The following is a 57,671-nucleotide window of genomic DNA, read 5'->3' as shown; positions in this document are numbered from 1 at the left end:
TTCAGCTTCGATTAAACGCGTTGCTTCAGCCTCATAAAAGTCGAACAATTCAAACATTTTTTCAACATTGGCATATTCGAAGTTATAGGTCGATTGTTCCACTTCATTTTGGTGGAATACATCGCCATAAGTCACTGTACCAAACTGACCTTTGGTCCAAACCAGATCGTAAACAGAATCGACACCTTGCAGGTACATCGCCAGACGTTCAAGACCGTAGGTAATTTCGCCTGTTACCGGGTAACATTCAACACCACCGACTTGCTGGAAGTACGTGAACTGAGTCACTTCCATACCGTTCAGCCAAACTTCCCAACCTAAGCCCCAAGCACCGAGTGTTGGAGATTCCCAGTTGTCTTCGACAAAACGAATATCGTGTACCAACGGGTCAATTCCGATTGCTTTTAATGAATCAAGATAAAGCTGCTGGATGTTATCCGGGTTTGGCTTCAATACCACCTGGAACTGGTAGTAGTGTTGCAAACGGTTTGGGTTTTCGCCATAACGACCATCTTTCGGACGGCGTGACGGTTGAACGTATGCAGCGTTCCAGGTTTCAGGGCCAAGCGCACGAAGGAAAGTCGCAGTATGGAATGTCCCTGCACCCATTTCCATATCGTAAGGTTGCAAAATGACGCAGCCTTGTTCAGCCCAGTAAGTTTGTAAGGCAAGAATTAAGCCTTGGAAGGTATCAATATGCGATATGGCGCGACTCATGGTCATCCACTTAGAATTAGAGAAAAATTGTGCTCAATTATAAGGACTTTGTAGAGGAGTGGCAAAGGGTTATACAGGAATCATCGAGGCTTTTGACGGATAGGGATGGTGAATCGAAAAAGCAGAAAAATATAAAGAATGAGCATAGGGGTCGAAATATACAACACGACAGTTAAATTTTGCAGCGCAAGATTTGGCGGAAAAATAAATCCTAACAAATCACCGAAGCCCAAATAACTCAAAATGATGGTCACAAAATTTAAGATTTTTAAGTATTTTAAAATGATTTAACTCAGAAGCAGCAAATGAAAAATGCTCATGAAGAAAATAAGATCAATACAGACAAATACAGAAAATGGCGCACTAAAAGTGAGCATGATGCTCTCTAATACTGTACTGCGCTCATAAAGCTTGAACAGAAAATAAGGGGCTAAAAACAAATGTACTAAATGGACTGACTAAAAGCGCTAAACATAAATATCCAAGCTTGGATTGTAAAGGCTGAAAGAGCCAATGGAAAGTGCCTGCATAGTGCTATATGTAGTGATTTTGCTTTGATCACAATGCTAAATTTAGATTAGTCGTTTATTTTTATTACTATTTTTTACGATGATATAAAAATTAAGAATAAAGTAGATATAGAGCTTTATTTAAAGAGCATTATGAGAAAGATAAACTGATCTTATACGATTATTTGTGTGAAATTGGTTTAATCTGCATACAGTAAAAATAATGTTTAAAAAATAAGGAAGACTATGACAACTTGTAAAATTCAATGCCATTTAAAATACAAGATTGTCCAAGCCACAGAATTTGTTTTCCAGCTTCAAGTTGCACATCATCCTGACCAAACCATTATTGAAGAACAGCTGACATTTAATCCGCCAATCGAATGGCGCGAATTTCAAGATTCAAGCCAGCAAAATCGTCATATTCGTTTGCATGTAGAACCCTGTGATGGTTTTGAAGTGAACTACAGTGCAATAGTTGAACGTTATCCTGTGGTTAATGCAGCTATTCAGCAAAACCTTAATGAAGTGGCAGTTCCTAATCTCCCTGATGAGGTTTTGCGGTATTTGTTGGCCAGTCGTTACTGTAATTCGGATTTATTGGTCGAAATGGCGAACCGATCATTTGGATGGATGAAGCCGGGCTATAGTCGGGTAAAAGCCATCGAGCAGTGGATTTATAACAATATTTTTTATGTGTCGGGCAGCTCGGACCAATTTACCACAGCAACAGACGTGCTCATCCAGCGGGCGGGGGTATGTCGTGACTTTGCCCATTTGGGAATTGCCCTGTGTCGTGCTTTAGGGATTCCGGCACGTATGGTGGTCGGTTATATCGAAATTGAAAAATTTCTACCGGATTTTCATGCCATTTTTGAAGCTTATTTAGAAGGGGGGTGGGTGTTGTTTGATCCGACTCGTTTGGCGCCTGTAGAAAATTTAATTCGAATTGGCACCGGAATGGATGCTGGAGAAGTCGCATTTTCGACATTTTATGGTGAGATTGAGCTGATAAAGATTGAACCCCTTATTACTGATCAGTTGGATGGCTAAGGAGGATATTCAAGGTGATTAAAAGTGTTGCCAAGTACAATGCTGTTAAGGCAATGTGAAATGTTCACTGTGTATTATTATCTGGTTTAAATCACTGTGGAGAATAAATGACAAACATTGCTCAATCTTTATGAATGCTATAATAAATGTATAGGTTTTTTATTTTAAAAGTCTATCAATAAACTGATAATGAAAAGATATAAAATGAATACACCTTTATGTAGCATCATTCTATAATTTGCGACTTCAACTCAAAAACCACAAAAGGCGTGCCGTGTTTCATCCACAACTTGAATGGCTCAATACCCTAAAACCTAATTTTAAAATTCTTCCGCTAAAAGACCGCCTGCTTTGTGGCATAGGTGCATTGATGGGGCTTGCACTTTCATCGCTGATCAGCTGGTGGGTGTTAGGCGATATTAACGCCTGGTATATCGCGCCAATGGGTGCATCATCGGTATTGCTGTTTGCCGTACCTGCCAGTCCATTGGCTCAACCGTGGAATATGGTGGTCGGGAATAGTATTGCAGGCATTATAGGCGTGAGCTGTGCGATGTATATTCCTAACTTAACGGAAGCCTTTAGTGTTGCAGTCGGTCTCTCGATTGTCTTAATGATGACCACAGATTCCTTGCATCCACCGAGTGGGGCGGTGGCCATTACTGCCGTTTTGGGGGGAGAGGCGGTACACCAACTTGGATACAACTTTGTTTTCTATCCGGTTCTATTGAATTCACTTTTATTGCTGACGATTGCAATAGTATTTAACCGCTTGCTAGGCAAACAATATCCGCAAGTGGCGCAAATCAACCAGCGTTCTAAAGATCCAACGCCAACTCAAAAAGTTACCATTCAACCGCAAGATATTCAAGACACTTTGGATCAGCAAACGGAGCTGCTGGATATTAGTGAATATGACTTACAAAAAATTATTTTAGCGGCTCAAGAAAAAGCCAATGCACGAGGCGTGAGTCATTTTAAGTGTCAGGACATCATGACCAAGGATGTGATTAGCTTGAATGAAAATGATGATATCCATTTGGCTTTAGATAAATTCAAGCATATGAATTTAATGAGCTTACCGGTGACAGACACTCAGCATCACTTGGTGGGAACACTGGCTCTATATGAAGTGGTGGAATGGTTTAAACGTGCGGCAGATTTAAGAACCACATGGGAGCGTCAGGTGAAACATATTATGGTGCGTCAAGTCGTCACCGTGAAACCCGAACAACCGATTCAGGATTTGGTGCCGTATTTTGTGGAACGTTCTTTTAATTATATTGCCGTGGTAGAAAACCAGAAAATGGTCGGAATTATTAGCCGCGCCGATATGATTGCAGCATTGAATCAAGAGCTAAATTTGGTGGCTAAAATCTAAAATGGGCAAAAAAAAGCTACGACTTATTGGGGTAAAAGTCGTAGCATAAAAGGGTAAAATATCAAAATTTAAAATATTAACGGTATGGATTAGAGTCTTGATTTACGGTACGAACCGGATTCTGATAGCCTTGGGCAGGATCTATTTGAAACTGTTTTTTAGGCATAATTAACCACAAAACCAAATAGACTAAAATTCCTGGAAATGCCGCGCTCATGATGGAAACAATTACAAATATAATGCGGAGCAAATTTGCATTCCAACCAAATCGTTCAGCAATACCACCCATTATACCTGCAATCATGTTTTGTCGGTTAGAGCGATATAAACCAACATTGGCCATCTAGGTCTCCTTAAAATTAGAAAAGGTGTGAAGTTAAATCAACTCACCTATAGTTTAGAAATGGTGATGTAAATTTTTTTTTAAAGTGATGCCGATTAGAAAATAGTTAAGTTGTGTAACTGGACATTTGTTATTGCCAGAGTGGGCCATAAAATGAAATTAGCGTGAAAGTTTGATTTTTTTCAATTAAAAAATCAACTAAATACATGATTGAAAAATTAATATTTAAGTTTCATCTGGGTTTTAAATCATATTTTTTTATTTATGAAATGAGTTCACACATTGTTCAAAAGGAGCGGTCGGTGTTTTTAGTTGCACATTTGGGATTTTATTTGCGCTGGAGTTTGATTCTCATCGGGCTAGGAGGAGTAAGTGCATGTGATTTTAGACAAGAATCCAAAGGCATTCATCCACCCTCTAATGAAGCACAGAAGTTGAAAGAAATCGAGCAAGCAAACACACTCACTCAAGTTGCAGGCCGCGCAACTATTCCAGAAGACACTGAAACTAAGACCTCATCCATTCAAGCTTATGAAAAGCCTTTTATTGGGCGTTATCATGCCAAAATTCTGTGCAATGATGGTTTTATGCCCTGCACTGAGGGGACTGCTGAATATATTCTTAATTTAAGTGAAGATGGGTCAGTACATCGCAGTATTGTGCAATATGGAAAAATTTTTACTGAAAAAACGACTGAATTTAGCAATGCAAATTATCGCCGTGATAGCTGGTCAGTTAACCAGGCAGAAGCAGAATTGATTGTACATCGCAAGGAGGGGGTGGATATTTATTATCAGATCAAAGATCAAAACCATTTAGTTATGGATCTAGAAAAAATTAATAATGGTAAAAACAAAAAAATATTTGAACAGGGTTATCCTAAACCTTCTAGAGCATATGAGCTGGTGAGAGATTCATCTAATTCGAAATAGAAAAGTGACAATATTTTGATTTAATGTACCGATGTTTTATGTTTAACATGATAGGTGAAGCATAAATTTGGTGGGTTGTGAGGGGCTCGAACCCTCGACCAATAGATTAAGAGTCTACTGCTCTACCAACTGAGCTAACAACCCTGAACGAGGATTAGTGAACTTAAAGCATCGCTTTAAGGGTTCACCCGAGTGCAAGAAAAAATCGAAGATTTTTTAAAGATGCATTAAAGCACTGTGTTTTGCAACATCGGTGTAGCAAAATTTCGAGAATGGCGAATCTACCGAAATGGTATGGTTTGTCTTGGTCGGAATATTTGCAGGTTTCGTTTCTATTGTAGTACAGATATTTTAGTACAGAAAGAAGCCTTAAGGAAGATATGGTGGGCCGTCCGCGACTCGAACGCGGGACCAATGGATTAAAAGTCCACTGCTCTACCAACTGAGCTAACGGCCCATATTTTCAGAGAAAATATCTGAGAAGTAAAAAAAGCTTCCCGGTAGAGAAGCTCTTTAGAATCTTGGTGGGCCGTCCGCGACTCGAACGCGGGACCAATGGATTAAAAGTCCACTGCTCTACCAACTGAGCTAACGGCCCAAGATAATCAAAATAAGTGGTGGGCCGTCCGCGACTCGAACGCGGGACCAATGGATTAAAAGTCCACTGCTCTACCAACTGAGCTAACGGCCCGAAACCAACATTCAAGCATTGCCTGCATGCACAGTGTAAGAAAATAAGGAATTCTCTCAACACCACTTCGTTTTGATGGGCGTATTGTAGCAAGTTATTAAACGAGCGCAAGTAAAAATTAGCAAACTTGTTGATGTTTGATTATAAATGCAACAAATTTGCTGTATCTAGTCAAAAAACATACGTTTTGAGTTAGAAACGGTATTGATAAGCTTGGATATTGTTGAATATTTCTGCCGTTAAATCACAATATTCCGTGGCATTCGGCAGTAAAATCAGCAAGCGCTCGTCTGTTTTATTGGGATCAAAAGCCTGTTCTTTTAGCTTGTTCTTTTGGTATTTAAAAGTCCCTGTGGTCTCCACCTGCGCTTGAACACGTAAGAACACAGGAACAGCATAAGCAGGCAAGCATTTTTTAAACTCAGTTGCCATTTGCTTTAAATCTTGCGCTGTTAATTCTGCACCATCTGCCAGTGTAATTGCCGCCATACCTGCACGACCATTGGTGTTTGGGATTTCTACTCCGTAAACCACAGCTTCAGCAATTTTTTCATATTCACTAACAGTATTTTCTACTTCTGTGGTCGATACATTTTCACCTTTCCAGCGAAAAGTGTCGCCTAAACGGTCTACAAATTGAGCATGACGGAAGCCAATATCGCGTACCAGATCGCCCGTATTGAAGTATGAATCGCCATGTTTAAATACATTTTTCATGATGACTGATTTATTCTTTTCCGGGTCGGTGTAGCCATCAAAAGGTGAACGGCGGGTAATCTTGCCAATCAATAATCCGACTTCGCCTTTTTTGACCTTCTTGCACCAGCCTTTGGCATCTTTTACCGGTGCATTGGTTTCTTTATCAAACTCAACAATGGCATAAGGGGTAGGGGAGAAACCAACAGTGTTGTCAAAGTTAAACACGTTACTGAAACCGACATTACCTTCGCTTGAAGCATAGAGTTCAAGAATTTCTTCGACCCCAAAACGTTGCTTGAATTTGTCCCAGATATTCGGACGCATGCCATTGCCGATCATTTTTTTGACACGATGACCGTGTTCAAGTTCAGAAACCGGAGCATCCATGAGATAGCGGCATAATTCACCCACATAACCAATTGCCGAGACATCAAATTTTTGGACATCTTTCCAGAAAGAAGAAGTGGAGTATCTGCGTCGTAAGGCCAGTGTTGCACTGCCGGCAATGACACCACACCAGCAGACCACGATGCCTGTGGCATGATACAGCGGTAAGGTGACGTACATGACATCATCTTTATTCAGGTTTAACACATGTCCATAGGTGCCATAGGCCAAAGTCCAGCGGCTATGCGTGAAAATGACTGCTTTAGGTAGACCTGTCGTACCCGAGGTATAGATGTAAAATAAGCCATCTTTACCTTGAATAGTGTGCGTGGTTGGCGTATTGAATTTGGGAAAGCTATCAATTTTATCTGCGAGATTCGCCCAGCCTTTCGGGGCGTGACCTGCATCACTTTGAGTGGCTTGATCAGCAAACCAGTGAAAACGATCTGCTGCAAGCGCTAAGTCTTGACGTACTTCTTCTACAGCATGACGGCATTCTTCACCGACAATGACTGCAATGGGTTTTACCAGGTTAATGCTATGTGTTAGTGCCTTACCGGTTTGCGATGTATTGACTAGGGCTGAAGTCACGCCAATTTTCGCCAAAGCAACTACAGTCGCTACCAGTTCCGGACGGTTTTCCACCATCACCGCAATGACATCGCCTTTACAAGCGCCCAGAGACAGATAAAAGTGCCCGATCTGGTTGGCCCATTCATTCAGCTCTTGATAACTGAATTTTTGATCTTCAAATAATAAGGCTGTCCCGTGGGGATTGCGCTTGACGGCTTTTTCAAAGGCAATACCTAATCCTGTAGGGGTGTCGGATGTGCGTAAATAGGCTTGCTTTAGACCACTCAATAGGTGAGGGACTTTGCTCATAAATTTAGGTAATTTCGCTGCGACATCAGCAATACCAATAAGATCGCTCTGTGGGGTGTGGTTCATAAGAATCCTATTTATTTTTCATAATCCAATATGTCTATTTGTTTGCGACTATCTGTACAGGTGTCTTTTTAATCGTTTAATCCTAGTGCAATCAACCTAATTTGACAAAAATAACAAAAAAAACCTAGTCACCGAAATGACTAGGTTTTTTTTATTCGTTGCATTAGAGCTAATTATGACTCATTTGCAGGAGTTGCTTTCTTCGGTGGACGACCACGAGGACGACGGGGACGGACAGGTTTGTCAGCGTCATCATCCGCATCCGGGTTGTCTACATCAGCTTTTGGCTCAGCTTGTTCTGGTGCATTTTGAGCACTTTCTACCGATAATTCAGATTGAACCGGTTTTGGCTTTACTGGCTTTTCAGCACGGGGAGCTTGAACAGCTTCAGCTTCCTTGATCGGTTCAGCAACCACTTCTGGAGCTATGACGACTTCAGGCGTTTCAGTCACTGGCGCTTCTTCGATCACAGTTTCTGGTTCTGTAGCCGGAACAACTTCAGCAGGGGTTGTTTCAACCACTTCCTTGGTGGCTTCAGGTTCGCTATGTGCTTGCTTAGCTTGCTCTAAAGCTTGTTCCGCGGCAAGTTTTGCCAAACGACGACGTTCACGTGGATCATTAGCAACACGGTTATCCGAAACAGCAGGAGGTGGTGTTAAGTCCAGCACGGGTGCAGGTTCAGCCTCAGGAGCAGCTTTGGTTACAGCAACATCACGGGTAACCGGCTGTGCTGGTGCTTCCGCTTCAGTTGCCTGAGATGCCATAGTCGCCGCATATTGCTCGGTGAATTTCACCAATGCACGGTTGAAGGTTGGGATTAAACCAAATTGCTCAATCAGCACTGAACAGTCTTCACCATAAACATGGCGAATGAGGCTGCCCACTGTATATTGACCCAAAGTTGGAACCTGAGATGGATTCAATTTTGGAGCTTGAGTCTGTTTTGCCTGTGCTTCACGCTTTTGGCGACGATGCATACGCGGATCGTTGCTCGCACGTTTGTCAGCAGAACGCGGTTGGTGTGGCTCGCGAGTTTCAGTGGTTGTTGCAGGTTTTTCTTCCTTCGCAACGACTGGTTTCTCGATTACAGGCGCTTTGGTTTCTGCAACAGCGACAGGTGCAGCTTGAACGATTGGTGCTTCAACAACAGCTGCTGTTGTATTTAACGCAACAATTTCACTTTTCGCCTGATCTACATTAACCACCAATGCAGTTGGAATAACATCCTGACGAGGTGTATCAATCACTTCGACTTTAGGCTGTTGTTCGTTAATTGCAGGCGCAGCAATTGCTTGCTGAGGAGCAGCTTGTTCGTTCAATACGTTTTGATCGCGATGACGATTTGGGCGGTTTGGACGTTGCGGGCTATTGCGGTCACGACGTGGAACAGCATTTTGCTCTGTTTGAGTTTCAGAAGCCTGTTGTTCAACGTGTTGACGTCGAGTCGGGCGCTTGTTGTCACGTTGGTCTTGGCGCTGATCTTGACGTGGTTCTGGACGCTGTTCTTGACGTGTTTCTTGGCGCTGCTCATGACGTGCTTCTTGGCGCTGCTCATGACGAGGAACTTGAGCAATTTCCTCATGCACTTGATTTTGTTGATTGTCGTGCTGAACTTGTTCACGTTGCTCTTTAGGCTTATTACGCTTTTTATTGTGACGTTGCGCTTTTTCTTCTCTATCAGAATATTTGTCCGCAACTTCATCCTGTTCCTGTTTTGGTGTTACAGGCGCAGTTGGCGATAAGTAAGCATTGTTGTTTGTAGTTGCAACAGGTGGTGCACTCTGAGCAGATGCAGATGTTACAACCTGACCGAATTGACCACGGCTTACTGCACCGCCATTCACCATTTGTTCAATCGCCGCCGCCGCATTGTTTGCAGTACGGGCTTGATCAACAGTTTTGGCCTGCTTTTGTACAAACAGGTTTTCTAACCATGCACATGGACTTGCTGAAGCTTGAGCAACAGGCGCAACTTGAATTGGCTGTGGTTGCTGTACTTCTTGAGCCGCTGGTTGTAAACGACGTGGTTGCTTGTTGTTTTGGTTTTTGCTTTGTTGTTGAACAGATGCTTGCGCAGCAGCTTGAGCTTGTTGTTCGCCTTCCAAATGCCATTCAGAAGATTCGTAACCCAGCTCCTTTTCACTTGAACGTGTTGCTTCAGTACGTTCATAGCTGGTTGGGGCAAAACCTTCAGCATTATAAGTGATTTCGTAATGCGGCGTTTCCAAGTGCGGATGAGGCAACACGGTTACACGTACATTTGAAGTTTGTTCTAAATACACCAAAGTATGACGCTTTTCATTCAATAAGAATGCTGCAATTTCAACAGGTACTTCAACCTGAACTTCACCATGACGTTCACGCAGTGCAATTTCTTCCACTTTACGCATAATCGAAAGCGATAAAGAACGTAAGTCACGCACCATACCGGTACCATGACAGCGTGGGCAAACATAACCGGTTGCTTCTTCAAGCGATGGACGTAAGCGTTGACGGCTCATTTCCATTAAGCCAAAACGTGACAATTGACCGAATTGGATCCGGGCACGGTCGCTTTGGGTTGCTTCACGAAGTTTTGCTTCAACCATACGTTGATTGCGGTCTTTGGTCATGTCGATGAAATCGATCACTACTAAACCACCGATATCACGTAAACGCAGTTGACGTGCAATTTCTTCCGCCGCTTCCAAGTTGGTATTTAGCGCTGTATCTTCAACATCGTGACCACGTGTTGATTTAGCCGAGTTAATGTCAATCGACACTAAAGCTTCAGTTTGGTCGATCACGATTGAACCGCCAGAAGGAAGTTTTACTTCACGTTCATAAGCAGTTTGAATTTGGCTTTCAATTGCAAAATGAGCAAATAAAGGCTCATTTAAAGTATAAGTTTTAAGTTTTTCTAACTGACGTGGCATCACGGCTTTCACGAAGTTGTAGGCTTCGGTGTAGGCTTGTTCAGAGTCAATTAAGATTTCTGCAACATCGTCACGTAAATAGTCACGAATGGCACGAGTGACCACGCCAGCTTCCTGATGCACCAGCATTGGTGATGGACCAGAACTTGCTGTGGTTTGGATTTGTGCCCAAAGATCCATCAAGTGTTGCAAGTCAAGTTGCAATTCTTCTTGCGAACGACCAATACCTGCAGTACGAACAATCACGCTCATACCACGCGGAATATTCAGCGACGACAACATTTCTTTCAATTCTTCACGAACTGAGCCTGAAATTTGACGACTGATACCGCCACCTTTAGGGTTATTTGGCATAAGCACCAAATAACGACCGGCAAGCGAGATAAAGGTAGAAAGGGCAGCACCTTTATTGCCACGTTCTTCTTTTTCCACCTGAACCAGAAGTTCGGTGCCTTCAGTGATCAATTCGCGGATATTTGAAGTTTGGCGAGGGTCTGCCTTGTAGTATGAGTTTGCGATTTCACGCATAGACAGGAAGCCTTGACGACCTGCACCATACTCAACAAAAACAGCTTCTAGAGAAGGTTCAACGCGAGTCACGTGACCTTTATAGATATTAGATTTTTTCTGTTCACGGGTACGATTTTCTAAATCAAAATCGTAAAGACGCTGACCAGTGACAAGTGCAACGCGAATCTCTTCGGCATGTGTTGCATTAATCAACATACGTTTCATGGGTGTAACACCTAATAGTGATACACAGCAAAACATCGCTATTCACGTAGCGAACATCACACATTACGGATCAATACCCAGATCTCAAATAAACGCTTGTGGTCTGAGCTTTTTTACCGGCCTTTTTTTGGGCTTCGGTTTTTGATTCATGTATTGATGATGACCAATACGGCTTCAATCTTTAAACGATTAAAGTCACCTGAACGATTCACTGGCGGACAAACGGTGCATTAGATGTGAGTAACTTTCACTGTCACGTAGCTTGAAGATCATCCCTTCATTAAGATAGAGCGTCTTGATACGGAATTATCATCGTATCTTTGCTTTATGTGCAGATCCAATGCATCAACGTTATAGCCTGAATGCGACTTCAGGGTGCGACTAATCTGATGTGTATCAGTTTACGTTTAAAACCAACTTTAAGTTGGCGACATATTTTTTAGGGCAAACTGATTTATGTACCGAAGTACAATTAAACGCAACAGTTTGCTTTTTTGCCGATATAATAAGCCTTCGGCGTCGGCATATTCTTTAGGGACCTTTCCGTATTTAATGTGAATTGTGAAATTTAATTTTGAGCTTCAAAAATATTGAAGGAATTAAATTTTTTCACACTAACGGTGGTATCCGTGCGCTGACTATATCAAACCTTGCATCATCTGCCTATGGGTTAAGCTTATGTTTCTTGTGTAAAGCATAGCCTAAGTGATCAGTTTTTAATCAATTTTAGTATTTTTTTGGGTCATAGTAACTGTATGAATTCTACGCAAGAATGGCAAAGTGTCACTTGGTTTGAAGTGGACGAGCATCAATCAGGCCAACGCATCGATAATTTTTTATTTTCAAGACTTAAAGGTGTACCTAAAAGTCGTATTTATCGTTTGATGCGTGAAGGGCAAGTTCGGGTTAATAAAAAGCGTATCAAAGCGGAAACCAAACTAGCGATTGGTGACCAAATTCGCGTTGCGCCAATTCGTTATGAGCCTAAAGATGAAACACCTGCACCGGTATCGGACAAAGTGGCTCAAAGCCTGCTCAGCCGTGTGATTTATGAAGATGAAGGTTTAATGGTGGTAAATAAGCCTTCTGGGATTGCCGTGCACGGTGGTAGTGGCGTGGCCTATGGTCTGATTGAAGGCTTGCGCGCAGCAACCGGTAAGAAATATCTTGAACTGATCCATCGTATTGACCGTGATACTTCCGGCCTGGTGATGATCAGTAAAAAACGCAGTACCTTAAAAACCCTGCAAGATTTACTGCGTGAACACAAAATTAAAAAAACCTATGCTGCAATTGTGAAAGGCAATGTCGTGATCGATCGTCAACTGATTGATGCACCTTTACACCGTTATGAGCTTGCCAATGGCGAGCGTCGTGTATGCGTATCCAAAGAAGGTAAAGAATCGAAAACGCAGTGGAATGTAGCTGAGCGCTTTATGCATGCAACGCTTGTATATGCATCGCCGCTTTCAGGTCGTACCCATCAGATTCGTGTGCATGGTTTAAGTATTGGTCATCCTTTAATTGGTGATGAAAAATATGGTCATGAAACTGCCTACAAAGGTCCGAAAGCACGTCGTTTATGCTTGCATGCACTGCGCCTGGAAATTCCGGGTTATGAAACCATTGAAGCGCCATTGCCTGAAGATATGCAGAGTCTGGTGGCACAATTACGTGCACAGAAGAAAGACAAAGAACCGGTTTTAACGGATCGTGACCAAGACTGAATTTCTTTTCTCAGCAGCGGGGAGTATTCGATGAATAGCTCCGTTACTCAAGAGAGATTAAAGAATTTGGGATGTGAAAAGGATATGCATAAGGCGACATTGGTGTCGCCATCGCCTAGCAAATATTTGTTTTGAATTTTCTCTAAAGAAATTTTTCCTTTTCTTTCGTTTGTAGAGAGGAGGGCCGGGAGAATGAAAGGCAAATGCTATGTTTTGCGTTGAATCAAATATTGGATTAATTCATGAAAAAAACTTTAGAACTTATTATCTTTGATTGGGATGGTACTTTATTTGATTCAGTCGGTCAGATTGTAGAAAGCCTGCAATTCGCTGCTCAAGAATATGAACAGCCTTTAACAGATGAAGCTGCGAAAAGCATTATTGGTTTAGGTCTGCCTGAAGTCGCGCAAGTCTTGTTTCCAGATGTGCCTGAATTACACCCTGATATTTTGCAATGCTATTCAGATCACTATGTCGAAAATTCGAAAGGTGATGCCTGGTTTGATGGCGTGGCGGAATTGTTGAATGATCTAAAACAGCAGGGTGTAAAACTTGCGGTTGCGACCGGCAAAAGTCGTAAAGGTTTGGACCGGGTGTTAAATCAAACTCAAAGTCAGGAGCTTTTTGTGGTGACCCGTGCGGCTAGCGAAACCAAATCTAAACCTGATCCACTGATGCTTGCAGAGATTTTGCACATTACTGGCGTGAATGCTGAAAATGCGATTATGGTCGGTGATACCTCCTATGACTTGGAAATGGCACAAAATATTGCCATGCCGCGTATTGGGGTCAGTTATGGGGTGCATACACCTGAGACGCTGGCGCAGTTTAATCCGCTGGCCATTGCCGAGGATGTCGCAAGTCTGCATCAGCTGTTATTAAATCAGGTGAATTTAAAACAGGCCGTTTAAGATACATGTGATGTTAAAAAGGGTGATTTCAAGTCACTCTTTTTTATACTTATTCAATTCTAAATTTTTGTACATCAGGGTTGTGGTTAACCCAACCGGTCCAGTAATTGACGACATTCACTATTTTATTTTGAATACTCATAATTTTATAAAGATCATTACGTGGCGGTGAAATTTCATTGGGACGAATGACCTCAGTCAGCATAAAAATGTCTGGTGTAATCCAAGTAATACGCCAGAAATCTGTGTTGTAGTCGTCACGACTATATTCTATTTCGTTTTGCCAGGCAGCAGCGGTCGCTTGGGCATTGAATTTTAGTCCCGTGCAACTTGCACCATTTAAAATTAGATATTTGTTTTTAAGTTGATTTTGATAATTTTGTGCAAATATTGTACTGCATAAGGTGGTGAGTAAAACCGTTAATAAAAGTATCTTGGTTTTCAGTACCAATATTTTAATTCCTTTTTTTAATTGCTTATAAATATCATCACTATTCAACAATAAATTTGTCTTTCTTATCTAAAAGGTCGAATTGCTCTCATCTTTTAGTCGTAGAAGTGATTGATTGTTAAAATGAATAGTATCTATTGCAGAGCTGATTATTCGGATATCATGAAATATCTAAGCTAACTGCTTTTTTTCACTCAAAAAAATAGAATGCCATTTATAGGTTATAGCTATTGTAAAAAATAAAATAAGTATTGGCATAAAAAGCGCATTTTTCAGATTCTAAATCAGTTTATACATATACACGTTTGCCAAGATGGGCAGCACCCATTTGCTGATGGGTTTGATCATTTGCATAGAGTTTTTCTGATTGTTCATTCCATTTCCATCGATAACGGTATAGGTCCAATTTTTTGCAGTTTAAGGAAACATTGATGTCGAATTCTGCTGTTGTTGAATCAGTTGCCCAAGCATTACGTAGCGCTGAATTATCTAAAACTGCGATTGCACCGGTTCGCCCACAATTGGGTGGTGAAAGTGCGGATGTAGATATTGCTTACGCAGTTCAAGAGTTAAATACCCAACGTGCCCTAAGCGAAGGACGTCGTTTAGTCGGCCGAAAAATCGGTTTGACTTCAAAAGTTGTACAAGCCCAACTCGGTGTAGATCAGCCTGACTTCGGTATGCTGTTTGCAGACATGTCTTATGGTGATGGCGAAGCAATCCCGGCAGGTCTATTGATTCAGCCTAAAGTTGAAGCAGAAATTGCATTAATCATCAATAAAGATCTTACAAAAGAACATCATACCTACGCTGACATTATCAGTGCGACTGAATATGCCTTGCCAGCGGTAGAAGTGGTGGATAGCCGTATCGAAAACTGGAAAATTTCCTTGATTGATACCGTTGCCGATAATGCCTCTTCAGCTGCCTTTGTTTTAGGTTCACGTCCTGTGAAACTTGAAAACCTGGATTTGGTGAACTGCAAAATGACCATGACCCGTGGTGATGAAGTGGTCTCTCAAGGTGTAGGTAAGGCCTGCCTTGCAAATCCACTGAATGCTGCGGTTTGGCTGGCGGATGAAATGGTTCGTCGTGGTCGTCCACTATTGGCAGGTGACATCGTATTGACCGGTGCATTGGGTCCTATGGTGGTTGCAAACCCAGGTGATGAATTTAAAGTTGAAATTGAAGGCTTTGGTTCAGTGACAGCAGCGTTTGCAGCTGAATAAGCATTGAGCTAAACACGGAATTTTTGAGAGTACACATTCATGAAAAAGATTAAATGTGCATTGATCGGTCCTGGAAACATTGGGACTGACTTGCTTTACAAGCTTCAACGTAGCGAATGGTTAGAGCCAGTTTGGATGGTCGGGATTGACCCGACATCGGAAGGTTTGGCACGTGCTGCGAAAATGGGCATTAAAACCACTGCTGAGGGCGTGGACGGTTTACTTCCGCACGTTTTAGCAGACAATATTCAAATTGCGTTTGATGCAACGTCTGCTTATGTCCATGCTGAAAACAGCCGCAAGTTGAATGAGCTTGGCGTACAAATGATTGACTTGACGCCTGCGGCGATTGGTCCATTCTGCGTACCACCGGTCAATCTGGAAGCTCTGCTTGAACAAGGCGAATTACCTAATGTAAACATGGTGACATGTGGCGGTCAGGCAACCATTCCTATGGTGGCAGCGATTTCACGTGTTCAAGCTGTGAACTATGGTGAAATTATTGCCACTGTATCAACGAAATCAGTGGGTCCAGGTACACGTAAAAACATTGATGAATTTACACGTACCACTGCGGGTGCAATTGAGCAAGTAGGGGGCGCGAAACAAGGTAAAGCCATCATCATTATCAACCCTGCTGAGCCACCACTCATGATGCGTGACACGGTTCACTGTCTTGTTGAAGGCGAACCTGATCAAGCTGCAATCACAGAATCTGTGCATGCCATGATCAAGGAAGTTCAAAAATATGTACCAGGTTACAAACTTGTAAATGGTCCAGTCTTTGATGGCAACCGTGTTTCGATATTCTTGGAAGTGGAAGGTTTGGGTGATTACTTGCCTAAATATGCTGGTAACCTGGATATTATGACTGCAGCTGCTGCACGTACTGCAGAAATGTTTGCAGAACGTCTCATCGCTAACCAAGCAGCGCAAGCTGAAGCAGAAGCTTAAGGAGCAGACCATGTCAAAAATTATTATTAATGATATGACGTTACGTGATGGTATGCACCCAATGCGCCATCAAACTACACCAGAGCAAATGGTTGCGATTGCAACTGCACTTGATGATGCGGGTGTACCTTTAATCGAAGTAACACATGGTGACGGCTTAGGCGGAAACTCTGTGAACTACGGTTTTGCAGCTGCAACGGATGAAGAATATTTAACTGCGGTGATTCCAAAGCTTAAACAAGCAAAAGTATCTGCACTTTTAATTCCGGGTATTGGTACGGTTGACCACTTAAAAATGGCACATGATGTAGGTGTAGCAACGATTCGTGTTGCAACACACTCTACAGAAGCTGACGTTTCTGAACAGCACATTACTGCTGCGCGCAAACTTGGCATGGACACTGTGGGCTTCCTGATGATGGCACACATGGCATCACCTGAGCATCTTCTTGAAGAAGCGAAAAAGATGGTGTCTTACGGTGCAAACTGTATTTATGTGACGGATTCTGCCGGCTATATGTTACCGAATGATGTGACTGACCGCGTGGGTATTTTACGTGCCAACTTGGCTTCAGAGATCGAAATCGGTTTCCACGGTCACCATAACTTGGGTATGGGCGTTGCCAACTCTGTTTCAGCAGTTCAAGCCGGTGCAACGCGTGTCGATTTGGCTTCTGCTGGTTTAGGCGCAGGCGCAGGTAATACACCACTTGAATTGTTTGTTGCGGTTGCTAACCGTATGCAAATGGAAACAGGTGTAGACTTGTTTAAAGTTCAGGATATTGCTGAAGAATTGATTGTTCCAATGATGCAGCAACCGATTCGTGCCGACCGTGATGCAGCAACTTTAGGTTATGCAGGTGTCTATTCTTCATTCCTGTTGTTTGCTAAACGTGCTGAAGCGAAATATGGTGTTTCCGCGCGTGAAATTCTGATGGAATTGGGTCGCCGTGGTACGGTAGGCGGTCAGGAAGACATGATTGAAGACTTGGCTTTAACCATGTCCAAAGCAAAAGAGCTTCAAGCTTAATTAAAGTATTAAGTTAAAAAGAAAAAGCACCCGAATATGGGTGCTTTTTTAATTTTAAATAATTTAAGAAGAAATTATTTAATATAATCAAATGATTGTTTAGTATTTGAATGTAATTTCATCAATAGTACTGAATTGTTTTGCTAATTGCTTTATAGAGAGGAGCGCTAGATTTATCTTTACTGTATTTTATTCTGAGTATCTAGCGTGTAAAACAGCTGAATAATTCAGCTGTTTTTTTATCATGGATTTTAAAATTTAAAGGTATACATGGTATAGACACGATTCTCGTTATAATCTCGACCATACTTGGATTTATAATCAATATTGAGCCATGAAAAACTTAAACCTTGGAACAGGCCGTCGTTAATGGTATAGCCAAAACGATAGTTAAATTCTGTTTCATTGTCGTCTTTGCCTTGGGTTTTAAAGTTTTCACCGTGAATATATTTGGTGTCTAATTTTAAACCGGGTATGAATGCCTCAAAATCATAACTCAAAGTTAGATGATATGATTCTTCATCTTTTTTAATGAACGAACCTTGAGTCCAGTTAATAAAATCAAGTACAGGAATAGGACCATCAATTAAAGGATAATCATTGTCGCCAAATATTTTTTGGTAGCCGATACCTACTTTCAATTTTGGCAGTACTTCTGCATAGTTGATAATGCCAAAGTTGTTGCTGTCTAATGAACCTAGTTTTGCCTCTCCAATATCTGTGTTATTAAAGTAACGCAGGTTGGTTTGCATTTTTGTATCAAAAAATTGCCATTTATAATCTAATCCCAGCATACTTTGATTATAAAGGTTTTCCAGATAACCATTGAACACATGTAATTTTAAATTAGGCGATATTGCATGCTGAATGTCTAAATAAGTTAAACCATCAGATTCAATATTTTTTACACTAATTTTTTTGAAATGTTCAGCACTACGACGTGAATATTTATCAATTAAACCTGCTGAAACGGTTGTATCCTTAAATTTCCCTGTATACACCGCACCATGAAATGATGGGAGTAATTGTCGAGATGGATCTACCACCAGCATTGGGTTGTTAATCCATTGTTCACCATAACTTAGAGTATGATTTTGAAATGAAGCCTCAAAATTAATACCTTGTTTGTGCTGATGTTGTTTTTGCTCTTGGGCGATTGGATCAAAAGGCAAAATAGTATCTGCAAGGCCTTTATCATTACTCAGTCGGTAGGCATATTGAAAAGAAGGATTTAACGCGACATTCCAATCCTCATTCAGTTTATAGCTAAATTTTCCTCGATAAATCAGCCCTTGTGTCCAACTGCCTAGGTCTGCATCACTCTGACTATAATCCCGCTCTGCATACAGATTTTTTAAAGTCACTGTATTACTTATCTTCAGGTCTTCTACTGCATGTGCATTTCCTAGGCACAAAAGTAACCCTGAAAAAATAAATTTTTTCATTAAAAATCAATCCTTGTAAATTTAAAGTTTATTTCCGGAGTATGGTTCTGAATCCAACATGAGAAGTGGCAAGATCAAATTCTTGCGGGTGTCGGGCAGCTGCCCTATAACGTGCACAATAATTATCTGCACATAAATAAGAACCGCCTTTTATGGTCATCGTCATGATCTGTTCTGTGCGGTTACGTGTCATTTGTGGATTGCCCATATGCATATCAGAGTGGGGGCCTTTGTAAGCAGAATTTGTCCATTCCCAAACATTTCCAATCATGTCATGTAGACCAAAAGGATTGGCTTCAAAACAGCCGACAGGTGCTATATCTTTAAATCCATCTTGATTAGAGTTGGAATAAGGAAATTCACCCTGCCAGTAATTGGCGGTAATTTTTCCATGCGATTTTGGGCCGATATCTTCCTGATCACTGAACCCTTTGGATAGGTATTCATTTTCTAATTCGGTAGGCAGATCGCGACCAAGCCATGTTGCATATGCCAACGCATCATTATAAGTCACATAACGAACTGGCTCATTCAGAGCAGGGGATTTCTCATTAATGTTTTTCCATGAAACATTTTTCAAGAATTCCCACCAGGACATCATGGCAACATTATCTGTTTGGGGCTTGATGAAAACAGCTGCGCCACCTTGTTTTTCAGCATCGGTAATATAGCCAGTTGCATCTACAAAACTTTTAAACTGGGCAACAGTAACTTCTGTTTGATCTGCCCAGAAAGCATTTACTTTGAGTTTGTTTTGATAGAAAGGGCGTTCATCTTCATAACCTGTGTGTGAACCAAAAACAATTTCACCTGCCGGAATTTCAACCATACCGGATGTTTTGGATTTTCCCCAAAGCGCAGGCAAGCCTGAATATTGCTTACATTGATTGACACTTCCCAAAGTGACAATTTCTGTAGATTGCTCAGATTTCGAAGAGTTGCATCCTGCGAGGCTGAACACAAGCAATACCAGACAACCCCCTTTCATCAAATTTGACATGGGTATATTACTCCGCGAAATCCTGTACACCTACACGTTGAGTATATTTCACATATTCTTGCTGGAGCTGTTTTACAATTTCCGGGTGTTTTTTACTTAGGTCAGTCGTTTCTGTACGATCATTTTCTAGATCATATAACTTCCAGTCCGGACCACTCAGGTTTTTGGTAATGGTACGCGTGAGTTTCCATCTTTTGTTACGCACATAGGCATCGCCATGCAATTCATCTGCATAGATAAAGTTTTCGCCATATACAGAATTGGTTTTACCCTTGAGGTAACTGATCCACGATTTACCCGAAAGCTGGTTGAACTTGCTAGGATCCAGGTAAGCGGGCTTTAATGAGGATTGGGTAACTTCAAGAACAGTGGGGAAAACATCTTTTACATTGACAAAGCTATTACTAATTTTAGCTGTGGTGCTATTTGGAAGTTTAACAATCGCAGGTGCACTGACGCCGCCTTCAGCTGCAGTTCCTTTCCAAAGTGAAAATGGTGCACTGCTAACTTCAGTCCAACGCGGGCCAATAAGTTCATAAGATTTAGTTTTACCTAAATTATTATAACTATTGTCATAACCAGGAAGTGGGCGGTAGAACCCTTCTGCGCCATTATCTGACATAAAAATAAACAGAGTATTGTCGTATTGCTTAATCTTTTTCAGATGTTTAATCAGTTTCCCGACATTGTCATCCATATTTTTAATCTGTGCCGCATAAATTTCCATTTTACGCGCTTCGATTTTTTTCTGTTCAGCTGTTAGATTGTTCCACGTATCTAAATTCATTGGAGCAAGTTCTTTACTAACGACATTGGCTGTTTTTGTAGAATTAATCAGCTTTAGCTTCAGCATTTTCTCTAGACGCTTTTGTTTAATTGCATCGTAACCCTGATCATAGTGGCCCTTATAAATATTCAAATAATTTGTCGGTACTTGAAGTGGCCAATGTGGGGCGGTGAGAGCAACATAGGCAAAGAAAGGTTGGCTTGGCTTCTTATTATTACCAATATATTCAATAACTTTTTGAGTAAAGAAATCTGTTGAATAAAAATCATCTGGTAATTCGACTTTCTGACCATTTTCAGTGTAAATGGTTTTACGTTCTATACCATCAGGAAGTGTTTTGAAATGTGAGTCTGCACCATTTAATAATGCATAAGAAAAATCAAAACCTCTACTTGCCGGATTGGTCTCGGGGGTATAACCAAGATGCCATTTACCTGCCATAAGTGTTTTATAACCATTGTCTTTTAATACTTGAGGCAAGGTCATTGAGCGAGTATTTAAATAACCTTCATAACCAGGTTTACCTAAAAACTGTGGACGAGGGGTTAAATCAAATCGTCCTGCGTCTGCCCGCATAGTCTCCGCCATTGCACCCAATCCAGCTTGATGATGATCTGTACCCGACATCAACTCGGAACGCGTGGGAGAACACGTGCTAGGGGTGTGGTAATTGGTAAAGCGAGTTCCTTGATGAGCAAGACTATCAATATTGGGAGTCTTGATTTCACTACCAAATGAACCTAGATCAGAATATCCCAAATCATCTGCCAGAATGATGACCACATTCGGCTTTTGAGCGAAGAGCTGAGTAGAAACTAATAATGATGTAATTAAGGCCAATTTGTTGAATTTCATTTCACTCATCCTTGATTATGATTTACAACTATTAGAGTAGTGTAAATGGTTTAAGGTTAATCTATATTAGACGAAGAGTTATTTTTATATAAATCAAATATATATGTTGTTTTTGAGTAGGTGATTTGTGATAATTAATATATTTTAAATATTAAGTCATACTATTTATGTATTAATTTTTTAACCGAGTTAAGTTATTAGGTATTTTATTATAAATATAACTTATAGATTTAAGATCTTATTGAGTTACTTAAATAAAAAAACACTTAATAAATCAATATTTATCTATTTGTTTTATAAAAAAACTTAATAAACAATATATTAAATAAGGTTTAGTGTGGGGAATAAAAAATACTTATTGTTAAAACATATTAAAATTTAGAATTAAATATCAAAGAAAAGAAAAATAAAGTTATATAAGTTACTCCTTAATACTCTGGTCTGATTTTTTTTGACTGCATTGTTTAGCATGATGGCGTTATAGCTTAATTTGATCACTGGGAATAAGCCATGCGTCGTCAAACTTTATGGAAAGCCATCTGTGCTGCGACTCTAGCATTAAGTACAACTGCAACGAATGCAGAATTTATCGACGATAGCCAAGTCCAATTAAAATTCAAAAATTTCTATCTTGATCGCCAGATTGCAGAAACACCAGACAGAAACTGGGGTTCATGGTCACAAGGCATTACCCTGGATGCAAAATCCGGTTATCAGGATATTGGCGCTGGCATTCAAGTGGGTGCAGACCTTTTGGTACAGCACGCATTTAAATTGAATGGCCGTGATAAAAATCCGGACTTCGTGTTGCCGCATGACGGTAAAGAGTCCAAAGACAACTTCGGTAAAGTGGGTGCAACTTTAAAAGCCAAAGTTTCACAAACTGAACTAAAAGTGGGTGAATTATTACCGGTATCTCCAGTATTGGTCTTCGATCCATCGCGTCAGTTGCTGACTACTTTTAGCGGTGCATGGTTGGAATCTAAAGACATTAAAGATACCAAGTTAACGCTTGCGTATATTGATGGCATTAACAACCGTTATGACAATCAGTTCCGTGATTTAACCAAATTTGCTCCGCCTGCATATGATAATGGTGCGGCAGCGGATGGTATGTATATTGCAGGTGTAGATCATCAATTCAATAAAGAGATAGGTACAAGCTATTGGTATGCAGATGTAAAAGATATCTACCAGCAGCATTATGTCGGTGCAAATTACAAAACCACATTAGGTGAAAAGGCAAAATTAGATAGCCATATCCGTTACTTTGATAACTCGGATTCAGGCAACAAACTGTATGGCCGAATTGATAACCAGGCATTATCTGCAGGTGCAAAAGTTAATTACGGCGCCCACACCGTAGGTTTGGGTTATCAGCAAATGTTTGGTGACAGTGCTTTCCCAACATTGGGCGGCTGGGTGCCACAGCCTTATTTAGTTAACTGGGGTGTAGCAACTTTCACTGCGATTGATGAAAAATCAGTGGGCTTAAGCTATGGTTATGACTTCTCTGAATTGGGTGCAAAAGGCTTGAATGCTACTGCGGTCTACATGATGGGCTTTGATGCTGAAGCAAATGGCAAAAAAAATCAGGATTCGGACGAGCTTAATTTAATCGTGAACTACACAGTGCCTGAAGGTCAGTTGAAAGGTTTAGGCTTCCAGGCGATGTATATCGATGCTGACTTCGATTATAAATCTGACCTTAAAGAGTATCGTGTAGCCACAACCTATACTTATAAGTTCTAAATCATTGAATCAAAAAAAAGAGCGCCTGTTGATCAGGCGCTCTTTTTTTACGCTCAGAATATTTTGGCTTGAAATACCTTAAGCAAATTAGGAGTATGGTTTTATTTTAATTAAATAAAAACAAAGACATAAATAATCGTTTTTTTATAGGGTTTGATCGTAAATTTGTATCAGTTTGCTGAGGCTGAACGGTTAATATAAAGATGTAAAAAGTCATTTTAATGAGTCAACTTGACGTCGAATTCTTGTAATAGAGGGACACGCAAGCTAAAGACTGTAAGAGGAATCAATATGAGCACTGTTCAAATCCCTGACTATCAAACAGATCCATTCTTTGGCTTAGAAGACAAATGGATTGAAACCGCTGAAGGCGAGTTGACGCATTACCACGAAATTGGTGAAGGTACACCTATTCTATTTTTACACGGTTCAGGTACAGGCGTATCTGCTGCTGCAAACTGGTGGTTAAACTTGCCACAAATTGGTGAGCAAGCACGTTGTATCGCCATCGACACGATTGGTTATGGTCAAAGTGTGGTTGCGCCAAACACTGCTTACGGTATCCGCGCTTGGGTGGATCACGCAGTCCGTACTTTAGATGCTTTAGGTATCGAAAAGACCTGGGTTGTGGGTAACTCCTTGGGTGGCTGGTTAGCTTTCCAGATGGCACTGGATTACCCTGAACGTGTTTTGGGTATCGTGTCTATGGGTACGGGCGGTGCAAAACAGACTGCTGCACTGAAAGCGCATGCAAACCCGGTGCTTACCGAAGAAGGGATCAAGAAAACCCTTTCTATGTTCGTAGTAAACAAAGACTTGATCACTGATGAATTGGTGAAAGTACGTTTTGATTCTGCGAAAAACGATTATGCTTCTGACCGTCTGATGGACGTTGTTGGCGCACGTGACCGTGACCGTTTCGAATTCCCGCTTGATTTCGAAAAAATGAAAGAAATCAAAGTTCCTGTACTTTTAATTCATGGCGTACAAGACGTGGTAATTCCTGTTTCTCGTTCATGGGATATCTTGAACATAGTTCCGCATGCTGATGCGCACATTTTCAGCCAATGTGGTCACTGGTCTCAAGTTGAAAAATCTGAAGAATTTAATACTGTGATCAAAAACTATTTAACAGCTCGTGGTGTTTAATCGCGCTGTATGAATACAATGAAAAAGGATGACTGAGGTCATCCTTTTTTATGCCTTTAATTAAGGACTTATAATTAAGTGCCAATAATTAAGTGCTAATAAAGTTAGCCGCAACATTGATACTGATCGCCAGAATAGTGGTATTGAATCCATAGGCCAACAGAAGGTGCAAGGTATTTAATACCCGCATAGAGCGTGAAGTGATGGATACATCTGCGGTTTGCGCTGAGGTTCCGACCACATAGCTGAAATAAATAAAATCTGGGTAAGTGGGGCATGGTGTCTTGGGAAAATCCAGTCCGCCATCTGTATGTTTTTCTAATGCCAGATAAAAGTCATGGGTATAATGAATGGCAAAAATGGTATGCATAAAAAACCATGCAGAAACAAGGGTAAGAACGGATAAGGTTAAGTGTCCCGTCCGAATGGTGGCATCTGGGGGTAAATGATTAATTTCAATAACGATGGCAATGAAACACATGATCAAAGTCAGGACTACCAGCAGTAAAATCAGCCATTTACTGGCATCTTGTTGTTGTGCACGCTGTAAAATATTTTCATGTTCTGTACGCCATAAGTTCTTCAGAGTTAAGAGTAAATAGCTATAAATCGCGATATTCCAACTGATTAAAAGACAGGTAGACCAACCCCAGTGTGTCAACCAATCTAAGAAATAATAGAAAATAGCGATTGCAGGAAAGGTAAAAAAGAAATAGGGGTGGGATCGGACACCTGTTTTTATTCGATGCAGCGGGTGTATTTGCATAATCTTCCCCTATAGTGTTCTTTATTTTTTATAAATATTTTAAAAAGATTGTGATCAGCTTATTAGACTTAAGTTGTAATTTTTTGATTATAAGATATTTTTATAAATAGGATAAATAAAAGTCATACGTTATTTCCTATCAAGATTACTTTTAAAATAGTGATTTTTTATTAGACTTCAGTCTAGTATAGTAGAAAAAATAACCAAAAATGGGCAAAAAAAGCCCCCACTATTTATCAGGAAAATAATGGTGGGCTGAATTGAGAAAGCAAGTTTGTAAAAATTAATCAATCACGATTGATATTCAGATAAAACACCCGAGTAAGTAATTCAATAAATTTCTTCACAACCATAGAACTACTGTTTTTGTGGTAACTGACATACAAGTCGAGGTAAGGGAGCTCAACGTCTAAAGGACGAATGACAGTATTGTTCATGGTCAAGGGTGCCACATAGCCCGGTAAAATCGTACAACCTAAGCCCATACCAATTGAGTTGATATTAAACAAGATATTGTCGGCCTTTTGCACAATGTTAAATTCAATAGCATTGGCTTTAGCAAAATCCAGAATCGCGTTGTGTAGTGTCAGAGACTGTTCAGCAGCGGGAATAATAAAATCTATTCCATTCAATGCCTTAACGGGAATACGTTCATACTTCGCCAAAGGATGATTTTCGGGCAAAATAAAAATCAGCGGTTCGCGTAAAACAAATAAACTTTCGATGTCTTCACTATTCGAGTTATGCCGGGTAAACGTGACATCCAGTTCACCTTTTTTCAGTAGTTTGATTTGCTCATTGTTATTGAGGCTGAGCAATTCGATTTTTACATCAGGGTTTTGCACACGTAAGTTTGGCAAGACATAAGGGAAAATCTTCATTTCCGCGACTGGAACGAAGCCAATACGCAGCATTTGCTGTTTGGCTTGCGAGACTTGACGTGCCATGGCAATAGCTTTGTCTGCTTGAGCCAGTGTTAAGCGTGCCTGTTCAAGAAATACAGCCCCTTCTTCCGTGAGTTCAACTTTACGTTTGGTACGATAGAGCAGTTGTACCCCTACATCTTCTTCTAGGTCCTTAATTTGCTGACTTAAAGAAGGTTGGGCGGTATAAAGCTTTAACGCAGCTTTACTAAAGTTCAGTTCTTCTGCAACGGTGATAAAATATCGAAGGTGTCGTAATTCCATATAATCAGTCCCATGAGTAATCCAAAAAATGTCTTACTATAATTTGGGAAGAGTATAATCTATAAACAACTATTCCGTGAAGATGATTCTGCCATTTAGAAAATAAATGGTCTTAGATTGTTCATGAGGATTTTAATATAGAAAATAACATTCTTAATAATCCATAAAATATCTTAATTGAAACAAAAAAAATATTTCACTAAAAGTCGCTATAAAACCATTATCCACTAAAAGTTGAGTCTATTTACTTTGTGACTAAGTCCGTCACAGGAGAGCTTCTCATGAGTGGAAAAATTGATGTGCGCGAAATCGATGCTTTGGTCGATGCACAAAATGGTCGTATCTCGCCATCGATCTATACAGATCCAGATTTATATGAATTAGAGCTTGAACGCGTTTTTGGCCGTACTTGGTTGTTCCTTTGTCATGAAAGCCAAATTCCTAAATCGGGTGACTTCTTCAATACCTATATGGGTGAAGATCCGATTATTGTGACACGTCAAAAAGACGGCTCAATCAAAGCATTCTTAAATCAATGCCGTCACCGTTCTATGCGTGTGAGCTTCGCAGACTGTGGTAATACGCGTGCATTTACTTGCCCATACCACGGCTGGTCTTACGGTATTGATGGTGCATTGAAAGACATCCCGCTTGAAGAACGTGCTTTCCCGCAAGGCGCATGCAAAGAGAAATGGGGTCTAGTTGAAGTAAATCGTGTTAAATCTTACAAAGGCTTAATCTTCGGTTGCTGGGATGAAACCACACCTGACTTGATCGAATACATGGGTGACATTGCCTGGTATCTAGATGGCGTATTAGACCGTCGTCCGGGTGGTACTGAAATCATTGGCGGCGTGCACAAATGGGAAATTGAATGTAACTGGAAATTTGCAGCTGAACAGTTTGCATCTGACCAATACCATGCCTTGTTCTCTCACGCCTCTGCCATTCAGGTATTGGGTGCAAAACCAGATGACGAATCCTCTAAGAAATTAGGAGCAGCGCAAACGGCTCGTCCAGTTTGGGAAACCGCGAAAGACGCGATCCAGTATGGCGCGCGTGGTCATGGTTCAGGCTTCTTCTTCACTGAAAAACCAGACGCAAACGTGTGGGTCGATGGTGAAGTTGCCAATTACTTCCGTGAAACTTTCGAGGAAGTAAAAGAACGTTTGGGTGAAACGCGTGCATTGCGTCTTGCGGGTCACAACAACATGTTCCCAACCATGTCTTGGTTGAACGGTACTGCAACACTTCGCGTATGGCACCCACGTGGTCCAAACAAAACTGAAGTGTGGGCATTCTGTATTGCCGATGCTGAAGCGTCTCAAGAAGTGAAAGAAGCATTTGAACGTTCTGCGACACGTGCTTTCGGTCCTGCCGGTTTCCTGGAGCAAGATGACTCCGAGAACTGGATTGAGATTCAAAAAGTATTGCGTGGTTATAAAGCGCGTAATAACCCACTCATTATGGAAATGGGCTTGGGTCACGAGAAAAAACGTGAAGATGGGATCCCGGGGATCACCAACTACATTTTCTCTGAAACTGCAGCACGTGGCTTATACCGCCGTTGGGCAGACCTGTTGATCCATGAAACATGGGAAGACGTAGAGAAAGCCGCTGACGCATACGAGAAGGAGCTAATGAAATGAGTCAGATCAGTTTAGAACTTCATCATCAAATCAGTCAGTTTCTGTATCGTGAAGGCAAAGCGCTGGACGACTGGAAATTCCGCGATTGGCTGGATATGTTGGCAGAAGATATTTCTTACACGCTACGTACCACGCCAAACGCTCAAACCCGTGACCGTCGCCGTTCAGTTGAACCACCGACGACTTGGGTATTTAACGACACCAAAGATTTGCTTGAACGCCGTGTTGCGCGTCTTGAAACCGGTATGGCTTGGGCTGAAGAGCCTCCATCACGTACCACTCACATGGTGAGCAACGTGATTGTAGAGCCGACTGAAGTGGAAGGCGAATACGACGTGTACGTAACTTATTTGTTATACCGTACCCAAAAAGAGAAAGACGTAACGATTTACTGTGGTAAGCGTCACGACAAGATCCGTAAAGTTGAAAGTGATTTGGGCTTCCAGATCTTCAACCGTAAAATTACGTTAGATCAAGTGACCTATAACTCACATAACCTGAGTGTATTCTTCTAATGAATAAGATTTTTGTTTGCCAAGTTGACGAATTAGACGAAGGCGAAGCGCTAAAAGTAGATTGCGGTGTGAATGGTATTGAAGCGCTTGCAGTGTTCAACAATGGCGGAGAATTCTTCGCCATGAATGACCGTTGTTCACATGGTAATGCTTCTATGTCTGAAGGTTATCTTGAAGATGATGGTACGGTTGAATGCCCACTGCATTCAGCACGTTTCTGCTTGAAAACAGGTGAAGCTTTATGTCTACCTGCAACTGATCCAATCAAAACTTTCCCTGTGATTGTTGAAGATGGTCAATTGTTTGTAGAGATGGCAGGAGAATAATCATGGGTTGGCTACAAGGCGAAGTTGCACTGATTACTGGTGGTGGTTCAGGTTTAGGCTGGGCTTTGGTTGAGCGGTTCTTGGAAGAGGGTGCACAAGTTGCGGTTCTTCAACGCTCAAAAACTAAAGTGGATGCATTGAATGAATACTTCGGTGGTAAAGTTCTTGCGATCGAAGGTGATGTAGCCAACTATGCAGATAATGTCCGTGCGGTAAATGCAACCGTTGAGCGTTTTGGCAAGCTTGATTGCTTTGTGGGTAATGCCGGCATCTGGGATCATTATGCCGATATCGTGAATACCTCTGGCGAGCAGCTGGAAAAAGCCTTTGATGAAATCATGGGCATTAACACCAAGTCACTCATTCTTGGTGCCAAAGCGGCGCTAGATGAGTTAGTCAAATCTGAAGGTTCAATCATCTTCACCTTGTCTAATTCTGCGTTGTATTCAGCGGGTGGTGGTCCAGTTTATACCGCATCTAAACATGCGGGCGTGGGCATCATGAAAGAATTGGCGTATGAACTTGCACCGAAAGTGCGAGTTAATGCAGTTGCGCCATCAGGCATGAACGTCAATATCAAAGGTGCGGCATCACTGGGTCAAGAAAACCTTGGTCTGCTGGATGCACGTGATCCCGAGAAAATTGCCCGTGGCATGCCGTTGAATTTCTTACCAGAACCTGAAGATATGACCGGTTCGTATGTATTGCTGGCGTCTCGTGCCAATAACCGTACGCTGACTGGTGTTTTAATTAATGCTGACTGTGGTCTGGGAATTCGTGGTTTACGTCAGCCACGTGCAGGTTTTTTTGAAGACTAAGTCTTAAGTCTTCATCAAACCTTATTCTGAAAAACTCAGAATCACACTCTGGCAGCCATTTGGCTGCCTTCGTTTAGGAGCGACTCATGCCCGTTAAACTGATTTGTGCGTCACATAGTCCACTTATGGAATTTGCTGCACCTCAAAATGCAGAACAAGAAAAAAATGTTCGTGCTGCGTTTGAAAAAATGGCGGCTGAAGTCAAAGCCTTTGATCCAACTTTAATTATTACTTTTGGACCCGACCATTTTAACGGTTTCTTTTACGACTTAATGCCAAGTTTCTGCGTGGGTATTCGTGCCACAGCCGCAGGCGACTGGAATTATGGTGCAGAGAACAACAAGATTAATGTGCCTGAAGATACTGCGCTTGACCTGGTGCGCCGCGTATTGGATGAAGGTGTGGATGTTGCCTATTCATATCGCATGCAGGCCGATCATGGTGTGACTCAGCCTTTGCATTTCCTGTGCGATGGTCAGCTCGATCGTTATCCAACCATTCCGGTGTTTATTAATGGTGCAGCAGCACCGATGCCAACCACCAAGCGTACCGTAGCTTTGGGTCGTGCAATTGGTCAGTTTATCAAATCTTTAAACCTTGAAAATGAACGGGTTCTTCTTTTAGGAACGGGTGGTCTTTCGCATGATCCACCGACACCGCAAATGGGTTCTGTTCCACCTGAAGTGGAAGAATTCCTGATTTGTGGCCGTAATCCGAGTCCGGAAGCACGTGAAATACGTCAGTCAAAAATTATTGCAGTCGGTCAAAAACTGGCAGCAGGAGATACTTCTGTTGCCGTACCTTTAAATGCTGAATGGGATATCGCATTGCTTGAAACCTTCAAGAATGCCGATTTCGCAGTAATTGAAGCCATGACTGAAGCAGATATTCGCCGTGAAGGTGGCCGTGGTGGTCAGGAAGTTCGTTCATGGATTGCAGCATTTGCAGCACTCTCTGAATTAGGCGAATACGAAATGACCACTCAAGTTTATGAAGCAATCAGTGAATGGATTGCAGGCTTCGGCATTGTATCTGCAGAATTAAAAGGGTAAAGCACATGAGTAACATCGAAACCATCGTTATTGTTGGAGCTGGCCAAGCCGGTGCGAGCGCCATTTTAGAACTTCGCGGTAACAAATACGAAGGCAAAATCATTCTTGTAGGTGATGAAACCCATCTTCCTTATGAACGTCCGCCTTTGTCTAAAGATGTGATTCTTAAACCTGAAGACACCAAAATTGAAATCCTGTCAGAACAAAAACTGGCAGATTTGAATGTTGAAGTGATTCGTGGCAATGGCGTGGTGAAAATCAACGCGGAAGAGCACAGCATTGAACTTAAAAATGGCGATGTGATTGCTTACGACAAGTTGCTTCTTGCAACGGGTGGTGCAGCGCGTCGTTTACCAAACTTCGATGCTTTGGGTAAACACGTTTATACCTTGCGTAACCTTGAAGATTCTCAAGCCTTAGTTCCTGTACTTCAAGCTGGCCGTCGTCTCATCCTGATCGGTGGCGGTGTGATCGGTTTAGAGCTTGCATCATCTGCACGTTTCAAAGATTGCGATGTGACCGTGATTGAAATGGGTCCAATGGTGATGGGTCGTTGTTCACCACGCATCTTGAGCGGATTCCTGCTTGAACAACACCGTGCCAAAGGTGTCGATGTTCGTCTTTCAACTCAGATTGCTGCATGCCGACTTGATGGCGAAGAAGTGGTTGTTACCCTTGAAGGTGGTGAAGAGCTTCGTGCTGATGCTGTGGTTTACGGTATTGGTATCGTACCCAATGCTCAGCTTGCAGTGGCTGCAGGTCTTGACGTGGACGTGGCAATTAAAGTGAATGAGAACTGCCAGACTTCAAATGCTGACATCTATGCAGCAGGCGATGTAGCCACCCAACTTCGTGCAGATGGTCAACACTGTCGTGTCGAAACTTGGGAAAATGCCAATCTTCAAGCCGGTATTTTTGCGCGTCACGTGATGGGCATTGAACTTCCAACGCCTAATCCAGCTTGGTTCTGGACTGACCAACTGGACATCAATTTCCAGTTTGTCGGTGATATGGCAGCGGCTCAATGGCTTGTTCGTGGTGAAATGGATGCAGCCAAAGGCGCAGACAATTCATTCGTGATGTACGGTGTGACGGATGGTCAAATCGTTGCCGGTATTACGGTCAATGCGGCGAAAGAAATGCGTCATTTGAAAAAAATGATCAGCAAAAATACTGCTTTCGAAGCTGAAAAACATTTAGATTTGGCACAAGATTTACGCAAAATTGCTTAAGTTGTATTGAGATATCTTAGGACAGACCTATGTTTTTGCATAGGTCTGTTTTTTTATGTCGTTGGCTTTGTTGTCATGACTGCAATTGGCGTTTTGATTTAATAATATTTTCTTAGAGTTGTTTTACTTTTAAAAGATTAAAAGTAACAAAAATCTTTTGATCGTTTGAGGATACGTCCATGTATCCCAAACGATCTGGCGACATCCATGTCGCCTCCCCATATTGTTGATGATGGGGTGGACTGTATTTTTAGTCTTATCTATACCAATAGTCACGATAGTATCTACAGCACCGAATAAAAGATTTCAGCTTTACTATTTAGAACAATCAGATTTGAGAATGATATGAAATCTTCACTGCCGGTCACGGCAAGTATTTACGCTTTACTGGTGCTGATCTGGGCAGCAACGCCTTTGGCGATTGTCTGGAGTGTGGCCGAGATTCACCCCATGTGGGTGCTGATTATTCGCTATTTTGGTGCATCCATTATTGCGCTATTCCTGCTGAAAATCATGCGTGATCCCTTGCCATTTGATCAGACTTCAATGAAAAGTTACCTGGCGGGGAGCTTAAATTTAATTGGCGCTCAGCTATTTATCTATCTTGCAGCCAATTATCTGACTTCAGGATTAATGGCATTGATTTTCGGTTTCTCACCGTTAATTGCCGGTCTGATTGGGCATGTGATTCTAAAAACCCACAAATTGATCTGGCTACAGTGGCTGGGGATGGCAATTGCCGTGGCCGGTTTAAGTTTTGTTTTTGCCGATTCCGCTGATAGTAAAATTAACCCGATTGGTGTGGTATTGATGCTGATCAGTATCGTGTCTTATATTAGTTCGATCTTCTGGGTCAAACAGCTTAATGCGCCTTTAAGTCCAATGTCACAAGCCACAGGTTCATTGATTATTTCAGCACTAGGCTCGTTGTGCTTATTGCCCTTTATCTGGCAGCACATGCCGACCCAAATGCCGGGTATGCATACCCTCATCGGTTTTGTCTTTACCATGATCATGTCATCGATTGTTGCGATGCTGTGTTACTTCTGGCTGATTCGCCGTTTGGCAGCCTCTACCGTCTCGCTCAGTAACGTGATGACGCCCATCATTGCTTTGGGACTCGGGGCAACCTTAAATCATGAGCATATCAGCCCAAATGCTTTTGTCGGTATTGCAGTGGTGATGTTCGGAATCGTGATGTATTTCTGGAAAGAATGGCGCGAGCAGTATTTTTCTAAACTTTAAATCCATCTCAGGAAGGATAGAAGGAAGCTTAAGCTGCCTTTTTGTTTTTAATTTGAGATGCAAAATCTAAACAGGATGAGCTTCAGTATCAGTTTTGGGGTGGCTATGGATCAAAGCCAAGGGGGAATTTCTAAAATCAGTTGGGTTGTCTAAAGCATGCAACAACAAAACGTAAAGAATTTATCAGCGTAGTTTGGTTAATATAAAGTTGGATGAACAGAAAAATCAAATAAACCGATTTGATAACAATAAATTTAGGACAAATTTGAATGTCTGATTCGAATAAAGTTGTGATCTATGCTGCCCTGTTGGGCAATCTGGCGATCGCTTTGGTCAAGTTTGTCGCAGCCTATATTACCAATAGTTCGGCCATGTTGAGTGAAGCGATTCATTCGGTCGTCGATACCCTGAATGAAATTTTATTGCTCTACGGCATGAAAAAATCACAACAACCGGCCAATGTCAGGCATCCGTTTGGTTATGGACGTGAACTGTATTTCTGGGCCTTTATTGTTGCCTTGATGGTGTTTGCTTTAGGTGCAGTCGTGTCAATCTATCAGGGGATTCAACATGTCCGCCACCCTGAAGAAATGCTGAATCCAACCATTAACTATGTGGTATTAATTGTCGCGATTGTATGCGAAGGGGCATCTTGGTGTGTGGCCTTAAAAGCCTTTCGTAAGATTAAAGGAAAGCAAGGTTACTTCGAGGCTTTTCGGCGTAGTAAAGATCCAACCACCTTTACCGTATTGTTTGAAGACACCGCCGCGTTATGTGGTCTGTTCATTGCCTTGATCGGGATTTATTTAGCACATACCTTAAATATTCCGGAGTTAGATGGCGTGGCTTCCATTTTAATTGGAGTGGTCTTGGCTATCTCTGCTATTTTACTGGGACGAGAAACAAAAGGTCTGTTGTTAGGAGAATCCGCAGATCCACAATTACGCAATAATATCTTGCTGATTGCGCAGGAAGATCACGCTGTACTTTCTGCCAATGGCGTACTGACTGAACAGATGGGAGCACATCAGGTGTTGGCATCTTTAAGTCTGGAGTTTGAAGACAACTTGAGTTCTGATGATATTGAAGCCTGTGTCAACAGAATTGAAGCGAAAATCAAACAGATTCATCCTGAAATTGTGGCATTGTTTATTAAACCGCAAACTAAAAAGATGTGGTTGGAACGTATGAAAGGACGTTTGGAATAAAACGTGATATATATGGCGTAATATTCAAAATATCGGATTTTGAATATTTAAGTCACACTAAGAAATTGAATGTACATGAAGCAAATGCCTGAACAATTACACTTTCGACTCCCGACTAAAGAATGTTGGTCACATACCTGGCGTCAGCCTTCATTTCAATTTTTGCATTCGAGTCATCATGATGGTGAACGATTTTTCAATGCATTACCACGTCCAGAAGGGCATGGCCGTGCAGACTTGTTTAAATGGTTATTAACCCGTAAGTCATCGACCTGGAATGTGGATATTGATAAAGAATATGCAGAATTCCATGCGACTAAACGGACGATTCCTCAAGATCGACCTGAGGCCAGCATTGATGATTGGCAAGTATGGTTTGTAGGGCATGCCACCGTACTGTTACAGATCGGGCCGTATAACTTGCTCACCGATCCGGTATGGTGTGAACATGTCAGTCCGAAGCAGGGCAAAGGTCCGAAACGGGTCATTCCTGCGGGAATTGCTTTAGAAGAGCTACCAACTATCCATGCGGTGCTGCTCAGTCATAATCACTATGACCATATGGATTTGGCCAGTCTGGAGTGGTTGCATGATAAATTTGCCATGCCGATTTATACTGGACTTGGTAATTCATGGTATCTACCACAAAGTTTTCATGTACTGGAAATGGAATGGTGGCAATCGTCTTTATTGCATGATTTAAAAATTATTTATACCCCGGCACAACATTTTTCAGGTCGAGGCTTACGTGATCACAACCGGGCACTTTGGGGCGGTTTTTCAGTGCTTGCTGGAAAAGATCATTGCTTCTTTGCCGGAGATACCGGCTATTCACCGCATTTTAAGGAAATTCAAAGCCGTTTGGGGGCACCGCGTATCTCATTGTTACCGATTGGTGCCTATGAGCCACGTGAGCTGATGAGCTATATGCATATGAATCCACAAGAGGCTTTTCAGGCGCATCAGGATTTACATTCAAAATGTTCGCTGGCGATTCATTATCGAACCTTTCAACTGACCGATGAAAGTCGAGAGCAACCTGAAATCGATTTAAAAGTGGCGATGAAAAACAGCTCAAAACTGATGAATCCTTTTGTCTGTATTCGTGAAGGACGACGTTTGGTGGTTTAAGCTTGCTGTTGGCTAAGTTTTAAAAGTTGAATGGCAAGCATTGAAAGGGCGATCATGGCAATATTCATCACCACTGGATTAAATGCAGTGGTGAGTTGTAAGGGGTTGGTGACCATAATGAGCAGTAATAATCCACTCAAGCCCAGAATATTAAGCTGATGGATGAAGACTGCTCTTTGCCAAATCAGAAAAGTGCAGCCAAACATAATCTCGATCATGCCCGATAGGGCAACACACATTCCTGCCAGATCTCGTTCTAAACCTAGACTCTGCCAAATGGCAATTTCCGCAGCCGACTGAAAAAGTATTTTGGGTATCAATCCCTGATAAATCCAAAGTAAAACAAGCGTGATTTGAATGAGTTGCAGTGGTCTTGCTAATACAAGCTTATGATTCACGAATGGCATGTTCCAAAAAATGCTGCCTGTTTTCAGCAGAGGGGATCAGGCAATAATTGGTTTGACCAAAGAGCCAATAACGATTGAGTGCGACACGACGGTAGAGAAAATCCCGGATTGGGCGAGGGATGAGATAGCCTGCATTCATCAGCGAGAAAGGCAGCCCCAAATGCTGCATGACTTTGAGTAAAGCAGTCGATTCGGTATAGAGCTGTCCATTCAGAATCACCACCATGGTGGTATAGCGAGTGGTGGACATGCCGTAATATTGCAGAATCTGTTCACCCAAAGCGGATTGAGCGGAAGCCAGTTTGAATTTCGAGTTTTGATCATGCTTGATTAGAAAACTTGCCCAGCCATTACAAATCACACAGACGGCATCAAATAATATAATGTCATTTTTTTGAATCATTGCTGCGATGTGATGTTTCATGACTTGATTTATTCTTGCTTGTTATGGCATCACTATAGCAAATTATTCTTGATAAAAAATATTGTCAAAGAACCAAATCATGCTGCTTTTTTCATGGATTGAACATGTAGCCTAAAAATTTTTATTTCATTTTTTGAAAGTATATAAATCCTATTTTTAAGCTTATCTTAAATAGGCTTTTTCGATCGTTTTCATTCATATAACTTGCTTTATATTGTCATAAAAAACAGTTATTTTGCTTATGAATTAAATTTTTTAACGGTTCATGGCAATCATCATTTTATGATTAATTTGGAGCTCAGAGATGAATAATGATATGCAGAATGCAGGTAAATGCCCGTTCCATCAAGAAGGAGCAAATACCCATGCAGTCAGCTCAAATGCGGCTTGGTGGCCGAATGCTCTAAATCTCGATATCCTTTCCCAACATGATAAAAAAACCAATCCGATGGATCCAGACTTTGATTATGCCAAGGCATTTAATTCATTGGATTTGGAAGCAGTAAAACAAGACCTCCGTGAACTCATCAACAGCAGCCAAGACTGGTGGCCATCAGACTACGGCAGCTATATTGGCATGTTCGTACGTACCGCATGGCACTTGGCGGGTTCTTACCGTAAGCAGGACGGTCGCGGCGGTGCTAACACTGGTAACCAACGTTTTGCACCATTGAACAGCTGGCCAGATAACGTCAACACCGATAAAGGCCGTCGTCTGCTTTGGCCAATTAAACGCAAATACGGTAACAAGATTTCATGGGGCGATTTGATTGTACTCGCAGGTACAGTCGCGTATGAAGAAGCAGGTCTGAAAACTTTCGGTTTCGGCGGGGGGCGTCAAGATGTCTGGCATCCTGAAAAAGACATTTACTGGGGTGAAGAGCGTGAATGGCTTGCACCGACTGAAAACCGTTATGAAAATGACCAAGATCGTTCAACTTTAGAAAATCCACTTGCTGCAGTGCAAATGGGCTTGATTTATGTGAACCCTGAGGGTGTAGATGGTAAACCTGATCCATTACGTACCGCCCAAGACATGCGTGTCACTTTTGACCGTATGGGCATGAATGACGAAGAAACTGTGGCATTAACCGCAGGTGGTCATACCATAGGTAAAGCACACGGTAACGGTAAAGCTGAGTTTTTAGGTGCTGATGTTGAAAGCGCAGATGTTGAATTCCAAGGTCTAGGTTGGCACAACCCTGAAGGTACAGGCAATGCCGGCAATACCATGCTCAGTGGTCTGGAAGGTGCCTGGACCACCCATCCGACCAAATGGGACAACGAATTCTTCCATCTATTGTTCACATACGACTGGGCATTAGCCAAGAGTCCGGCAGGTGCGAACCAGTGGGAACCGACCAACATCAAAGAGGAAGACAAGCCTGTTGATGCGCACAACCCGAATATTCGCCGTAACCCAATGATGACAGATGCCGATATGGCACTGAAAGTCGATCCTGAATACCGAAAAATTGCTGAGTGCTTCTATAAAGATCCTGCGTACTTCTCGGAAGTGTTTGCGCGTGCATGGTACAAGTTGACTCACCGTGACATGGGGCCAAAATCACGTTACCTCGGTGCGGACGTGCCTGTTGAGGATTTAATCTGGCAAGATCCGATTCCATCTGTGAACTACGTTTTGTCTGAAGCAGAAATTGATGAACTCAAAGCGAAACTGTTAAATAGCGGTTTAACGTCTGCCGAATTGATCAATACCGCATGGGACAGTGCACGTACTTTCCGTGGTTCAGACTATCGTGGTGGTGCAAACGGTGCGCGTATCCGCTTGGCACCGCAAAAAGACTGGGTCGGTAACGAACCTGAACGTCTGGCTAAAGTGTTGGTGAAACTTGAAGAAATTCAGGCGGGTCTTGAGAAGAAAGTCAGCATTGCAGACTTGATCGTACTTGGTGGTACGGCTGCAATTGAAAAGGCGGCTCAAGCTGCGGGCGTAGACATTCAAGTTCCATTCCTTCCAGGTCGGGGTGATGCAACGGAAGAACAAACCGATGCGTATTCATTCGAAGATTTCGAACCTAAAGCAGATGGTTTCCGTAACTGGTTTAAAGACGACTATGTGGTACAGCCTGAGGAAATGCTGTTAGACCGCGCTCAGTTATTGGGTTTAACTGCACCTGAAATGACTGTATTGGTCGGTGGTATGCGTGTACTTGGTATCAACTATGCGGGTGCAAAAGAAGGGGTGTTCACAGATCAAGAGGGCGTGTTAAGCAATGACTTCTTCGTGAACTTGACGGATATGAAGTACAACTGGAAACCAGTGGGCAAGAACCGTTATCAAATTGTGGATCGTGCGACTGGTGCACCGAAGTGGACTGCAACACGTGTGGACTTGGTCTTCGGTTCTAACTCGATTCTTCGTTCATACGCAGAAGTGTATGCGCAAGATGACAACAAAGAAAAATTCGTGAAAGACTTTGTTGCTGCATGGACTAAAATAATGAATGCAGACCGTTTTGATGTGAAGAAATAATTTATATTGAGATGTAAAAAACCGGCTTTAGGGTCGGTTTTTTATGAGAAACAATGATATTTTATATTAAACAGCCCACTAAAAAAATCTCTAATTGAGTATTCTAAAAGCGGATATTTTTACTATGGAGAAACCGGACATTTTATTTTGGGCTTACAATTGCGTTGCGTACACGTTGTAGGATGTTAAATAGACATTCATTTATCGCTGAATAATATCATTTGGAGTTAAATAAATTTCTATTTCTTCACCTTGTACTGTGGTTTTTAATTTTTTTAAAATTTCAATCATTTTATCAATAGCTTCAGGTGTCGGATTTTTCGTTAACAAGTCGTAAGAATCATGGTCATATCATAGAGGAAACTCTCGTCCATCAATTGCCACAAAAAAGTGATCTGCCGAATTTTGAAAATCTGATTTTATTGTTGGGTCTATTTCTAAATATGCGCTCCAGTCTTGCTTGGTAATACATTCGCCATTATAAGGCTGAATTTTTTTACATATACATTTTGACCTGCGTAACTAAATGGACTAATAGTTAAGAGAATAGGAATAGTAAATTTGAACATAGGATTAGTTATCTAAATGGAGGGATAGCGATCTATAACAATAAATAAACTTTAGTTTTTTACAATTAATATCATCCTACTTAACAGGAAATCAGAAAAAGCGTACATCCCGTGTCTAAGCTTCTACTATACTCTGCTCTGACTCAAGATATTCTGTCACGGATAAATCAAGGGTGGCACTAACTATATGACATTTTTCTGTATTGCTTGCTATATGTTTAAAAAAGCCTAGCTTGTTGATACTAGGCTTCTTAAAAATACGAGCTAAATAATATAATGATTTTTATGTTATTTCATCTTTGCGACTATTTGTTCAGCCATTTGTAAATGTTTAGCAACTGCATTACGGGTTTGCGTAAGCATATTTTTTAATTCAGAATTTTTAGCGTTTGGTATCAATTGCTTATCAATAGTCATCAGAACTTTATGATGTACTTCGACTTGACTCATCATATAGTCTTTATCAGTTCCCGATGATGATTGGCTAAGCTTATTAACAATCTTGTCGCTATCATTTTGCAATGATTTACTGATGTTGCTAGCTTGTGGAATTAATTTTAACCCACTTGCCAACGCCTGACCTTTTTTCTCATTCGATGAATGATCATTAATCATCATCTGAGCATACTTACGGGTCTGATCCATTTTTAGCTTGGGCATCGCAGCTTTTGCCTGCTTAATCTCACCGTTATTAGCTGTGCTTAACACCTTGATAACCTGACTATCAGTTAAACTCTCATGACTGTCATGCGATATTTTAGAATGATTTTTGCCATTATTTGTAGATTGGTCATCCATTGCCATAGTTTGACATGCAGCAAAACTTAATAAACTACTAACTGCCACACAGTTAATAATCTTCTTCATTATAATAGCTTTCATATTTTGCAGCCTCGAAAGTTTTGTTATTTAAATTTTCCTTTATAAGATAGGTTAATTAAATTAAAACAGTGTAATATTTCAGTAGCTTTCTTAGGTGAATATATAAATCGGTTATTAAGTTAAGTAAAGATTATGGGTTATTAGTTTATTTATTTGGATTTAGCATTACTTATATAATTAAAGCAAAAATTATAAATATTTTGAGTGAGATTTCCACCACTCTTCTTCATTTAATATAATGTTGTTTATAGGGAGGAAAGTAAAATATTAATATAAATCGCTTAAACTCCAACTCTGACGCAAAATTTGCAGAAAATTGGATTATAAAAAAATCGGTTTTTCTGAACGATTCTGGAATTTTTTACCAATTAAAAACAGATCTTCTAACTTTAAAAAAGGATATTTTTATTATAAATTAAGTTGATCAAAGTTAGGATAATATCCCTTTTCAAAACCGTCCACTCCTTAAAATTAGGCTCCACCAATAACATCTGCGACACAAAACCATAACACACTCGTTGCACATTTAAACTCATTCGCTTGAGCTGTTCAGCATCCTGAATAAACGGCGCAAGAATGCTTTGCCACATCTGTAGCATCATTTCATAACTCTTGCGATAACTTTCAATATTCGAAATCTGTCGTTCCAACAAAAACACCTGCGCCCATAAAAACTGCTGAGCCTGAATCTGTTCAAGCTGAAAGTGAATCACTTGCTTTAAATAATCCTCCAAAACCAAATCTGTGGATAATTTGATCAGACTTTGTGCATAAGTTTTTAGGTCTTCGGCATTGTTTTTCACATGTCTGTGAATAGTCAGCGCGATTAAATCTTCCTTTTTAGAAAAATACTCATAAAACGTGCCTAAACCCACGCCTGCAAGGTCAGTAATTTCTCGAATGGTAATTTTATTCGCCGAACGCTCATGCAAAAGCCGAACAAAACTGTCCTGCAAGGCTTCCTGAGTCAGCTTCGCTCTTGATTGGCGTGGCTTACGCCGTACTTGAATCTCGGGATTTTTCATAAAAAAATTGATCCAGCAAAGCCGAACATCCTGTGGCTATTTTTTCTCTATACTGGAATGAAAAGCCCAGAACAACAAGCAGGAAGTATAAACAATGAATTCATGGATGACCCATCAGATCAGCAACCAGTTTGACGAACTGCAAGACTACAACCTGTTTGAAACCGATCAGGTCTTGCAGGAAATCCTGTCTCGTTATGGCAGTCAGGATCAGGCAAGATTATCTGAAATGGGCAAAGTCGTAGGCTCATCTGAATATTATGAATATGCCGATTTAGCCAATAGACACACGCCCATTTTGCATGCCTTCGATGCTAGAGGTCGCCGTAAAGACTGCATTGAGTTTCATCCTGCTTGGCATCAATGGATGGCTTTAAACCGCAAGTTCGACAGCCATGCTTATCCATTTAATCATACGGAATCATCCTCCAAATGGGTGGAATGGGCAGCGCGTTTTTACTTAAGCGGGCAGGTGGAATGCGGTAGTCTGTGCCCCACGTCGATGACGTTAGGCAGCGTTGCATTAATTCAACGTGAACCTGAACTGTGGACCAAAATTGGCGCAAAACTGCTATCTACTGAATATGATGAACGTGACCTGCCAATGGCCCAAAAGAAATCAATCTGGCTAGGAATGGGCATGACCGAAAAGCAGGGCGGCTCAGACGTACGTGCCAATGAAACTTTCGCTGTACCCGTAGCTGAATCCGGTCGTGGCAAAGCTTACTTGCTGACTGGCCATAAATGGTTTTTCTCAGCTCCGATGTGTGATGCGCATTTGGTGGTGGCAAAAACCGAGCAGGATGGCGTGGCCTGTTTCTTTGTCCCGCGTTGGCTAGAGGATGGCAGTAAGAACAATATTCATGTGCAACGCTTAAAAGAAAAAGTTGGCAACCGCAGCAACTCCAGTTCCGAGGTCGAATTTCAAGAGGCTTGGGGCATCATGATGGGTGAAGCAGGGCGTGGCATTCCGACCATTATTGAAATGGCCAATTATACCCGCCTGACCTGTTCAGTTGGCAGTACGGCTATGCTGCGTCAGGCTTTGGTGCAATGCATCGCCTATACCCGCCAGCGTAAAGCCTTTGGTAAGCATCTGGCCGAACAGCCTTTAATGCGTGCTGTACTGGCAGATTTAGCCTTGGAAACTGAAGCAGCGATGCACTTAAGTTTTTATTTGGCGCATTGTTATGAAAGTGAGGATGAACTGTCATTGGCTTGGAAACGGATTATGACACCTGCTTCCAAGTTCTGGATTTGCAAAAGAGCTGTTGAACTGACTGGGGAGATGATGGAGGTCTTTGGCGGTAATGGCTATGTCGATAACGGCATCATGGCACGTATATTCAAAGAAGCACCAGTCAATACCATTTGGGAAGGTTCGGGCAATGTCATGTGTCTGGATGTACTGCGTGCGATTGGTCGTGAACCAGAATCCATTGAAGTGCTATTTAAAGACTTGGCATCAACTGCGATGCAAGATGAAACGCTGAATCATGAATTACAGGCTTTGTTCAAACTGTTCCATCAATCCGCAGAGGACTTGCAGTTTATGGGGCGCAGTCTAGTCAGCCGTCTGGTGATTTTAGCCCAAGCGGTTTTATTGAAACGTCATGCGCCAGATTTTGTCGCAAATGGCTTTATTCAAACGCGTTACAGCGAATTTCATGGTCGAGTGGTGGGGATGCTTGCAACGAAGCAGGTGGATGTAGAACAGTTGTTGGAGAGAGCTTTGGCTAAAGAATATTAATCACGCCTTAGAATTTCCCTTCCTTTGGAATGAGAGATATATTTCATAAGGGAGGAAAGTTTTAAAAATTATGAATGGGAGGGGGAGTTTTAAATTTTTGCACGTTTAAAACGACTTGAAATTTGTACAAATCAGCGCAATATATGCTTTACATCCAACTGATGTGAAAACGTAAAAACAGGTGAGCAAAATGGCAAATAAAAAAGCAGTGCCAGAAGTGGTAATTCACAACTTTGTGGCAAAACACATGCATGAGGTCAACAAAAGCCAAGTGTTTATAGACCGAAAGAAAAATGCAAAACGTGGCTATGACAAGCACAAAAAAGGGAGATACTCAAATGACTATCTCCCTTTTTCTTGCACGCTATTTGCTCTTCTATAAACCTATTTTAAGCACCGACAATGCGTGTTGCAGATTTCACCATATCCGCCAGACCATGGGTCTTAAAGTAATACTCCATCCAGCTTTTCACGATCAATGGATTATCCATTTTCAATACATGTTCCAACTGTTGGAGTGCCTCACTCATTGGAACATGGCAAATCGCTTTTCGTACCCGCAAAATATTACTTGAGCTCATCGACAGGGTATTAAAGCCCATCGCCATTAATAACACTGCAGCCAATGGATCACCGGCCATCTCCCCACAAATGCTGACCGGTTTATCGTATTTATGACATTCTTTAACCAAGCGTGTTAAAGCACGTAGGACTGCAGGGTGGAAATGTGAATAGACGTTAGCGACACGTGGATTGTTACGGTCAACCGCCAGTAAATATTGGGTTAAATCATTCGAACCCACCGAGAAGAAATCGACTAACTCGGAAAATTCTTCAATTTGTAAAAGTACGCTCGGGACTTCGACCATAATGCCTATTTTCGGCTTGGTGATTTTGACCTGTTCTTCTTCCTGAACCGCTGTCCAGTCGCGTTCAAGCAAATATAAAGCTTCTTCAACTTCACTGACACTGGTCACCATCGGCAACAAAATGTGCAGGTTATTTAAGCCAATACTGGCCTTAAGCATGGCACGAATTTGCGATGAAAAAATTTCAGGATGATCCAGTGTAAACCGGATACCACGCCAGCCGAGCGCAGAATTTTCTTCTTCAATGGAGAAATAAGGCAGATCTTTATCTGCACCAATATCTAAAGTCCGCATCACCACCGGTTTATTGGCAAAGTGACTCAGCTGCTGGCGGTAAATGGCACGCTGTTCTTCTTCACCAGGGAAGCGGTCACGCAACATAAATGGAATTTCAGAGCGATATAAACCGACTCCTTTGGCCCCACGTTGCACACCGCGAACCACATCAATCATTAGACCGGTATTGACGAAGAGTTTAACCGCAACACCATCAGGGGTAATGGCATCTTTGGTTTCATATTGCTTTAAGTCTTTGGCAATTTGCTCTTCTTCTTTTTGAATTTCTTTATAGCGGGTACGCAAGCGACGCGGTGGATTAATAAAGACCCGACCTTGATGCGCATCGACAATCATCTCGACATCATCAAGCGTGTTAACCGGCAGTTCAGTTACACCCACCACGGTTGGAATGCCGAGTGCTCGCGCTACAATCACCATGTGTGAATTCATCGCACCTTCAGTGGTGACGATGGCGGCAATTTTATCTACCGGCAATTCAACCAGCGCCGCGGTGGAAATTTCTTCCCCAATCAGAATACTTTCATCAGTCAGTTCGCGATGGCTGGCATCGGCTTCTTGCAAGAAGGCTAAAATGCGACGCCCAAGATCTTTAAGATCCGAAACACGTTCGCGCAAATAGTCATCTTCCATTTGAGAAAACAGGGCAATATGGGTATCGATCACGATACGAACCGCGCCTTGTGCCCAGTTGCCATCTCGAATTTCAGCCTTAATTTCGGCAGGCAGGGCATTTTCATCCAGCATACGCAAGAACACACTAAATAGTGCACGTTCTTCTGCCATCAATGCATCTTGCATTTTGTCATCAAGAGATTGAATTTCCTGACGGACTGAAATGATGGCATGGTCAAGTAACTGCAGCTCTTCACTAATGTCATCGGCTTCACGATCAGGAACAGACGCCAAATCGGCAGGGGGATACAGGATGACTGCACGGCCTAAAGCAATGCCACCGGAACCCGACACGCCCTGGAAGGTTTTATAAGCCGGCAGGTTGTTTGGTTTACGGAACACATCAATATTTCCGACCGCATGTGCATGGGCAATTACTCCGGAAAGCTGTGCACATAAGGTCACCAGAAAAGATTCTGCTGCTTCACTAAAATCTTGAGATTCTTTATTTTGAACGACCAGTACACCCATAACCTTACGACGGTACATCACCGGAACGCCAAGAAAAGAGTTATAAATCTCTTCACCTGTTTCCGGTAGATATAAAAAGCGTTCATGTTTTGGTGCATTGTCTAAATTGACGATTTCTTCACGTTGCCCGACCAGACCGACCAAGCCTTCACCGGTATGCAGTGAAACGTGCCCTACAGCTTCCGCTTTTAAACCTTTAGAGGCCATCAGCAGATAACGCTGGTTGCGTTCATCCAGCAAGTAAATGGAGCAGACATCAACCTGCATGGCATTTGCTACCTGATTGACCATAATGTCGAGTGATTCATGCAAACTGGTGGACGCATTGATTTCTTGTACAATGCGTCTTAAGGTGTCCAGTTGCATATTCGACATAAAATCTGCTCCAAAAAAAGTCTAAATCCGTTTTATTTATAACAATATGCTGCTAAAAAATCTGCATTTTCATACGATTTTTTTATGCTTATATAGACGGTAACTGGTTACACAGTTCCACCATCGCTTTTCGGTATACATCGCGTTTAAAATTCACAACCTGTCCTAATGGATACCAGTAACTTACCCATTGCCACTGGTCAAACTCCGGTGGATCGGACAAATCCAGCTGAATATTTTTTACTGGCGCTGTCAGTTTGAGTAAAAACCACTTCTGTTTTTGACCAATACACACCGGGTCTGAATCCGAGCGTATATACCGTTGCGGCAAACGATAACGCAGCCAGCCTTTTGTCTGCGCTATAACTTGAACATGTTCGGGCAATAAGCCAACTTCTTCTCTCAGCTCTCGATAAAGTGCCTGTTCAGGGGTTTCTCCATACTGGATACCTCCTTGTGGAAATTGCCAAGCATTGTGTCCAATGCGTTTTGCCCATAAAACTTGTCCAACGTCGTTTGCCAAAATGATCCCGACATTCGGTCGGAAACCTTCTGAGTCGATCATTTGGCTACCTAAATCTTCTGTAATGTATGGCTTTTTCTCCGGGGATTGTTATTTCTATATCCATCTCGAAAAAAAGCACAGCTTAAATGTTAAAAATTGCTATGATCTTAACGAATTTCTATCGACTAGCGGAGATAGATTTACAATTTTTTTCTTAAATTTCAGTTTTTACGAGTATTTTCATGAAATTGGCTTTATTTGACCTCGATCACACCTTGTTAAACACCGATTCGGATTATTCATGGGGTGAGTTTTTAGTTAACGAAGGTTTAGTCGATCCAATCCGACATCGTCGAATGAATGACAAGTTTTATGAAGACTATAAAGCAGGTCAACTTGACCCGATTGCCTATAACGAATTTGTATTTGAATTTTTAACCCAGCATGAAAATCACTATTTGGCTGAATTACATGAATTATTCATGAAAAAAGTCATTCGTCCACAAATGCGTCCAGCAGGTTTTGCTGCCATTCAAAAACATAAAGAGGCAGGCCATGCACTGGTAGGCATTACTGCAACTTCTGATTTTATTACTGCACCGATTTTTCATGAGTTTGGCATTACTGAAATTATTGCCACCAATGCAGAAGTGATTGATGGGAAATATACCGGTAAAGTCATCAATACCGCATGTTACCAAAAAGGTAAACTGATCCGTTTAGAACAATGGCTTTCAGGACGTAATGTGGAAGAATCTTGGGCGTATTCGGACTCCATCAATGACCGTTTTTTACTGGAACATGCCGACCATGCGATTGCGGTGAATCCAGATGACCGTTTAACGGTTTTAGCCAAAGAACAAAATTGGGAAATTCAGGACTGGTCTATTTAGTAAAATTTTAAATATTTTTTAAATAAACGCTTAAAGCCTGACTGATTGAAAGATGAGTCAGGTTTTTTTGTAAAACCTGCCGCCAGGTTATACATTTTTAAATCATCCAGGATGCTTTTAAAGTTTTTGAATGATGCTATGCTGATGTGATTAATTAATAAGCAGTGGAGTGATGAGAATGATTACTGTAACACCAAGAATGACCAATCTTTTTGAGCAACTTGGACTCGAATCAAGTGATGAAGCCATTGCGCAGTTCATTGCCACACATCAACTCAGTGCTCATACCAAAATTAGCGAAGCGAGTTATTGGACAGAATCCCAACGCCAGCTTTTAGCAGAAAAAATTAAGTCAGATGGTTCTTGGGCGATTGTTGTCGATCAGCTAAACGAATCACTGCATGCAGACTCAGTTATGAAATGAAGAGCAAAGCCAATCAAATGATTGGCTTTTTAAGCTTGAAAGGTTTATCTCACCCGTTTCCACAGCGTTACTTGCGATAAGGTATGTTGATATTTACGTGCTGTTTCGCGAATGACAAAGGCAACCTCCTGAGGTTCAGCCAGCATTTCAAAATGCTCCTCCTGTAATAATTCACGAATTCCATCCAGCGTACCAAAGTTTTCCCCATCTTTTTTAAAACCCCCCAGCCATTCACTACGTGCAGTATGTTCCTCTAACCAGGTATACGGTGAGCTCAGCATTAAAATCCCGCCCACAGTTAATCGGGTATGAATCTGGGCTAAAAAATCTTTTGGATGATGCAGGCGGTCAATTAAATTCGCTGCCAGAATAAAATTGTAATCGGTAAAATGAGGCTTTAAATTGCAGGCATCGGCCTGAAAAAAATTGACCCGGTCTGCATGGGCATCTAGCCCCAGTTCTTTTAAGTTGCAGGCTTTATATTCGACCAGTTCACCTTCAATAGGAAGGGTATAACCTAGTGTTTCGCCTTGTGCTAACTGTACCGCTTGCTGAATAAAGCGCGCAGAAAAGTCCAGTCCGGTGACCTGATCAAAATAAGCTGCCAGTTCAAAGCCGGCCCGACCCGTGGCACAACCGAGATCCAATGCTTTATGGGCAGGGAGATGCTCGAAATAAGGTTGAGCCAGTTTAATCAGGCTTTGGGCAAAATTGGCTACATTAAAATATTCCGCACCGTACTGAAATTCTAAATATTGCGAGATCATCTGGTCAGTTTCATACTGCGATTGAAACTGCTTCAATTCTTGTGATGCAGCGACATAACGGAATCCGGCATGTTGGAAAAAATGCCGCCGGAAGGCATAACGTGCATTATGTAATGCCTCATTACCGGCAGAAATCCAGGAGCCGCCTTTGATCAAATTATGTCGTCCATCAAAAGTGGGGGTGCTGAAATCATCATAAATGGCATGCACCTGAAAACCGTCAAAAGGATAAATTGAAGTTTCAGTCCATTGCCAGACATTGCCCTGAATATCATAAAAATCCCCCTGCTGAAAATGATTGACCGGGCAGGGACTGGTTCCGTATTTCAGTTCAATGTTGGCATGGTCAGGACTGGGCTGATCGGGATTCAAACCTGCCACATCATAGAGCCGGTACCATTCATCTTCTGTGGGCAAGCGAATACTTTGACCGCTTTTCTGTGCTTTCCAGTTACAAAAAGCTTTGGCCTCATGATAGTTGACTTCTACTGGCCAATCCCAAGGCATGGGAATTTCTTCCAGCATGACCCGAAGTGACCAGCCTGAAGCGGTTTTACGCCAAAAACTGGGATGTTCGACTTGGGTGAACTGTAACCAGGCCAGTCCTTCTTCTGTCCAATAGCTGTCAGTTGAATAACCGTTATCTTCAACAAAACTTAAGAATTCCTGATTGGACACCAGATATTGCGAGGCTGCAAAACTGGGTACTTCAGCTTGGTGCTGACCATATTCATTATCCCAGCCATAAAAGCAGCTGTCTAAACTCTTGTTTAAGCTGACTTGCCCTGCAGGAACAACAATTAGGGTGTTTTCTGGCGCAATACCGGTGATGATATTGGCGCGCCATTGAGGATGATTTTGGACATGGTTCAGCTGCTGCTGGCGAATCAACACCGAAGAGGTTTCAAGATGAATCCGTTCATGTTCAATACTCATGATGATGGACCACCATGGGTTCTGCCAGTTGATGGGCAAGCTCAACGCTGCATGTTCAATCACATTCAGCACTTCTGAACGAACCCGATGCCGATAAGCGCGAACCTGTTCTACACTTGGCCATTCATAATGCTGGTCATTCAAGTCATCCCAGCTCATTTCATCGACACCCACCGCAAAAATACTCTCTAGCTGCGGATTCACACGTTCACTCATCAGTTTGCTTAACAGCAGCTTATTGATAAAAAAAGTCGCTGTATGACCAAAATAGAAAATCAGTGGATGTCTTAAATTAATTGGTCTGAGGGAGTAAGCTTGCTGATCCTTCAGGCATTCAAATAACAGTTCATAGGTGTCAAAAGTATTCAGGAAATACTCACGCAATCTGCACCGTGCAGTCGCTTCGTCTGGAAAATTTAAATTCGGGGTAGGCAGCAGGGAGGCATGGGCAGTTTGCCAAGGACCCGGATTACGCTGTGAGCTTAAGGCTTGGCTTTTCTTGGAGGTTACAGATTTGGAGGTTACAGATAATGAATCCATCAACATATGGCCATACTCCGTTGAGTTCTTTTTCTAGGTTTGAAACTACATTCTTTATGTGTTCTGTCTAAAAGTACTCGAAAGCAAGCCGCCTGTTCTAAGAATTTAGGTAACAAAATGCTGCATCAGCTCAGATGCAGCAATAACCATTCAGATTTAAATCGATTGTTGCATCATGGCAACCAACTCTTGGGCTGCACGGGACTGGGTACGACCCGGATGCCAGACCATGCCTAGTTTACGATTCATTTCAAAGTTGATATCCAGCTGCTGTAAATCCTGATTCAGCAAAGTCTTGGGCAATACTGACCAGCCCAAACCAATCGAGGCCAACATTCGAATGGATTCAAGCGGGTTATTACTCATACTGATTTTCGGTTTTAAACCGCGTTTTTCAAATTCAGCCAAAGTAATTTGACTGGTATAGGTTTGCGCCGCCGGCAATAAACTTGGATATTGTGCTAAATCTTCCAGTTGTAAATCTTTTTGATTGGCCAAGGGATGAAAAGGTGCTGCGACAAAAACCAGAGGGTCATTCCAGATGGTGACATACCTTAGACGGTCATCACCCTGAGGAGGGAGCGTCAAAAATGCCAGTTCCAGATCACCGGCAAGCACTTTTTCATGCGCCTGTTCAGAATCGACAAAATGTACATCCAAAGTCACATTCGGAAATTCTTGCACGTAATTACGCAGGTGACTGGGTAAATGATGCAGACCAATATGGTGGCTGGTACCAATTTTAAGTTTACCCTGAACTTGCCCTTGTTCATGACTGAGGGTGTGGTGAATATCGCCCAGTTCATTTAACCAATTTTTAACTTTGGGTAGTAAGGAATTTGCGGCATGGGTCGCTTGAACCCCACGACCTGCAGATTCAAACAGCTTCACCCCAAAATATTCTTCTAGACTATGAATTCGTTTGGTGACTGCCGGTTGGGTAATAAACAATAGATCGGCAGCCATCGAGATAGAGCCGGTTTCCATGACTTTAACAAACGCTTCAAAGGCAGCAAGATTCATAGTGATAATCTGGTTATGAAATATTGAAATAATTATAAAATATTTTTATATTAAAAGTGAATCAAATCATAAAAAATCTATACATAAAAATGTATAAAGATATGAATTTAAGTCGTGGCCATAAAAAAATCACCCCATATAACTGAAGTGATTCTGATCAAGAAGAGAACACCCAGACCCAAGATTTATAGGGTTTAACCTGCGTTGAGCTGTCCATATTCCTGTTCTTTGGCATTTTTTGATGGTTTTGCTTCCCAAATTTTTTCATGGAAAAAGAAGGCAAAGGCCTGAATTGCAGGTTCAAGCAAGCTTAGGGTTAGGGCCATCCAGATACTTCCTGTCACGAAATAGCCCACCAACATGGCAATCGTGATGTGCATAATGTAATAGCTAAAAGTTTTTTTAAACATACGCTGGTTGGTGTCAACGAATTTTTGGATATGCGCCATGGGTAAGTCCTCAATCTTTACTCGGGATATGGCTAAATGATAATCAGTCTTATTTAATTTGTAAAAGCGAATATTTTGAATTTTTTAATCGGTTTTATGAATTTAAAGGTGAGTCAATCACAAAAATAAATAAACAGTATCAACTACTGATGTGCTACTAAAAGGATGCAAATTATGGACATTAAACATATTAAATACTTGCTGGATATTTTTGAAGAAGCGGTCGAAAAACGGATGGGTATCTACGAGATTGCAGATGATGAAGGCGATGAAAACAGAGCCGCTGCTGAGTGTAATATTGCGAAAGCAGAATTAATCAGGGCCATTGAGCAACTGGCAGCGAGTAAACAAAACTCTTCTGGTTAAAGCTCCAGTCCCAACAGTTCAATGCTCTTGGGACTCAGCAAATATATAGATAAATTAGAGTTGCGTAAGCAGCACAGATTTATTTGTCTTGTCAAAATATAAACCTTCTACATAGCAATCCTGAATCTTGGTTTATTCAGAAAACGATGTAAAAATAGTGGGTTACTTGGAAAACTTGAATCAAAAATTTAATAAAAATATAGGGATGGTATCGACTAAAAACTAATTCCAAAAAGTTTTCAAACTAATAAAAATGATAAATTAGATTTATGTGAATACCTGGTTATAATCGAAGTTAATGAAAGCATTACCCAGTTCTATGGAGCGCGTCGACATGGCAGGCAATACCCAAAAAGCAAAGACTTTGTATGACAAATTGTGGGATGACCATTTAGTAAAACAACGAGATGATGGTTCAGCCTTACTTTATATTGATCGTCATTTATTACATGAAGTAACGTCACCACAGGCTTTTGAGGGTTTACAGCTTGCAGGTCGTAAACCGTGGCGCTTAAGTGCCAATGTTGCAACCCCTGACCATAATGTACCGACCTCAAAAGCGGAACGTGATCGAGGGATTGCCGGTATTGAAGATGAAACTTCGCGTATCCAGGTACAAACTTTGGATGATAACTGTGAAGCTTTCAATATTGTTGAATTTAAAATCAATGATATTCGCCAAGGTATTGCGCATGTGGTTGGCCCTGAGCAAGGTTTGACTTTACCCGGTATGACCGTAGTGTGTGGTGACTCACATACTGCTACACATGGTGCATTTGGTTGCTTGGCACACGGGATTGGAACGTCAGAAGTTGAGCATGTATTGGCTACCCAATGCCTGATTCAAAAGAAAATGAAGAACATGTTGGTGCGTGTTGACGGAAAATTGGGTCAAGGCGTGACTTCAAAAGATGTCGTGTTAGCGATCATTGGTAAAATTGGTACTGCCGGCGGTACAGGTCATGCGATTGAATTCGGTGGTCAAGTGTTCCGTGATATGTCGATTGAAGGTCGTATGACCGTGTGTAACATGGCGATTGAAGCCGGTGCGCGTGTGGGTATGGTCGCGGTCGATGACAAAACGATTGAATATGTCAAAGGCCGTAATTATGCACCAAAAGGTCAAGACTGGGATCAAGCAGTTGAATACTGGAATACTTTGCACTCTGATGAAGGCGCACACTTTGACACTGTAGTCGTGTTGCAAGGTGAAGAGATCGAACCGCAAGTGTCTTGGGGAACTTCTCCTGAAATGGTGATTCCTGTTTCTGAAGCTGTACCGACTTTAGAACAGGCCAAAGATGACGTACAACGCAATGACTGGACCCGTGCTTATCAATATATGGGTTTAAATGCAGGTCAGGCATTGGCAGATATTCAGTTAGACCGCGTATTTATTGGTTCGTGCACCAACTCCCGTATTGAAGATATTCGCGCTGCCGCTGAAGTGATTAAAGGCCGTAAAGTTGCCGGTTCAATTAAACAGGCGATGGTGGTTCCAGGTTCTGGTTTAGTGAAACAGCAAGCTGAAGCTGAAGGCTTGGATAAAGTATTCTTGGAAGCTGGTTTTGAATGGCGTGAACCAGGTTGTTCAATGTGTTTGGCGATGAATGCTGACAAATTGCAACCGGGTGAACACTGTGCATCAACTTCTAACCGTAACTTCGAAGGTCGTCAGGGTAATGGCGGTCGTACCCACTTGGTGAGTCCAGCTATGGCAGCTGCTGCTGCAATTGCAGGTCACTTTGTTGATGTTCGTTCATTCTAAGTTTAAGCCCTCATCCCAGCCTTCTCCCTGAGCCATGAATGGTGCAAGAGAAGGGATTCCCTCTCATTAAAGGAGAGGGCTAGGGAGAGGTAACGGATTCATTGGGAAATAATCATGAAAAAATATACCGTTGAACAAGGTATCGTTGCACCATTAGACCGTGCCAATGTCGATACCGATTTAATTATTCCAAAACAGTTTTTGAAATCGATCAAACGTACCGGTTTTGGTGAAAACTTGTTTGATGAATTGCGTTATCTGGATGAAGGTTATTTGGGTTTAGATAATTCTAAACGTCCAAAAAATCCAGATTTTGCTTTGAATCAGCCGCGTTATCAAGGTGCTTCAATTTTGATTTCACGTGCCAACTTTGGTTGTGGTTCAAGCCGTGAGCATGCGCCGTGGGCACTTGAAGAATACGGTTTCCGTACCGTAATTGCGCCAAGCTATGCAGACATTTTCTTTAATAACAGCTTTAAAAACGGCATGTTGCCTGTGATTTTATCTGAACAGATTGTGGATCAGTTGTTTAAAGAGTGTGCCGCAACTGAAGGCTATCAACTGACGATTGACTTGGAAGCACAAGAAGTACGTACACCATCGGGTGAAAGCTTTAAGTTTGAAGTTGATCCGTTTCGTAAACATTGTTTATTGAATGGTTTGGATGATATTGGTTTAACCCTTCAGGCCGCGGATGATATTCGTGCCTATGAAGAAAAAACCAAGCAATCGCGTCCTTGGGTGTTTCAGGAAATTCGCGCTTAATTATTTGAATTTTCAGCCCTAGTAGTATCGGAGCCTAACTCTTGCTAATATCGAGTCCATAAAAATATCTCGTTGGCTTTAATTGGTGAGGGGGCTCGAACAATGGCAAAAGTTTATGGTCGGCTTGCTGTACTCAGTCTTATGGTCGCATCCTTAAGTGCATGCCAAAGCATTGATACAGTACGTATTAAACATGTGAAAGAGACAGAATCGACGGAATTAAATGCGTTGATTTTCTGTGCCGGTACAGAACAATGTGAATTTGAGCGTTTCGATCAAATTCACATTGTCGATGCTCAAAGTCATCGGGTGAGTCGTGAAGCAATTCAACAAGGTCTTGTTCGTCTGCAAGCCAAGTCTTTAAATGAGGCTAATCCTTTGTCTTTGTCGGTACCTGCCGGGCAGCATGAATTAGTGATTCGCTTCTATCCTGTGTCCAAGGATCGCGCGGAAACGCTGCATGTATTCCACAATTTTATTTCGCAAAAAACCTACACCTTTAAGATGTATCGTGACCGAAACAATCATAAAGGTAATTTGTTGAATGTATCGGCACCTGATCCACTGTGTGTGGAGCTTCAGCAAGAACAAAAGACCATTCGGCGTTTCTGCAAACCCTATAATGTCCTGAATGGCTTAGGCGAGTTTGTAGAACAAAAAAATTTAAAATCCCCATCAGTCAAATGACTGAATTGAAAAATGGAAAACCTCATGTCTAAACATATTTTGATTTTAGCTGGTGACGGCATCGGTCCTGAAATTGTTAAAGCCGCAGAGCAAGTACTCACACGCGTAAATGAAAAATTCAATTTAGGTTTGACTTGGGAACAAGGTTTATTGGGTGGTGCCGCGATTGATGCACATGGTGCGCCATATCCTGAACAGACATCCGAACAGGCAAAAAAAGCAGACGCGATCTTACTCGGTGCGGTCGGTGGTCCTAAATGGGATACGATTGAGCGTTCAATTCGCCCAGAACGCGGTCTATTAAAATTGCGTAGTGAACTTAATCTTTTTGCTAACTTGCGTCCTGCGATTTTATATCCCCAATTGGCAGATGCTTCGAGCTTAAAACCGGAAATTGTATCTGGCCTGGATATTCTGATTGTGCGTGAATTGACGGGTGGCATCTACTTCGGTCAACCACGTGGTATTCGTGAACTTGAAAATGGTGAAAAGCAAGGCTATAACACTGACGTTTATTCAGAATCTGAAATCAAGCGTATTGCCAAAGTGGCGTTTGAGCTTGCTGGACTTCGTGGCGGTAAAGTATGTTCTGTCGATAAAGCCAATGTCCTTGAAGTGACTGAACTTTGGAAACAAACCGTGACTGCGATGAAAGAAGCGGAATATCCAGAGATCAACTTGTCACATATGTATGTCGACAACGCAGCTATGCAATTGGTACGTGCACCTAAACAGTTTGACGTGATTGTAACCTCTAACTTGTTCGGTGACATCTTGTCGGATGAAGCGGCTATGCTGACCGGTTCAATCGGTATGTTGCCATCTGCATCTTTAGATGAAAATGGTAAAGGCATGTATGAGCCTTGCCATGGTTCTGCACCAGATATTGCAGGTCAAAACCTGGCAAACCCGCTTGCAACGATTCTTTCTGTTGCCATGATGCTTCGTTATACTTTCCGTGAAGAAGCTGCCGCACAAGCCATTGAACAGGCTGTAGGTCAAGTTCTAGACCAAGGTTTGCGTACTGCAGATATTATGTCTGAAGGCATGGACAAAGTCGGTACGGTTGAAATGGGTCAAGCTGTGGTTACAGCTTTGAACTAAGTTTTAGTTGAATGAAAAAACGCAGCCAAAGTGCTGCGTTTTTTTATGCTGTTTAGAATTTTGTTTAACAAGTACGACCTGTGTAATGAACAGATTTGGCAATGTTCTGCTCTAAATGGTAGACAATTTTACATTGCAAGTTCACATCATAGCTTTGTGCTCTAGGTGTGATTTGTATGGGAATAGCCCCAGAATCGATATCAGCAGGATTTTGTGCCATGGGTACCGGAATGGTAATGGGACGAATCACCGTATAAGTGAGTGTCTGGTCATCTACGGTAGGAGATAATACTTGCTGATAACCAATACTGCCCAGATCTAGATTGGCTTGAATAGTTTGGCTGCTCTGTCCAATGAATTGCTGTAAATAGGCATCACGCTGCATAGCAGTTGTCGTAGAGGTAGTTGTACACGCGGTAAGTAAACCAAAAGCGGTACAGCATCCCAAAATCAGTGTGAATTTCATGAGTTATCCTCACACCAAATAAAATCAGTTTAAGCAAATTACAGGCAGAAATACTGTTGTGATTTGATACACGGTACAGATGTGTAGTCATGATGAGATCCAATCTCATCATTTAAAACTTGTCACAGGCTATTCTTGCTGTTTAACAAGCTCTACCGGTATAGCGAATGGATTGGACAATCTCATCTTTCAAATTAAACCATACCTGACATTTCATCTCGATGTTATACCCACCATTTGAAGGGGTAGGCATCGGTGCACCCATCGAAATACTGTGACTAATATTGGGCGTGCCCATCGGAATATTCATATCACGAACAATGGTGTAGCTGAGCGATTCTACTGTTTGAATAGGTCCTTGAGTGGTTTTAAATCCTATCTTACTCAGGTCAAGCTGGCTGCGAACTTGTGCTGCAGTTTGACCCACATATTGTTGCAAAGACTTATTAAGACGATGATGGTCGCCTGTCGCGCATGCTGCGAGGACTAAACCGGAAAGTAGGGCTAAATGCTTTAGTTTTATCATTGTTTTTAAACGTATTAATTTAATTTTAATTCAATTGATAGTCGTGACTTTATCGATTTCTGTCAAATTTATTTTATTGAATAATAAAAATTTAAGGTAATAAAAAAGCCACTTGAAAGTGGCTTTTGCTTTCGCTAAAACTTAGCGTGCACGATAAGTAATACGACCCTTGGTCAAATCATAAGGGGTCATTTCTACTTTAACACTGTCGCCAGTTAAAATACGAATATAGTGTTTACGCATTTTACCAGAGATGTGAGCAATCACTTCATGACCGTTTTCTAAACGTACACGGAACATAGTATTAGGAAGCGTCTCGGTGACAACGCCTTCGAACTCGATGAGTTCCTCTTTATTGGCCATAGCCTACCTGAATGAATAAATTGGAAAGGCGCAAATTATAGTCAATTTTTTTGCATAAAACAAGGCACAATGCGGCTTTGCCCGATCATCTGTCAGTTAAATAAGCGAACCATGCGTAT

52 protein-coding genes and 4 tRNA genes (1 of these 56 only partly in view) are annotated in these 57,671 nt (G+C 41.7%); 29 read left to right on the top strand and 27 right to left on the bottom strand.

Annotation, left to right across the window (positions count from 1 at the left end; translation table 11 throughout):
- Positions 1-717: the 5' portion of a glycine--tRNA ligase subunit alpha gene (gene glyQ / locus ACP69Y_RS02900; RefSeq protein WP_131216329.1), read on the bottom strand. The gene continues 273 nt to the left of window position 1, outside the view; the window shows 717 of its 990 coding nt (coding positions 1-717); its start codon is at positions 715-717; its stop codon lies off the left edge, out of view.
- A gap of 755 nt (positions 718-1,472) precedes the next feature.
- Here glyQ and ACP69Y_RS02895 point away from each other — a divergent pair.
- Both ACP69Y_RS02895 and ACP69Y_RS02890 read left to right on the top strand, forming a co-directional pair.
- On the top strand, positions 1,473-2,279 hold the full coding sequence (locus tag ACP69Y_RS02895) for a transglutaminase-like domain-containing protein (RefSeq protein WP_425915993.1): 807 nt from the start codon (positions 1,473-1,475) through the stop codon (positions 2,277-2,279).
- A 274-nt stretch (positions 2,280-2,553) separates the two neighbouring features.
- On the top strand, positions 2,554-3,660 hold the full coding sequence (locus ACP69Y_RS02890; RefSeq protein ID WP_425915991.1) for an HPP family protein: 1,107 nt from the start codon (positions 2,554-2,556) through the stop codon (positions 3,658-3,660).
- A gap of 76 nt (positions 3,661-3,736) precedes the next feature.
- Here the strand turns inward: ACP69Y_RS02890 and ACP69Y_RS02885 are convergent, their stop codons facing one another.
- Entirely contained in the window at positions 3,737-4,003 is a 267-nt protein-coding gene (locus ACP69Y_RS02885) for a PspC domain-containing protein (protein ID WP_425915989.1), read from the bottom strand.
- Between the two features lie 206 nt (positions 4,004-4,209).
- On the opposite strand from ACP69Y_RS02885, the gene ACP69Y_RS02880 reads away from it, so the two are divergent.
- Positions 4,210-4,935, top strand: a complete 726-nt coding sequence (locus tag ACP69Y_RS02880; RefSeq protein ID WP_425915987.1) for a hypothetical protein — start codon at positions 4,210-4,212, stop codon at positions 4,933-4,935.
- A 68-nt stretch (positions 4,936-5,003) separates the two neighbouring features.
- Here the strand turns inward: ACP69Y_RS02880 and ACP69Y_RS02875 are convergent.
- From ACP69Y_RS02875 to ACP69Y_RS02850, 6 genes are all read right to left on the bottom strand, one after another.
- A tRNA-Lys gene (locus ACP69Y_RS02875) sits at positions 5,004-5,079 on the bottom strand.
- 237 nt (positions 5,080-5,316) lie between these two features.
- Positions 5,317-5,392: transfer RNA gene (locus ACP69Y_RS02870), tRNA-Lys, on the bottom strand.
- Between the two features lie 65 nt (positions 5,393-5,457).
- A tRNA-Lys gene (locus tag ACP69Y_RS02865) sits at positions 5,458-5,533 on the bottom strand.
- Positions 5,534-5,550: 17 nt separating this feature from the next.
- Positions 5,551-5,626 (bottom strand) — tRNA-Lys (locus ACP69Y_RS02860).
- A 192-nt stretch (positions 5,627-5,818) separates the two neighbouring features.
- Positions 5,819-7,660, bottom strand: coding sequence for a long-chain-acyl-CoA synthetase (locus ACP69Y_RS02855; protein ID WP_425915985.1), 1,842 nt, complete (start codon positions 7,658-7,660; stop codon positions 5,819-5,821).
- 173 nt (positions 7,661-7,833) lie between these two features.
- Positions 7,834-11,310: an Rne/Rng family ribonuclease gene (locus tag ACP69Y_RS02850; protein WP_425915983.1), complete on the bottom strand. Its 3,477-nt coding sequence runs from the start codon at positions 11,308-11,310 to the stop codon at positions 7,834-7,836.
- Positions 11,311-12,065: 755 nt separating this feature from the next.
- Here ACP69Y_RS02850 and ACP69Y_RS02845 point away from each other — a divergent pair.
- Together ACP69Y_RS02845 and ACP69Y_RS02840 are read left to right on the top strand one after the other, a co-directional pair.
- Positions 12,066-13,037, top strand: coding sequence for an RluA family pseudouridine synthase (locus ACP69Y_RS02845; RefSeq protein WP_425915981.1), 972 nt, complete (start codon positions 12,066-12,068; stop codon positions 13,035-13,037).
- Between the two features lie 242 nt (positions 13,038-13,279).
- Complete coding sequence (locus ACP69Y_RS02840) at positions 13,280-13,948, top strand: HAD-IA family hydrolase (RefSeq protein ID WP_425915979.1); 669 nt, start codon at positions 13,280-13,282, stop codon at positions 13,946-13,948.
- A gap of 49 nt (positions 13,949-13,997) precedes the next feature.
- Here ACP69Y_RS02840 and ACP69Y_RS02835 read toward each other — a convergent pair whose 3' ends face one another.
- Positions 13,998-14,450 carry a hypothetical protein gene (locus ACP69Y_RS02835; protein ID WP_425915977.1) on the bottom strand — a complete coding sequence of 151 codons (453 nt, stop codon included), beginning with the start codon at positions 14,448-14,450 and terminating at the stop codon, positions 13,998-14,000.
- 380 nt (positions 14,451-14,830) lie between these two features.
- On the opposite strand from ACP69Y_RS02835, the gene mhpD reads away from it, so the two are divergent.
- The 3 genes from mhpD to dmpG are packed head-to-tail and all read left to right on the top strand — an operon-like array spanning position 14,831 to position 17,612.
- On the top strand, positions 14,831-15,628 hold the full coding sequence (gene mhpD, locus ACP69Y_RS02830) for a 2-keto-4-pentenoate hydratase (RefSeq protein ID WP_425915975.1): 798 nt from the start codon (positions 14,831-14,833) through the stop codon (positions 15,626-15,628).
- A gap of 39 nt (positions 15,629-15,667) precedes the next feature.
- The gene (locus tag ACP69Y_RS02825) at positions 15,668-16,582 is read left to right on the top strand and encodes an acetaldehyde dehydrogenase (acetylating) (RefSeq protein ID WP_425915973.1); all 915 of its coding nucleotides are present in this window, start codon (positions 15,668-15,670) and stop codon (positions 16,580-16,582) included.
- Positions 16,583-16,592: 10 nt separating this feature from the next.
- Positions 16,593-17,612, top strand: coding sequence for a 4-hydroxy-2-oxovalerate aldolase (gene dmpG / locus ACP69Y_RS02820; RefSeq protein ID WP_425915971.1), 1,020 nt, complete (start codon positions 16,593-16,595; stop codon positions 17,610-17,612).
- A 251-nt stretch (positions 17,613-17,863) separates the two neighbouring features.
- Here the strand turns inward: dmpG and ACP69Y_RS02815 are convergent, their stop codons facing one another.
- Genes ACP69Y_RS02815 through ACP69Y_RS02805 form a run of 3 tightly spaced genes read right to left on the bottom strand, consistent with a single transcriptional unit; the run spans position 17,864 to position 21,699 of the window.
- Positions 17,864-19,057, bottom strand: coding sequence for an OprD family outer membrane porin (locus tag ACP69Y_RS02815; protein WP_425915969.1), 1,194 nt, complete (start codon positions 19,055-19,057; stop codon positions 17,864-17,866).
- Positions 19,058-19,085: 28 nt separating this feature from the next.
- Positions 19,086-20,057 (bottom strand): formylglycine-generating enzyme family protein, encoded by a 972-nt coding sequence (locus tag ACP69Y_RS02810; protein WP_425915967.1) that lies wholly within the window; start codon positions 20,055-20,057, stop codon positions 19,086-19,088.
- A gap of 7 nt (positions 20,058-20,064) precedes the next feature.
- Positions 20,065-21,699, bottom strand: coding sequence for an arylsulfatase (locus ACP69Y_RS02805; protein WP_425915965.1), 1,635 nt, complete (start codon positions 21,697-21,699; stop codon positions 20,065-20,067).
- A 510-nt stretch (positions 21,700-22,209) separates the two neighbouring features.
- On the opposite strand from ACP69Y_RS02805, the gene ACP69Y_RS02800 reads away from it, so the two are divergent.
- Complete coding sequence (locus tag ACP69Y_RS02800; RefSeq protein ID WP_425915963.1) at positions 22,210-23,451, top strand: OprD family outer membrane porin; 1,242 nt, start codon at positions 22,210-22,212, stop codon at positions 23,449-23,451.
- Between the two features lie 291 nt (positions 23,452-23,742).
- Positions 23,743-24,600 carry an alpha/beta fold hydrolase gene (locus ACP69Y_RS02795; protein ID WP_425915961.1) on the top strand — a complete coding sequence of 286 codons (858 nt, stop codon included), beginning with the start codon at positions 23,743-23,745 and terminating at the stop codon, positions 24,598-24,600.
- Positions 24,601-24,688: 88 nt separating this feature from the next.
- Here the strand turns inward: ACP69Y_RS02795 and ACP69Y_RS02790 are convergent, their stop codons facing one another.
- On the bottom strand, positions 24,689-25,366 hold the full coding sequence (locus tag ACP69Y_RS02790) for a DUF1345 domain-containing protein (protein ID WP_425915959.1): 678 nt from the start codon (positions 25,364-25,366) through the stop codon (positions 24,689-24,691).
- Positions 25,367-25,653: 287 nt separating this feature from the next.
- Positions 25,654-26,553: a DNA-binding transcriptional regulator HcaR gene (gene hcaR, locus ACP69Y_RS02785; RefSeq protein ID WP_425915957.1), complete on the bottom strand. Its 900-nt coding sequence runs from the start codon at positions 26,551-26,553 to the stop codon at positions 25,654-25,656.
- 281 nt (positions 26,554-26,834) lie between these two features.
- Between hcaR and hcaE the strand changes: the two genes are divergently transcribed.
- The 9 genes from hcaE to ACP69Y_RS02740 all read left to right on the top strand — a co-directional run bounded on the left by hcaE (position 26,835) and on the right by ACP69Y_RS02740 (position 35,729).
- The gene (gene hcaE, locus ACP69Y_RS02780; RefSeq protein WP_425915955.1) at positions 26,835-28,202 is read left to right on the top strand and encodes a 3-phenylpropionate/cinnamic acid dioxygenase subunit alpha; all 1,368 of its coding nucleotides are present in this window, start codon (positions 26,835-26,837) and stop codon (positions 28,200-28,202) included.
- Positions 28,199-28,717: a 3-phenylpropionate/cinnamic acid dioxygenase subunit beta gene (hcaF, locus tag ACP69Y_RS02775; protein ID WP_067722174.1), complete on the top strand. Its 519-nt coding sequence runs from the start codon at positions 28,199-28,201 to the stop codon at positions 28,715-28,717. The genes hcaE and hcaF overlap by 4 nt, the downstream gene beginning before the upstream one ends.
- The gene (gene hcaC, locus ACP69Y_RS02770; RefSeq protein ID WP_067722172.1) at positions 28,717-29,043 is read left to right on the top strand and encodes a 3-phenylpropionate/cinnamic acid dioxygenase ferredoxin subunit; all 327 of its coding nucleotides are present in this window, start codon (positions 28,717-28,719) and stop codon (positions 29,041-29,043) included. Before hcaF ends, hcaC begins: the two co-directional genes overlap by 1 nt.
- Before the next feature lie 2 nt (positions 29,044-29,045).
- Complete coding sequence (gene hcaB / locus ACP69Y_RS02765; protein WP_425915952.1) at positions 29,046-29,861, top strand: 3-phenylpropionate-dihydrodiol/cinnamic acid-dihydrodiol dehydrogenase; 816 nt, start codon at positions 29,046-29,048, stop codon at positions 29,859-29,861.
- An 86-nt stretch (positions 29,862-29,947) separates the two neighbouring features.
- Positions 29,948-30,913 carry a 3-carboxyethylcatechol 2,3-dioxygenase gene (locus ACP69Y_RS02760; protein ID WP_425915950.1) on the top strand — a complete coding sequence of 322 codons (966 nt, stop codon included), beginning with the start codon at positions 29,948-29,950 and terminating at the stop codon, positions 30,911-30,913.
- Between the two features lie 5 nt (positions 30,914-30,918).
- A complete protein-coding gene (hcaD, locus tag ACP69Y_RS02755; RefSeq protein ID WP_425915948.1) occupies positions 30,919-32,145 on the top strand; it encodes a 3-phenylpropionate/cinnamic acid dioxygenase ferredoxin--NAD(+) reductase subunit in 1,227 nt (408 codons plus the stop codon).
- Positions 32,146-32,490: 345 nt separating this feature from the next.
- The gene (locus ACP69Y_RS02750; protein WP_425915946.1) at positions 32,491-33,390 is read left to right on the top strand and encodes a DMT family transporter; all 900 of its coding nucleotides are present in this window, start codon (positions 32,491-32,493) and stop codon (positions 33,388-33,390) included.
- A 269-nt stretch (positions 33,391-33,659) separates the two neighbouring features.
- Positions 33,660-34,598 (top strand): cation diffusion facilitator family transporter, encoded by a 939-nt coding sequence (locus tag ACP69Y_RS02745; protein ID WP_425915944.1) that lies wholly within the window; start codon positions 33,660-33,662, stop codon positions 34,596-34,598.
- Between the two features lie 75 nt (positions 34,599-34,673).
- Entirely contained in the window at positions 34,674-35,729 is a 1,056-nt protein-coding gene (locus ACP69Y_RS02740; protein ID WP_425915942.1) for an MBL fold metallo-hydrolase, read from the top strand.
- Here ACP69Y_RS02740 and ACP69Y_RS02735 read toward each other — a convergent pair.
- The gene (locus ACP69Y_RS02735; RefSeq protein ID WP_425915940.1) at positions 35,726-36,127 is read right to left on the bottom strand and encodes a DoxX-like family protein; all 402 of its coding nucleotides are present in this window, start codon (positions 36,125-36,127) and stop codon (positions 35,726-35,728) included. The two genes, ACP69Y_RS02740 and ACP69Y_RS02735, sit on opposite strands and share 4 nt — an antisense overlap.
- On the bottom strand, positions 36,117-36,560 hold the full coding sequence (locus ACP69Y_RS02730) for a thiol-disulfide oxidoreductase DCC family protein (RefSeq protein ID WP_425915938.1): 444 nt from the start codon (positions 36,558-36,560) through the stop codon (positions 36,117-36,119). Before ACP69Y_RS02730 ends, ACP69Y_RS02735 begins: the two co-directional genes overlap by 11 nt.
- Before the next feature lie 304 nt (positions 36,561-36,864).
- On the opposite strand from ACP69Y_RS02730, the gene katG reads away from it, so the two are divergent.
- Positions 36,865-39,057 (top strand): catalase/peroxidase HPI, encoded by a 2,193-nt coding sequence (katG, locus tag ACP69Y_RS02725; protein ID WP_425915936.1) that lies wholly within the window; start codon positions 36,865-36,867, stop codon positions 39,055-39,057.
- A 201-nt stretch (positions 39,058-39,258) separates the two neighbouring features.
- On the opposite strand, the gene ACP69Y_RS02720 is transcribed toward katG, so the two are convergent.
- From ACP69Y_RS02720 to ACP69Y_RS02710, 3 genes are all read right to left on the bottom strand, one after another.
- Entirely contained in the window at positions 39,259-39,387 is a 129-nt protein-coding gene (locus tag ACP69Y_RS02720) for a hypothetical protein (protein ID WP_425915935.1), read from the bottom strand.
- Between the two features lie 527 nt (positions 39,388-39,914).
- Complete coding sequence (locus ACP69Y_RS02715) at positions 39,915-40,508, bottom strand: DUF4142 domain-containing protein (protein ID WP_425915933.1); 594 nt, start codon at positions 40,506-40,508, stop codon at positions 39,915-39,917.
- Between the two features lie 389 nt (positions 40,509-40,897).
- On the bottom strand, positions 40,898-41,533 hold the full coding sequence (locus tag ACP69Y_RS02710) for a TetR/AcrR family transcriptional regulator (RefSeq protein ID WP_425915931.1): 636 nt from the start codon (positions 41,531-41,533) through the stop codon (positions 40,898-40,900).
- A gap of 94 nt (positions 41,534-41,627) precedes the next feature.
- On the opposite strand from ACP69Y_RS02710, the gene ACP69Y_RS02705 reads away from it, so the two are divergent.
- On the top strand, positions 41,628-43,283 hold the full coding sequence (locus ACP69Y_RS02705) for an acyl-CoA dehydrogenase family protein (RefSeq protein WP_425915929.1): 1,656 nt from the start codon (positions 41,628-41,630) through the stop codon (positions 43,281-43,283).
- 190 nt (positions 43,284-43,473) lie between these two features.
- The gene (locus tag ACP69Y_RS02700; RefSeq protein WP_425915927.1) at positions 43,474-43,665 is read left to right on the top strand and encodes a DUF7230 family protein; all 192 of its coding nucleotides are present in this window, start codon (positions 43,474-43,476) and stop codon (positions 43,663-43,665) included.
- 7 nt (positions 43,666-43,672) lie between these two features.
- On the opposite strand, the gene ptsP is transcribed toward ACP69Y_RS02700, so the two are convergent.
- Positions 43,673-45,970 carry a phosphoenolpyruvate--protein phosphotransferase gene (gene ptsP / locus ACP69Y_RS02695; RefSeq protein ID WP_425915925.1) on the bottom strand — a complete coding sequence of 766 codons (2,298 nt, stop codon included), beginning with the start codon at positions 45,968-45,970 and terminating at the stop codon, positions 43,673-43,675.
- A gap of 88 nt (positions 45,971-46,058) precedes the next feature.
- A complete protein-coding gene (locus tag ACP69Y_RS02690) occupies positions 46,059-46,535 on the bottom strand; it encodes an RNA pyrophosphohydrolase (protein ID WP_425915923.1) in 477 nt (158 codons plus the stop codon).
- A 182-nt stretch (positions 46,536-46,717) separates the two neighbouring features.
- Between ACP69Y_RS02690 and ACP69Y_RS02685 the strand changes: the two genes are divergently transcribed.
- Both ACP69Y_RS02685 and ACP69Y_RS02680 read left to right on the top strand, forming a co-directional pair.
- Complete coding sequence (locus ACP69Y_RS02685) at positions 46,718-47,368, top strand: HAD family hydrolase (RefSeq protein ID WP_425915921.1); 651 nt, start codon at positions 46,718-46,720, stop codon at positions 47,366-47,368.
- 178 nt (positions 47,369-47,546) lie between these two features.
- Positions 47,547-47,792 carry a DUF2789 domain-containing protein gene (locus ACP69Y_RS02680; protein ID WP_425915919.1) on the top strand — a complete coding sequence of 82 codons (246 nt, stop codon included), beginning with the start codon at positions 47,547-47,549 and terminating at the stop codon, positions 47,790-47,792.
- 44 nt (positions 47,793-47,836) lie between these two features.
- On the opposite strand, the gene ovoA is transcribed toward ACP69Y_RS02680, so the two are convergent.
- The 3 genes from ovoA to ACP69Y_RS02665 form a co-directional block, all read right to left on the bottom strand.
- A complete protein-coding gene (ovoA, locus tag ACP69Y_RS02675; RefSeq protein ID WP_425915917.1) occupies positions 47,837-50,041 on the bottom strand; it encodes a 5-histidylcysteine sulfoxide synthase in 2,205 nt (734 codons plus the stop codon).
- A gap of 150 nt (positions 50,042-50,191) precedes the next feature.
- Positions 50,192-51,058, bottom strand: a complete 867-nt coding sequence (locus ACP69Y_RS02670; RefSeq protein ID WP_425915915.1) for a LysR family transcriptional regulator — start codon at positions 51,056-51,058, stop codon at positions 50,192-50,194.
- A 194-nt stretch (positions 51,059-51,252) separates the two neighbouring features.
- A complete protein-coding gene (locus tag ACP69Y_RS02665) occupies positions 51,253-51,507 on the bottom strand; it encodes a DUF2061 domain-containing protein (RefSeq protein WP_425915913.1) in 255 nt (84 codons plus the stop codon).
- 174 nt (positions 51,508-51,681) lie between these two features.
- On the opposite strand from ACP69Y_RS02665, the gene ACP69Y_RS02660 reads away from it, so the two are divergent.
- From ACP69Y_RS02660 to leuB, 5 genes are all read left to right on the top strand, one after another.
- Positions 51,682-51,873, top strand: a complete 192-nt coding sequence (locus ACP69Y_RS02660; protein ID WP_425915911.1) for a hypothetical protein — start codon at positions 51,682-51,684, stop codon at positions 51,871-51,873.
- 334 nt (positions 51,874-52,207) lie between these two features.
- Positions 52,208-53,641, top strand: a complete 1,434-nt coding sequence (leuC, locus tag ACP69Y_RS02655) for a 3-isopropylmalate dehydratase large subunit (protein WP_425915909.1) — start codon at positions 52,208-52,210, stop codon at positions 53,639-53,641.
- A 114-nt stretch (positions 53,642-53,755) separates the two neighbouring features.
- A complete protein-coding gene (gene leuD, locus ACP69Y_RS02650) occupies positions 53,756-54,406 on the top strand; it encodes a 3-isopropylmalate dehydratase small subunit (RefSeq protein ID WP_425915907.1) in 651 nt (216 codons plus the stop codon).
- A 102-nt stretch (positions 54,407-54,508) separates the two neighbouring features.
- Positions 54,509-55,093, top strand: coding sequence for a hypothetical protein (locus ACP69Y_RS02645; protein ID WP_425915905.1), 585 nt, complete (start codon positions 54,509-54,511; stop codon positions 55,091-55,093).
- A gap of 24 nt (positions 55,094-55,117) precedes the next feature.
- Complete coding sequence (gene leuB, locus ACP69Y_RS02640; RefSeq protein WP_425915903.1) at positions 55,118-56,197, top strand: 3-isopropylmalate dehydrogenase; 1,080 nt, start codon at positions 55,118-55,120, stop codon at positions 56,195-56,197.
- 64 nt (positions 56,198-56,261) lie between these two features.
- Here leuB and ACP69Y_RS02635 read toward each other — a convergent pair whose 3' ends face one another.
- The 3 genes from ACP69Y_RS02635 to infA all read right to left on the bottom strand — a co-directional run bounded on the left by ACP69Y_RS02635 (position 56,262) and on the right by infA (position 57,552).
- A complete protein-coding gene (locus ACP69Y_RS02635) occupies positions 56,262-56,663 on the bottom strand; it encodes a hypothetical protein (protein ID WP_425915901.1) in 402 nt (133 codons plus the stop codon).
- A gap of 142 nt (positions 56,664-56,805) precedes the next feature.
- Positions 56,806-57,189, bottom strand: coding sequence for a hypothetical protein (locus ACP69Y_RS02630; RefSeq protein ID WP_425915899.1), 384 nt, complete (start codon positions 57,187-57,189; stop codon positions 56,806-56,808).
- 141 nt (positions 57,190-57,330) lie between these two features.
- On the bottom strand, positions 57,331-57,552 hold the full coding sequence (gene infA, locus ACP69Y_RS02625) for a translation initiation factor IF-1 (protein WP_001284370.1): 222 nt from the start codon (positions 57,550-57,552) through the stop codon (positions 57,331-57,333).
- Positions 57,553-57,671: the final 119 nt, after the last annotated feature.

Origin of the sequence: Acinetobacter sp. TSRC1-2 (genome assembly GCF_049895885.1) — a bacterium.
Lineage (GTDB): Bacteria > Pseudomonadota > Gammaproteobacteria > Pseudomonadales > Moraxellaceae > Acinetobacter.
This window is presented reverse-complemented; position numbering and strand designations above follow the sequence as displayed.

What these genes read in the sequence shown, in the direction of transcription:
- mhpD (WP_425915975.1), top strand. Translation starts at nt 14,831, where the DNA reads ATGTCGAATTCTGCTGTTGTTGAATCAGTTGCCCAAGCATTACGTAGC.
- ACP69Y_RS02645 (WP_425915905.1), top strand. Translation starts at nt 54,509, where the DNA reads ATGGCAAAAGTTTATGGTCGGCTTGCTGTACTCAGTCTTATGGTCGCA.
- hcaF (WP_067722174.1), top strand. Translation starts at nt 28,199, where the DNA reads ATGAGTCAGATCAGTTTAGAACTTCATCATCAAATCAGTCAGTTTCTG.
- ACP69Y_RS02880 (WP_425915987.1), top strand. Translation starts at nt 4,210, where the DNA reads ATGATTGAAAAATTAATATTTAAGTTTCATCTGGGTTTTAAATCATAT.
- ACP69Y_RS02815 (WP_425915969.1), bottom strand. Translation starts at nt 19,057, where the DNA reads ATGAAAAAATTTATTTTTTCAGGGTTACTTTTGTGCCTAGGAAATGCA.
- hcaC (WP_067722172.1), top strand. Translation starts at nt 28,717, where the DNA reads ATGAATAAGATTTTTGTTTGCCAAGTTGACGAATTAGACGAAGGCGAA.
- leuC (WP_425915909.1), top strand. Translation starts at nt 52,208, where the DNA reads ATGGCAGGCAATACCCAAAAAGCAAAGACTTTGTATGACAAATTGTGG.
- ACP69Y_RS02855 (WP_425915985.1), bottom strand. Translation starts at nt 7,660, where the DNA reads ATGAACCACACCCCACAGAGCGATCTTATTGGTATTGCTGATGTCGCA.
- ACP69Y_RS02730 (WP_425915938.1), bottom strand. Translation starts at nt 36,560, where the DNA reads ATGAAACATCACATCGCAGCAATGATTCAAAAAAATGACATTATATTA.
- ACP69Y_RS02665 (WP_425915913.1), bottom strand. Translation starts at nt 51,507, where the DNA reads ATGGCGCATATCCAAAAATTCGTTGACACCAACCAGCGTATGTTTAAA.
- ACP69Y_RS02690 (WP_425915923.1), bottom strand. Translation starts at nt 46,535, where the DNA reads ATGATCGACTCAGAAGGTTTCCGACCGAATGTCGGGATCATTTTGGCA.
- hcaB (WP_425915952.1), top strand. Translation starts at nt 29,046, where the DNA reads ATGGGTTGGCTACAAGGCGAAGTTGCACTGATTACTGGTGGTGGTTCA.
- leuD (WP_425915907.1), top strand. Translation starts at nt 53,756, where the DNA reads ATGAAAAAATATACCGTTGAACAAGGTATCGTTGCACCATTAGACCGT.
- ACP69Y_RS02660 (WP_425915911.1), top strand. Translation starts at nt 51,682, where the DNA reads ATGGACATTAAACATATTAAATACTTGCTGGATATTTTTGAAGAAGCG.
- ACP69Y_RS02895 (WP_425915993.1), top strand. Translation starts at nt 1,473, where the DNA reads ATGACAACTTGTAAAATTCAATGCCATTTAAAATACAAGATTGTCCAA.
- ACP69Y_RS02850 (WP_425915983.1), bottom strand. Translation starts at nt 11,310, where the DNA reads ATGAAACGTATGTTGATTAATGCAACACATGCCGAAGAGATTCGCGTT.
- ACP69Y_RS02670 (WP_425915915.1), bottom strand. Translation starts at nt 51,058, where the DNA reads ATGAATCTTGCTGCCTTTGAAGCGTTTGTTAAAGTCATGGAAACCGGC.
- ACP69Y_RS02710 (WP_425915931.1), bottom strand. Translation starts at nt 41,533, where the DNA reads ATGAAAAATCCCGAGATTCAAGTACGGCGTAAGCCACGCCAATCAAGA.
- ACP69Y_RS02790 (WP_425915959.1), bottom strand. Translation starts at nt 25,366, where the DNA reads ATGCAAATACACCCGCTGCATCGAATAAAAACAGGTGTCCGATCCCAC.
- ACP69Y_RS02800 (WP_425915963.1), top strand. Translation starts at nt 22,210, where the DNA reads ATGCGTCGTCAAACTTTATGGAAAGCCATCTGTGCTGCGACTCTAGCA.
- ACP69Y_RS02825 (WP_425915973.1), top strand. Translation starts at nt 15,668, where the DNA reads ATGAAAAAGATTAAATGTGCATTGATCGGTCCTGGAAACATTGGGACT.
- hcaE (WP_425915955.1), top strand. Translation starts at nt 26,835, where the DNA reads ATGAGTGGAAAAATTGATGTGCGCGAAATCGATGCTTTGGTCGATGCA.
- ACP69Y_RS02760 (WP_425915950.1), top strand. Translation starts at nt 29,948, where the DNA reads ATGCCCGTTAAACTGATTTGTGCGTCACATAGTCCACTTATGGAATTT.
- ACP69Y_RS02685 (WP_425915921.1), top strand. Translation starts at nt 46,718, where the DNA reads ATGAAATTGGCTTTATTTGACCTCGATCACACCTTGTTAAACACCGAT.
- infA (WP_001284370.1), bottom strand. Translation starts at nt 57,552, where the DNA reads ATGGCCAATAAAGAGGAACTCATCGAGTTCGAAGGCGTTGTCACCGAG.
- ACP69Y_RS02810 (WP_425915967.1), bottom strand. Translation starts at nt 20,057, where the DNA reads ATGTCAAATTTGATGAAAGGGGGTTGTCTGGTATTGCTTGTGTTCAGC.
- katG (WP_425915936.1), top strand. Translation starts at nt 36,865, where the DNA reads ATGAATAATGATATGCAGAATGCAGGTAAATGCCCGTTCCATCAAGAA.
- dmpG (WP_425915971.1), top strand. Translation starts at nt 16,593, where the DNA reads ATGTCAAAAATTATTATTAATGATATGACGTTACGTGATGGTATGCAC.
- ACP69Y_RS02845 (WP_425915981.1), top strand. Translation starts at nt 12,066, where the DNA reads ATGAATTCTACGCAAGAATGGCAAAGTGTCACTTGGTTTGAAGTGGAC.
- hcaD (WP_425915948.1), top strand. Translation starts at nt 30,919, where the DNA reads ATGAGTAACATCGAAACCATCGTTATTGTTGGAGCTGGCCAAGCCGGT.
- hcaR (WP_425915957.1), bottom strand. Translation starts at nt 26,553, where the DNA reads ATGGAATTACGACACCTTCGATATTTTATCACCGTTGCAGAAGAACTG.
- ACP69Y_RS02715 (WP_425915933.1), bottom strand. Translation starts at nt 40,508, where the DNA reads ATGAAAGCTATTATAATGAAGAAGATTATTAACTGTGTGGCAGTTAGT.
- ACP69Y_RS02840 (WP_425915979.1), top strand. Translation starts at nt 13,280, where the DNA reads ATGAAAAAAACTTTAGAACTTATTATCTTTGATTGGGATGGTACTTTA.
- ACP69Y_RS02795 (WP_425915961.1), top strand. Translation starts at nt 23,743, where the DNA reads ATGAGCACTGTTCAAATCCCTGACTATCAAACAGATCCATTCTTTGGC.
- ACP69Y_RS02745 (WP_425915944.1), top strand. Translation starts at nt 33,660, where the DNA reads ATGTCTGATTCGAATAAAGTTGTGATCTATGCTGCCCTGTTGGGCAAT.
- ACP69Y_RS02750 (WP_425915946.1), top strand. Translation starts at nt 32,491, where the DNA reads ATGAAATCTTCACTGCCGGTCACGGCAAGTATTTACGCTTTACTGGTG.
- ACP69Y_RS02630 (WP_425915899.1), bottom strand. Translation starts at nt 57,189, where the DNA reads ATGATAAAACTAAAGCATTTAGCCCTACTTTCCGGTTTAGTCCTCGCA.
- ACP69Y_RS02740 (WP_425915942.1), top strand. Translation starts at nt 34,674, where the DNA reads ATGAAGCAAATGCCTGAACAATTACACTTTCGACTCCCGACTAAAGAA.
- ptsP (WP_425915925.1), bottom strand. Translation starts at nt 45,970, where the DNA reads ATGTCGAATATGCAACTGGACACCTTAAGACGCATTGTACAAGAAATC.
- ACP69Y_RS02885 (WP_425915989.1), bottom strand. Translation starts at nt 4,003, where the DNA reads ATGGCCAATGTTGGTTTATATCGCTCTAACCGACAAAACATGATTGCA.
- ACP69Y_RS02635 (WP_425915901.1), bottom strand. Translation starts at nt 56,663, where the DNA reads ATGAAATTCACACTGATTTTGGGATGCTGTACCGCTTTTGGTTTACTT.
- ACP69Y_RS02700 (WP_425915927.1), top strand. Translation starts at nt 43,474, where the DNA reads ATGGCAAATAAAAAAGCAGTGCCAGAAGTGGTAATTCACAACTTTGTG.
- leuB (WP_425915903.1), top strand. Translation starts at nt 55,118, where the DNA reads ATGTCTAAACATATTTTGATTTTAGCTGGTGACGGCATCGGTCCTGAA.
- ACP69Y_RS02680 (WP_425915919.1), top strand. Translation starts at nt 47,547, where the DNA reads ATGATTACTGTAACACCAAGAATGACCAATCTTTTTGAGCAACTTGGA.
- ACP69Y_RS02705 (WP_425915929.1), top strand. Translation starts at nt 41,628, where the DNA reads ATGAATTCATGGATGACCCATCAGATCAGCAACCAGTTTGACGAACTG.
- ovoA (WP_425915917.1), bottom strand. Translation starts at nt 50,041, where the DNA reads ATGTTGATGGATTCATTATCTGTAACCTCCAAATCTGTAACCTCCAAG.
- ACP69Y_RS02805 (WP_425915965.1), bottom strand. Translation starts at nt 21,699, where the DNA reads ATGAAATTCAACAAATTGGCCTTAATTACATCATTATTAGTTTCTACT.